The 56342-nt window shown below is 62.4% G+C and carries 56 protein-coding genes and 5 tRNA genes (2 of these 61 only partly in view); 35 read left to right on the forward strand and 26 right to left on the reverse strand.

The window, feature by feature from the left end; translation table 11 throughout:
* From exeJ to exeC, 8 genes are all read right to left on the reverse strand, one after another.
* A protein-coding gene (exeJ, locus tag EL255_RS18245; RefSeq protein ID WP_042653126.1) for a GspJ family T2SS minor pseudopilin variant ExeJ crosses the window boundary here: on the reverse strand, positions 1–43 show its 5' portion. The gene continues 611 nt to the left of window position 1, outside the view; the window shows 43 of its 654 coding nt (coding positions 1–43); its start codon is at positions 41–43; its stop codon lies beyond the left edge, outside the window.
* 71 nt (positions 44–114) lie between these two features.
* Positions 115–474, reverse strand: coding sequence for a GspI family T2SS minor pseudopilin variant ExeI (gene exeI / locus EL255_RS18250; RefSeq protein WP_084228322.1), 360 nt, complete (start codon positions 472–474; stop codon positions 115–117).
* Positions 471–1034, reverse strand: a complete 564-nt coding sequence (exeH, locus tag EL255_RS18255) for a GspH family T2SS minor pseudopilin variant ExeH (protein WP_042653127.1) — start codon at positions 1032–1034, stop codon at positions 471–473. Before exeH ends, exeI begins: the two co-directional genes overlap by 4 nt.
* A gap of 44 nt (positions 1035–1078) precedes the next feature.
* Complete coding sequence (gene exeG / locus EL255_RS18260) at positions 1079–1510, reverse strand: GspG family T2SS major pseudopilin variant ExeG (protein ID WP_042653128.1); 432 nt, start codon at positions 1508–1510, stop codon at positions 1079–1081.
* 99 nt (positions 1511–1609) lie between these two features.
* Positions 1610–2830 (reverse strand): GspF family T2SS innner membrane protein variant ExeF, encoded by a 1221-nt coding sequence (gene exeF / locus EL255_RS18265; protein ID WP_042653129.1) that lies wholly within the window; start codon positions 2828–2830, stop codon positions 1610–1612.
* A 135-nt stretch (positions 2831–2965) separates the two neighbouring features.
* Positions 2966–4471: a GspE family T2SS ATPase variant ExeE gene (exeE, locus tag EL255_RS18270; RefSeq protein ID WP_042653130.1), complete on the reverse strand. Its 1506-nt coding sequence runs from the start codon at positions 4469–4471 to the stop codon at positions 2966–2968.
* Positions 4471–6540 carry a GspD family T2SS secretin variant ExeD gene (exeD, locus tag EL255_RS18275; protein WP_042653131.1) on the reverse strand — a complete coding sequence of 690 codons (2070 nt, stop codon included), beginning with the start codon at positions 6538–6540 and terminating at the stop codon, positions 4471–4473. The genes exeE and exeD overlap by 1 nt, the downstream gene beginning before the upstream one ends.
* 21 nt (positions 6541–6561) lie before the next feature.
* The gene (gene exeC, locus EL255_RS18280; RefSeq protein ID WP_042653132.1) at positions 6562–7443 is read right to left on the reverse strand and encodes a GspC family type II secretion system variant ExeC; all 882 of its coding nucleotides are present in this window, start codon (positions 7441–7443) and stop codon (positions 6562–6564) included.
* A 188-nt stretch (positions 7444–7631) separates the two neighbouring features.
* Here exeC and hslR point away from each other — a divergent pair, with 188 nt between their 5' ends.
* From hslR to EL255_RS18320, 8 genes are all read left to right on the forward strand, one after another.
* Positions 7632–8030: a ribosome-associated heat shock protein Hsp15 gene (gene hslR, locus EL255_RS18285; protein ID WP_042653133.1), complete on the forward strand. Its 399-nt coding sequence runs from the start codon at positions 7632–7634 to the stop codon at positions 8028–8030.
* A 108-nt stretch (positions 8031–8138) separates the two neighbouring features.
* On the forward strand, positions 8139–9023 hold the full coding sequence (hslO, locus tag EL255_RS18290; protein ID WP_042653134.1) for an Hsp33 family molecular chaperone HslO: 885 nt from the start codon (positions 8139–8141) through the stop codon (positions 9021–9023).
* Between the two features lie 149 nt (positions 9024–9172).
* On the forward strand, positions 9173–10798 hold the full coding sequence (gene pckA, locus EL255_RS18295) for a phosphoenolpyruvate carboxykinase (ATP) (protein ID WP_042653135.1): 1626 nt from the start codon (positions 9173–9175) through the stop codon (positions 10796–10798).
* A 176-nt stretch (positions 10799–10974) separates the two neighbouring features.
* Positions 10975–11640: a GntR family transcriptional regulator gene (locus EL255_RS18300; RefSeq protein ID WP_042653136.1), complete on the forward strand. Its 666-nt coding sequence runs from the start codon at positions 10975–10977 to the stop codon at positions 11638–11640.
* 33 nt (positions 11641–11673) lie between these two features.
* Entirely contained in the window at positions 11674–13476 is a 1803-nt protein-coding gene (locus EL255_RS18305) for an aminopeptidase P family protein (protein ID WP_042653137.1), read from the forward strand.
* Between the two features lie 103 nt (positions 13477–13579).
* Positions 13580–13984 (forward strand): nitrous oxide-stimulated promoter family protein, encoded by a 405-nt coding sequence (locus tag EL255_RS18310; RefSeq protein WP_042653138.1) that lies wholly within the window; start codon positions 13580–13582, stop codon positions 13982–13984.
* Between the two features lie 107 nt (positions 13985–14091).
* Positions 14092–14544: a GNAT family N-acetyltransferase gene (locus tag EL255_RS18315; RefSeq protein WP_042653139.1), complete on the forward strand. Its 453-nt coding sequence runs from the start codon at positions 14092–14094 to the stop codon at positions 14542–14544.
* Positions 14545–14675: 131 nt separating this feature from the next.
* Positions 14676–15146 (forward strand): outer membrane lipoprotein, encoded by a 471-nt coding sequence (locus tag EL255_RS18320; RefSeq protein WP_042653140.1) that lies wholly within the window; start codon positions 14676–14678, stop codon positions 15144–15146.
* Between the two features lie 85 nt (positions 15147–15231).
* Here the strand turns inward: EL255_RS18320 and EL255_RS18325 are convergent, their stop codons facing one another.
* Positions 15232–16179: a CYTH domain-containing protein gene (locus EL255_RS18325; protein ID WP_042653141.1), complete on the reverse strand. Its 948-nt coding sequence runs from the start codon at positions 16177–16179 to the stop codon at positions 15232–15234.
* Between the two features lie 169 nt (positions 16180–16348).
* On the opposite strand from EL255_RS18325, the gene EL255_RS18330 reads away from it, so the two are divergent.
* Together EL255_RS18330 and EL255_RS18335 are read left to right on the forward strand one after the other, a co-directional pair.
* Positions 16349–17029: a TIGR00153 family protein gene (locus EL255_RS18330; protein ID WP_042653142.1), complete on the forward strand. Its 681-nt coding sequence runs from the start codon at positions 16349–16351 to the stop codon at positions 17027–17029.
* 25 nt (positions 17030–17054) lie between these two features.
* Entirely contained in the window at positions 17055–18320 is a 1266-nt protein-coding gene (locus EL255_RS18335) for an inorganic phosphate transporter (RefSeq protein ID WP_042653143.1), read from the forward strand.
* 106 nt (positions 18321–18426) lie between these two features.
* On the opposite strand, the gene EL255_RS18340 is transcribed toward EL255_RS18335, so the two are convergent.
* Entirely contained in the window at positions 18427–19665 is a 1239-nt protein-coding gene (locus tag EL255_RS18340) for a multifunctional CCA addition/repair protein (protein WP_042653144.1), read from the reverse strand.
* Positions 19666–19884: 219 nt separating this feature from the next.
* On the opposite strand from EL255_RS18340, the gene EL255_RS18345 reads away from it, so the two are divergent.
* The 5 genes from EL255_RS18345 (at position 19885) to mltC (ending at position 24858) form a co-directional block, all read left to right on the forward strand.
* Positions 19885–21528 (forward strand): ExeA family protein, encoded by a 1644-nt coding sequence (locus EL255_RS18345; RefSeq protein WP_042653145.1) that lies wholly within the window; start codon positions 19885–19887, stop codon positions 21526–21528.
* Positions 21528–22217 carry a GspB family T2SS assembly factor variant ExeB gene (exeB, locus tag EL255_RS18350; protein WP_042653146.1) on the forward strand — a complete coding sequence of 230 codons (690 nt, stop codon included), beginning with the start codon at positions 21528–21530 and terminating at the stop codon, positions 22215–22217. The genes EL255_RS18345 and exeB overlap by 1 nt, the downstream gene beginning before the upstream one ends.
* Positions 22218–22311: 94 nt before the next feature.
* On the forward strand, positions 22312–23385 hold the full coding sequence (mutY, locus tag EL255_RS18355; protein WP_042653147.1) for an A/G-specific adenine glycosylase: 1074 nt from the start codon (positions 22312–22314) through the stop codon (positions 23383–23385).
* Positions 23382–23654 carry an oxidative damage protection protein gene (locus EL255_RS18360; RefSeq protein WP_042653148.1) on the forward strand — a complete coding sequence of 91 codons (273 nt, stop codon included), beginning with the start codon at positions 23382–23384 and terminating at the stop codon, positions 23652–23654. Before mutY ends, EL255_RS18360 begins: the two co-directional genes overlap by 4 nt.
* A 103-nt stretch (positions 23655–23757) precedes the next feature.
* Positions 23758–24858 carry a membrane-bound lytic murein transglycosylase MltC gene (gene mltC, locus EL255_RS18365; protein ID WP_042653149.1) on the forward strand — a complete coding sequence of 367 codons (1101 nt, stop codon included), beginning with the start codon at positions 23758–23760 and terminating at the stop codon, positions 24856–24858.
* A gap of 74 nt (positions 24859–24932) precedes the next feature.
* Here the strand turns inward: mltC and EL255_RS18370 are convergent, their stop codons facing one another.
* Entirely contained in the window at positions 24933–25313 is a 381-nt protein-coding gene (locus EL255_RS18370; protein WP_042653150.1) for a YgiW/YdeI family stress tolerance OB fold protein, read from the reverse strand.
* A 241-nt stretch (positions 25314–25554) separates the two neighbouring features.
* Between EL255_RS18370 and EL255_RS18375 the strand changes: the two genes are divergently transcribed.
* Together EL255_RS18375 and ompA are read left to right on the forward strand one after the other, a co-directional pair.
* Positions 25555–26562, forward strand: coding sequence for an SGNH/GDSL hydrolase family protein (locus EL255_RS18375; protein WP_042653151.1), 1008 nt, complete (start codon positions 25555–25557; stop codon positions 26560–26562).
* 294 nt (positions 26563–26856) lie between these two features.
* The gene (ompA, locus tag EL255_RS18380; RefSeq protein WP_042653152.1) at positions 26857–27888 is read left to right on the forward strand and encodes a porin OmpA; all 1032 of its coding nucleotides are present in this window, start codon (positions 26857–26859) and stop codon (positions 27886–27888) included.
* A 72-nt stretch (positions 27889–27960) separates the two neighbouring features.
* On the opposite strand, the gene EL255_RS18385 is transcribed toward ompA, so the two are convergent.
* The 3 genes from EL255_RS18385 to EL255_RS18395 are packed head-to-tail and all read right to left on the reverse strand — an operon-like array spanning position 27961 to position 31440.
* A complete protein-coding gene (locus tag EL255_RS18385; protein ID WP_042653153.1) occupies positions 27961–28530 on the reverse strand; it encodes a PqiC family protein in 570 nt (189 codons plus the stop codon).
* The gene (gene pqiB, locus EL255_RS18390) at positions 28530–30176 is read right to left on the reverse strand and encodes an intermembrane transport protein PqiB (protein ID WP_042653154.1); all 1647 of its coding nucleotides are present in this window, start codon (positions 30174–30176) and stop codon (positions 28530–28532) included. Before pqiB ends, EL255_RS18385 begins: the two co-directional genes overlap by 1 nt.
* Complete coding sequence (locus EL255_RS18395; RefSeq protein WP_042653155.1) at positions 30169–31440, reverse strand: paraquat-inducible protein A; 1272 nt, start codon at positions 31438–31440, stop codon at positions 30169–30171. Before EL255_RS18395 ends, pqiB begins: the two co-directional genes overlap by 8 nt.
* 327 nt (positions 31441–31767) lie before the next feature.
* Here EL255_RS18395 and hfq point away from each other — a divergent pair, with 327 nt between their 5' ends.
* Positions 31768–32127, forward strand: a complete 360-nt coding sequence (hfq, locus tag EL255_RS18400) for an RNA chaperone Hfq (RefSeq protein WP_010675750.1) — start codon at positions 31768–31770, stop codon at positions 32125–32127.
* Between the two features lie 141 nt (positions 32128–32268).
* On the opposite strand, the gene EL255_RS18405 is transcribed toward hfq, so the two are convergent.
* The 3 genes from EL255_RS18405 to dapA form a co-directional block, all read right to left on the reverse strand.
* Positions 32269–32859, reverse strand: coding sequence for an HAD family hydrolase (locus EL255_RS18405; protein WP_042653156.1), 591 nt, complete (start codon positions 32857–32859; stop codon positions 32269–32271).
* A gap of 171 nt (positions 32860–33030) precedes the next feature.
* Entirely contained in the window at positions 33031–34671 is a 1641-nt protein-coding gene (locus tag EL255_RS18410; protein ID WP_042653157.1) for a GGDEF domain-containing protein, read from the reverse strand.
* A gap of 94 nt (positions 34672–34765) precedes the next feature.
* Positions 34766–35638: a 4-hydroxy-tetrahydrodipicolinate synthase gene (gene dapA, locus EL255_RS18415; protein ID WP_042653158.1), complete on the reverse strand. Its 873-nt coding sequence runs from the start codon at positions 35636–35638 to the stop codon at positions 34766–34768.
* 278 nt (positions 35639–35916) lie between these two features.
* Here dapA and rsmC point away from each other — a divergent pair, with 278 nt between their 5' ends.
* From rsmC to EL255_RS18460, 9 genes are all read left to right on the forward strand, one after another.
* Positions 35917–36945, forward strand: a complete 1029-nt coding sequence (rsmC, locus tag EL255_RS18420; RefSeq protein ID WP_042653159.1) for a 16S rRNA (guanine(1207)-N(2))-methyltransferase RsmC — start codon at positions 35917–35919, stop codon at positions 36943–36945.
* Positions 36946–37084: 139 nt separating this feature from the next.
* A complete protein-coding gene (glgC, locus tag EL255_RS18425; protein WP_042653160.1) occupies positions 37085–38302 on the forward strand; it encodes a glucose-1-phosphate adenylyltransferase in 1218 nt (405 codons plus the stop codon).
* A complete protein-coding gene (gene glgA, locus EL255_RS18430) occupies positions 38292–39758 on the forward strand; it encodes a glycogen synthase GlgA (RefSeq protein ID WP_042653161.1) in 1467 nt (488 codons plus the stop codon). Before glgC ends, glgA begins: the two co-directional genes overlap by 11 nt.
* A 111-nt stretch (positions 39759–39869) precedes the next feature.
* Positions 39870–39955, forward strand: a tRNA-Leu gene (locus tag EL255_RS18435).
* Positions 39956–40008: 53 nt separating this feature from the next.
* Positions 40009–40094, forward strand: a tRNA-Leu gene (locus EL255_RS18440).
* A gap of 45 nt (positions 40095–40139) precedes the next feature.
* Positions 40140–40225, forward strand: a tRNA-Leu gene (locus EL255_RS18445).
* A 45-nt stretch (positions 40226–40270) separates the two neighbouring features.
* Positions 40271–40356, forward strand: a tRNA-Leu gene (locus EL255_RS18450).
* Positions 40357–40429: 73 nt separating this feature from the next.
* Positions 40430–40515 (forward strand) — tRNA-Leu (locus EL255_RS18455).
* Between the two features lie 102 nt (positions 40516–40617).
* A complete protein-coding gene (locus EL255_RS18460; RefSeq protein WP_042653162.1) occupies positions 40618–40884 on the forward strand; it encodes a late competence development ComFB family protein in 267 nt (88 codons plus the stop codon).
* On the opposite strand, the gene EL255_RS18465 is transcribed toward EL255_RS18460, so the two are convergent.
* Positions 40885–41094 (reverse strand): hypothetical protein, encoded by a 210-nt coding sequence (locus EL255_RS18465; RefSeq protein WP_042653315.1) that lies wholly within the window; start codon positions 41092–41094, stop codon positions 40885–40887.
* Positions 41095–41396: 302 nt separating this feature from the next.
* Between EL255_RS18465 and nhaC the strand changes: the two genes are divergently transcribed.
* The 7 genes from nhaC (at position 41397) to EL255_RS18500 (ending at position 49494) form a co-directional block, all read left to right on the forward strand.
* A complete protein-coding gene (nhaC, locus tag EL255_RS18470; RefSeq protein ID WP_042653163.1) occupies positions 41397–42806 on the forward strand; it encodes a Na+/H+ antiporter NhaC in 1410 nt (469 codons plus the stop codon).
* A 103-nt stretch (positions 42807–42909) separates the two neighbouring features.
* The gene (locus EL255_RS18475; protein ID WP_042653164.1) at positions 42910–43833 is read left to right on the forward strand and encodes a LysR family transcriptional regulator; all 924 of its coding nucleotides are present in this window, start codon (positions 42910–42912) and stop codon (positions 43831–43833) included.
* Positions 43834–44019: 186 nt separating this feature from the next.
* A complete protein-coding gene (locus EL255_RS18480) occupies positions 44020–45165 on the forward strand; it encodes an ABC transporter substrate-binding protein (protein ID WP_033129456.1) in 1146 nt (381 codons plus the stop codon).
* 68 nt (positions 45166–45233) lie between these two features.
* Positions 45234–46247 (forward strand): ABC transporter ATP-binding protein, encoded by a 1014-nt coding sequence (locus EL255_RS18485; RefSeq protein WP_042653165.1) that lies wholly within the window; start codon positions 45234–45236, stop codon positions 46245–46247.
* Positions 46244–47212, forward strand: a complete 969-nt coding sequence (locus tag EL255_RS18490; protein ID WP_052445692.1) for an ABC transporter permease — start codon at positions 46244–46246, stop codon at positions 47210–47212. The genes EL255_RS18485 and EL255_RS18490 overlap by 4 nt, the downstream gene beginning before the upstream one ends.
* The gene (locus EL255_RS18495) at positions 47202–48035 is read left to right on the forward strand and encodes an ABC transporter permease (protein ID WP_197720908.1); all 834 of its coding nucleotides are present in this window, start codon (positions 47202–47204) and stop codon (positions 48033–48035) included. Before EL255_RS18490 ends, EL255_RS18495 begins: the two co-directional genes overlap by 11 nt.
* A 28-nt stretch (positions 48036–48063) precedes the next feature.
* Positions 48064–49494 carry a gamma-aminobutyraldehyde dehydrogenase gene (locus EL255_RS18500; protein WP_042653166.1) on the forward strand — a complete coding sequence of 477 codons (1431 nt, stop codon included), beginning with the start codon at positions 48064–48066 and terminating at the stop codon, positions 49492–49494.
* Positions 49495–49591: 97 nt separating this feature from the next.
* On the opposite strand, the gene cyoE is transcribed toward EL255_RS18500, so the two are convergent.
* The 4 genes from cyoE to EL255_RS18520 are packed head-to-tail and all read right to left on the reverse strand — an operon-like array spanning position 49592 to position 52711.
* A complete protein-coding gene (gene cyoE / locus EL255_RS18505; protein WP_042653167.1) occupies positions 49592–50497 on the reverse strand; it encodes a heme o synthase in 906 nt (301 codons plus the stop codon).
* Positions 50494–51504 (reverse strand): COX15/CtaA family protein, encoded by a 1011-nt coding sequence (locus EL255_RS18510; protein WP_042653168.1) that lies wholly within the window; start codon positions 51502–51504, stop codon positions 50494–50496. Before EL255_RS18510 ends, cyoE begins: the two co-directional genes overlap by 4 nt.
* The gene (locus EL255_RS18515; RefSeq protein WP_042653169.1) at positions 51501–51989 is read right to left on the reverse strand and encodes a hypothetical protein; all 489 of its coding nucleotides are present in this window, start codon (positions 51987–51989) and stop codon (positions 51501–51503) included. Before EL255_RS18515 ends, EL255_RS18510 begins: the two co-directional genes overlap by 4 nt.
* Positions 51986–52711, reverse strand: coding sequence for an SURF1 family protein (locus EL255_RS18520; RefSeq protein ID WP_456297958.1), 726 nt, complete (start codon positions 52709–52711; stop codon positions 51986–51988). The genes EL255_RS18515 and EL255_RS18520 overlap by 4 nt, the downstream gene beginning before the upstream one ends.
* Before the next feature lie 18 nt (positions 52712–52729).
* Between EL255_RS18520 and EL255_RS18525 the strand changes: the two genes are divergently transcribed.
* On the forward strand, positions 52730–52939 hold the full coding sequence (locus EL255_RS18525) for a DUF2909 family protein (RefSeq protein WP_042653171.1): 210 nt from the start codon (positions 52730–52732) through the stop codon (positions 52937–52939).
* A 3-nt stretch (positions 52940–52942) separates the two neighbouring features.
* Here the strand turns inward: EL255_RS18525 and EL255_RS18530 are convergent, their stop codons facing one another.
* The 4 genes in view from EL255_RS18530 to coxB are tightly spaced (at most 9 nt apart) and all read right to left on the reverse strand, a layout consistent with a single transcriptional unit that may run on beyond the window.
* Entirely contained in the window at positions 52943–53824 is an 882-nt protein-coding gene (locus EL255_RS18530; RefSeq protein WP_042653172.1) for a cytochrome c oxidase subunit 3, read from the reverse strand.
* 2 nt (positions 53825–53826) lie between these two features.
* Positions 53827–54381, reverse strand: a complete 555-nt coding sequence (locus tag EL255_RS18535) for a cytochrome c oxidase assembly protein (protein ID WP_042653173.1) — start codon at positions 54379–54381, stop codon at positions 53827–53829.
* A gap of 9 nt (positions 54382–54390) precedes the next feature.
* Entirely contained in the window at positions 54391–55977 is a 1587-nt protein-coding gene (ctaD, locus tag EL255_RS18540) for a cytochrome c oxidase subunit I (RefSeq protein WP_033129467.1), read from the reverse strand.
* A gap of 9 nt (positions 55978–55986) precedes the next feature.
* Positions 55987–56342, reverse strand: the 3' portion of a protein-coding gene (coxB, locus tag EL255_RS18545; RefSeq protein ID WP_232018881.1) for a cytochrome c oxidase subunit II. It continues 829 nt past the right edge of the window; the window shows 356 of its 1185 coding nt (coding positions 830–1185); its start codon lies off the right edge, out of view — the gene reads right to left on this strand; it ends in the stop codon at positions 55987–55989.

The following is a 56342-nucleotide window of genomic DNA, read 5'->3' on the forward strand; positions in this document are numbered from 1 at the left end:
CGCGTGTCGACCTCAGCGGATGACGATGGCGGTGCCGCCTCATGGCGGCCGAAGCAAAGTCTGTCATCGGCTGACGATATGGGTGCCGCATCGTGGCGGCCGAAGTGAAGTCTGTCATCGGCTGATATAGGTCCGCATCATGGCCACCGGGCTCTCGGCCTTGGCCTCGGTGCGCACCTCCACGTCCAGCGCCTTGAAATTGTTGTCGGCGGTGGCGACACCGCGATAGCGCCAGTACCAGGTCTGCCCGGCCATCTCTTCTTCCCCTGCCACCCAGCTGTCGCCGGGCCACTTGCTCTCGAGCTTCTGCTGCACCAGCTGGTTTTCCACCACCCAGGTCGCCAGCGTCTTTTCTTCCAGATAGTTGAGGCCGGAGAGATGCTCGCTGGCGGTCTTCATCACCGCCAGCCCGGCGATGGCGAACACCGCCAGCGCCACCATTACCTCCAGCAGCGTCATGCCACGGGCCTTCACTCTTCTTCCTCGACCGCATCTTCCAGCAAGGAGAGGCGACCAAATTCGTCCCCCTTGACGGTGCGCAGATACTTTTCATCGTCATTTTGCTGGCTCAGGCTCAGCACGAAGGGGGTGAGCTCGCCACCGGGGAAGATCAGCACCTGAGGGGTGCGCTCCTCCTCATCTCGTCCCTGCTCGGTCTTCTCGTCCGAGTCAGTCTTCCAGCTGAAGCCCTCCAGCGCTATGGTCAGCGTCATCTCCTCCGGCAGCGTGACCTGGCCGAGGATCTTGTCGTCGGTCAGCGCCCGCCACTTGCGATCCTTGGCCGCACGCGTCATGAACTGCCAGCTGCGCTCTTCGACCCTCAGCCCCACCAGCCGGCCATCCATCACCGAATACTCCTGCGCCTGCTGCAGGGTCGCCATGAAACGGCGCGCCTGCTTGTCCAGCTCGCGATCCCCCTTGGCTCCCCCCATGCTGAGGGTGACGGCGGTGGCCACCAGCCCCATCAGCATGGCGACCAGCAAGACTTCCAGCAGGGTGAAGCCGGATTGACGACGGGTCGACGCCAACCTCACGACAGCCTCGCCAGCAAGATCTGGAGAACGGCGCAGTCAGTCACTTATTGGAAATCCTTCAGGTTCCAGTTGCCGATGTCATCATCGGTTCCGGCCTCGCCATCCAGCCCGGTGCTGAAGATGTCGAGCTTGCCGAACTGGCCCGGGCTCAGCAGCTGGTACTGGTTGCCCCAGGGATCCTGCGGCAGGCGCTTGATGTAACCCCCTTCCCGGTAGCTGCGCGGCTCAGGAGCGGCGGTCGGCTTGTTGACCAGCGCATCCAGGCCCTGCTCCGTGGTCGGGTAGCGGTTGTTGTCCAGCTTGTACATGTCGAGGGCATTCTCCAGCGCGACTATGTCGGAAACCGCCTTCTGCTGATCCGCCTTCTCCTTGTTGCCCATCAGATTGGGCACCACCAGACTGGCCAGGATCCCCAGGATCACGATGACCACCATGACTTCCAGCAGGGTAAAACCGGCTTGACGACGCTTGTGCATTGCTATGACTCCCTAACGAATGAGATGACGTGTGTCATCGGAAAATGATCATGTGATCGTGTTCGGTCCCCGTGGTGGTGACGGCCTTCGCCCTCCCCATCACAGGTTGACCATGTTGTTGAGCTCGAGGATCGGCTGCAGGATCGACATCACGATAAACAGCACCACCCCTGCCATGGAGACCACCAGCATGGGTTCGAACACCCCGAGGGCGATGTTCACCTGGGTTTCGAACTCCCTGTCCTGGTTGTCTGCCGCCCGCTCCAGCATGCTGTCGAGCTCGCCGCTCTGCTCGCCTGAGGCGATCATGTGCAGCATCATGGGCGGAAAAATCTTGGTTTCATTCAGTGCCTTGCGCAGGCTGGTACCCTCACGCACCCGCTCGGTCGCCTCGCCGATCCGGTTGCGGGCGAAGTCGTTGGAGAGCACCTCGCCGGCGATCTTCATCCCCTCCAGCAGCGGCACCGCGCTGGCGTTGAGGATGCTTAAGGTGCGGGCGAAGCGGGCGGTGTTGAGGCCGCGGCTGACCCGGCCTATCACCGGCAGGCGCAGCAACACCCCGTGCCAGTGGCGGCGCCGGGTCTCATCGCTGAGCCACCAGCGCCAGACAAAGCCACCGATAAACAGCAGCAGCAGGAACCAGAGCCCGTAGTGCTGCATCAGCTCGCTGGTACCGATGAGGAAGCGGGTGGTCGCCGGCAGTTGCTGGCCCATGTGCTCGAACTGGGCCACCACCTTGGGCACCACGGCGGTGAGCAGTATGGAGATGACCCCCACCGCCACCAGGGTGAGCACTATGGGGTAGATCATCGCCTGCAGCAGCTTGGTGCGCATGTGCTGGCGCTGCTCGGTGTAATCGGCGAGCCGGTTCAGCACCTTCTCCAGGTGCCCGGACTTCTCCCCGGCCGCCACCATGGAGCGAAACAGCTGATCGAAAACATGGGGGAAGGCTCCAAGGGAGTCGGCAAGGGAGTAGCCCTCCACCACCTTGCTGCGCACCGTCGCCACCAGGCTGCGCAGATGGGCCTTCTCGCACTGCTCGGCCACCGCCCGCAGCGCCTCCTCTATGGTGAGGCCGGCTCCCACCAGGGTCGCCAGCTGGCGGGTGATCAGCGCCAGCTCGGAGGTGGACGCCCCGCGCCGGAACAGCACGAAGCGATTCGCCTCCCGCTTCGCCTTCTCGGTGGTCTCGTTCACCTCGAGCGGGGTCAGTCCCTGCTCGCGCAGCAGCTGGCGTATCTGGCGGGCGGAGTCACCCTCCATCACCCCGGATTTTTGTCTGCCCCGGCCGTCGAGGGCCTTGTATTCAAATGCTGCCAATCCTGTTGCTCTCCTGCGCTGGCGCCGTGATGCTATTCAAATGCCGATGTGCCGGTCAATCTTGCCGGGTCACGCGCAGCATCTCTTCCTGGATTTGGCTCTGCCCCTTGGGCAGCTTGCCTGTGCCGGACGAGATCAATCTTCCCGGGTCACCCGCAATACCTCTTCCAGGCTGGTCTGACCCAGCAGCACCTTGTCGATGCCATCACGGCGGATGCTGGGGGTATGGCCCCGGATCAGGCGCTCTATGACCAGCTCGCCGCTGGCACCGTGGATCGCCTCGCGCACTGTGTCATCGATCACCACCAGCTCATGGATACCGGTCCGGCCACGATAGCCGGTATGGTTGCACTGCTCGCAGCCGACCGGGCGCCACATCAGCTGATCCGGCGCCAGCTCGATGCCCATGGCGAGCCGCTCCTGCTCGGTGATGGGGTGCTGGGTGCGGCAATCCGGGCAGAGGGTGCGCACCAGCCGCTGGGCCAGCACCGCCAATAGCGAGGAGGAGAGCAGGAAGGACTCGATCCCCATGTCCCGCATCCGGGTGATGGCACCGATGGCGGTGTTGGTGTGCAGGGTCGACATCACCAGGTGACCGGTCAGCGACGCCTGCACCGCTATCTGAGCGGTCTCCAGATCGCGGATCTCCCCCACCATCACCACGTCGGGGTCCTGACGCAGGATGGCGCGCAGGCCGCGGGCGAAGGTCATGTCGACCTTGCTGTTGACCTGGGTCTGGCCGACCCCCTCCAGGTCATATTCGATGGGATCTTCCACCGTCAGAATGTTGCGGTCCCGCGAGTTGATCTCGGACAGCGCCGCGTAGAGGGTGGTGGACTTGCCCGAGCCGGTCGGGCCTGTCACCAGGATGATGCCGTGGGGCTTGCGGATGAGCTCGCTGATGATCTTGCGATTGGCCAGCGTCATGCCGAGCTGCTTGAGCTCGAGCCGCACGTTGTTCTTGTCGAGCAGACGCAGCACCACCCGCTCGCCATAGCTCGACGGCATGGTCGAGACCCGCACGTCCACCGCCCGGCCGCCGATACGCAGGGAGATGCGACCGTCCTGGGGCACCCGCTTCTCGGCGATGTCCATGCGGGACATGACCTTGATGCGTGACACCAGCAGAGAGGCGAGCTTGCGGTGGGGCCGCAGGATTTCTCGCAGCACACCATCGATGCGGAACCGGATGACCAGCACCCGCTCGAAGGTCTCGATGTGGATGTCAGACGCCTCCTCCTTGATCGCCTCGCTCAACATGGCGTTGATGAGGCGGATGATGGGGGCATCGTCGTCGGCGTCAAGCAGATCCTCGCTCTGGGGCAACTCCTCCGCCAGGGCGAAGAAGTCCATCTCGTTACCGAGATCCTCCATCAGCTGGCGTGCCTCGGAGGAGTCACGCTGGTAGTGGGCCGTCAGCAGATCTTCGAATTCGTCGCTGCCCAGCTGCTCCACCGCGAAGTTGCAGCCCGCCACGCGCCGCACCTCCAGCAGGGTCTGCGGCGCGACGCCCTGACGACAGAACAGCAGGGGGGCGCCCTGCCGCTCGGTCAGGATCACCCCGAAGTTGCGGGCGAAGGCAAACGGCAGCTCGGGCAGCGCCGCCGGCAAGTCGGATCCATCGAGTTGGTAGGCCGCCATCAGGGCTGCCCCTGCACGAAGGGTTGCCCCTGGGCCGGCGCCTGTTGCACCTGGGAATGCGCCCCGGTGGCGGTCGCCTGCTGCTGGGCCTTCATCAGCTCAATCTGCTTTTGCACCTCGGGGGAGAGCATCACGTCCTGACCATAGGCGGGCAGCACCTGGCGGGCCGGCGAGGTGGCATAGCCCTCCTCGGCCGCCAGGTTCAGCTGCTCGGCGCGGAACAGGGTGTACTTGTTGCTGGAGACGCCGGAGTAGACGTTGGCATCCCGCAAGATGGTCGGTCGGATAAACACCATCAAATTGCGCTTGGCGGTGGTGTTGGAGGTGGAGCGGAACAGGTAACCCAGCACCGGAATGTCCCCCAGCAGCGGGACCTTGGAGACCTGCTCCTTGGTCTGCTCATCCATCAGGCCGCCCAGCACCACGGTTTCGCCACTCTTGACCAGCACCGCGTTCTTGACGGTACGGGTATCGAAGGTCGGACCCAGGTTGGCAGTCCCGGCCGCCTGGGCCTGGGCCACGCTGGAGACCTCCTGCTCTATGTTGAGCAAGACGGAGTCCCCTTCGTTGATCTGGGGCGTCACCACCAGCTTAGTCCCCACCGTCTTGCGCTCTATGGTGTTGAACACCTGATCGCTGGTGGTGGAACTCTGGGAGCCACTCTGCACCGGCACTTCCTGGCCGACGTTGAAGGAGGCTTCGTGGTTGTCCATGGTGACTATGCTCGGGGTCGAGAGGATGTCGTTCTTGGTGTTGGTCGACAGCGCCGTCACCAGCATGGCCCAGTCGCCCTTGTAGAAGCCGGCGGCCATGCCGCTGAAGCTGCCAAGCAGGTTCTCGAGCCCCTCGGTGTTGCCGTTATCCTTGTAGTCCTTGCCCGCGATGATGGCCGGCCCGATCGGCAGACCGGTATTGGTGAACTGGGTGCCGCCGCCGTTGGCATTGGCCCACTGCACCCCGAGGTTCAGGCCGTCGCCGTCCTGGATCTCGACGATGATCGCCTCCACCAGCACCTGGGCACGGCGGATGTCGAGCTTGGCGATGACCTGCTCCAGCTCGGCCATCACGTCCGGCTGGGCGGTGATCACCAGCGCATTGGTGGTCTCGTCGGCGGAGATGGCCAGTTGGCCGCCACCTATGCTGGCACCGCCGGTGGCAGCCGCCGCAGTACCGCCCTTCTTGTCGGCCGCGATGCTGGAGCTGACCCCCTTGAGCACATCCACCAGATCCTTGGCCTTGCCATATTTCAGGTAGAAGACCCGGGTGTTGCCCTGGCTCTGCAGATCCTTGTCGAGCTGACGCACCATCTGGATGATGCGGGCCCGCGCCTTGGGCTCACCGCTGATCACCACCGAGTTGGTGCGCTCGTCCGCCACCACCTTGGGAGAGAGCAGTATGGAGGCGTTGGCCCCCTGGTTGTTGCCATCCTTGTTGAGGTTGGTCACCAGCCGCACCATCTCGCCGGCCGAGGCATATCTCAGCTTGATGACGTCCATGTCCTGATCCCCCGCCCGGTCTACCCGGCGCACGACCTCGACCAGACGATTCACCACGGCGGCACGGCCGGTGATCAGCAGTACGTTAGAGGGCTCGTAGTGCACCACGTTGCCGCCGCCGGCGTTGTCGTTGAGCTGGCGCAACAGGGGCGCCAGTTCGCGCACCGAGACGTTGCGCACCGGCACCACCCGGGTCACCATCTCGTCACCCACGCCAGGGTTGCTGTCGTCCACCACCGGGATGGAGGAGGTCTTGGCATCCTTGGCGCGCACCACCTTGAGCACCCCGTTGTTCATGGGCACCACGGCGAAGCCATAGACGTCGAGCACGCTCAGGAAGAACTGGTAGTACTGATCCTCATTGAGCAGATCGTAACTGCGGACATTGATCTTGCCGCGCACCGAGGGCTCGATGATGATGGTCTTGTTCAGGTTCTTGCCGACCGTGTTGATGAACTCTTCGATATCGGCATTCTTGAAACTGGCGGCATACTCGGTGGCCCAGGCGGAGCCTGCCATCATCAAGGCCGCCGCAACCGTGGCCAGACGCCAGCCTTTCCCTTTATTTATCATTCTTGGTGCTACTCCAATTCATTATTCTGACAAGCCGACATACACATCGTAGAGCTGTCCTTGCCGTTCGACGGTGACGGTCATTTCCGTGGCGCCAGCCACTTGCTGCATAGCCTGCATGGCCTGTGCGTTATCCCGCAGATCCAGGCCATTGATGCTGACCGCCAGATCGTTGGCGACCAGTCCGAGTTGAGTGAACAGTTCAGGTTTGCTGCCCGGGTTGAGACGATAGCCGACCATGCGGCCATCGACCCGGACCGGGGAGATATTGAGATAATCGGTGATCTTGCCAGGGTTGCTCATCAATTCGCTGCGCACCGAGGAGAGCTGACCAGCCTGGCGCGCCACCTTGGGCAGCGGTTTGCCGTACTCCTCGCCGTCCAGCATCAGGGTCTCGTCACGGCCATCGCGGGCGATGATGACCCGATCGGCAAACACCTGCCGGATATTGGCCTGGGTACCGTCGATGTAATCGCCGATGCCATAGGAGTTTTGCAGGCCGTTGTGGGCGATGATGGCGATGGATTTGGTGGAGTCAGAGCTCGCCAACACCCCGTTGAGCTGGGCGTTGAGCTGGGTCTTGGGGGCATCCGCCGCGACGGCCGCGGCCACATCGGCCGCCTGGGCCTGCTGCGGCGCCTTGCCAAACAGGGAGAGCCGGCTGACATTGCTGAGATCGAGGCGGGAGGCTTCGCCTCCCTGACCGGCCACGACCGACGGCTGCCAGGCCGGATTACGCGAAGACTGGGTCAGATCGAACAGACGCCAGGTAAGGCCGGCACACTGATGGGCCAACAGCAGCAGCAGCAACCAGAACAGCGGTTGGCTGAAACGGGAGAATGGCACGCGGTTGCAACGAGCCAGAAGGGTACTGAATAAATCACCCCTGAACGGTAGCGTCATGTTTCTCAAAATATTCTGGCATCCATATCGATTGGCTATTGTGTACGGCAATGGACCCAGAGACAACCGACCGGATGGGATGACGCGGTGAAAATCCAGATCCCGTCACACCCTGTCCCCCTGTTTCTATCCAGGGGCCTGCCTCTGGTATAATCAAGCTCCCCTTTCAGCCATCCCGGAGTCGATTCATGGCGAATCCAGCAGAAAGCACAATCCAGGTCCGTCTCGACAAATGGTTGTGGGCCGCGCGTTTCTACAAGACCCGCAGCCTGGCCCGGGACCAGATAGATGGCGGCAAGGTGCATTATAACGGCCAGCGCAGCAAGCCGGGAAAGATAGTCGAAACCGGCGCCCTCATCCGCTTCTGGCAAGGCCAGGACGAGCGGGAAGTCAGAGTGCTGCAAGTCAGCGAGCAGCGCAAGTCGGCCCCCCTCGCCCAGCAGCTCTATGAAGAGACCGAGGAGAGCCTGAAGAAACGGGCCCAGAACAGCGAGGCGCGGCGTTTCAACAGCCAGTTTGCCCCAAGCCCCGAGCGTCGTCCCGACAAGCAGGAACGGCGCCAGCTGCTCAAGGTCAAACAATATTAGTCCACCTTGATGGCCCTTTTATGACGCCAGGCGGCTAGATAAGTTCCTAACCGCCTGTTTAACAAAATATTTATCAATTTACACCACCGAAGACCCTAGGAATGCATGATGAGTAACCAAGATCTCCTGTATCGCTATCTGTTCGAAGAGTACGAAGTGCGTGGGGAGCTGGTCCAGCTGGACAGCACCTACCGCCACATCGTGGAAGCCCAGAACTACCCGGTGCAGGTGCAAAAGTTGTTGGGTGAACTGCTGGTCGCCACCAGCCTGCTGACCGCCACCCTCAAGTTTGAAGGCTCCATCACGGTGCAGTTGCAAGGGGACGGTCCGGTTCGCCTGGCGGTGATCAACGGCGATCACAACCAGCAGTTGCGTGGCGTCGCCCGCTACGAAGGCGACCTGCCGAGCGATGGCAAGCTGCAGAGCCTGATCGGCAACGGCCAGCTGGTGATCACCATCAGCCCGGAGCAGGGCGAGCGCTATCAGGGCATCATCGCCCTCGAATCCGACACCCTGGCCGGCTGCCTTGAGCAGTACTTCGCCCAGTCCGAGCAGCTCGCCACCCGGCTCTGGATCCGCACCGGTCATCATGAGGGGAGCCCCCGCGCCGCCGGCATCCTGCTGCAGGAGCTGCCGGCCCAGAGCGAGGATCACAGCGCCGACTTCGATCATCTGATCCAGCTCACCAGCACCATCAAGGACGCAGAGCTGTTTGGCCTGGAGGCCGAGGAGATCCTCTACCGCCTCTATCACCAGGACAAGGTGCGGGTGTTCGATCCCCAGGCGATCGAGTTCCGCTGCACCTGCTCCCGCGCCCGCTGCGAAGGGGCCCTGCTGCAGATAGAGAAGGAGGAAGCGCTGGCCATGGTGCAGGAGCTCGGCAAGATCGACATGCACTGCGACTATTGCGGCGCAGAGTACCAATTCGATGGGATCGACATCGAAACCCTGTTCAGCAGGGCTCCCGATAATGATGCAAACAAGTTACACTAAATGAAGGCGGGTCAAACCCGCCTTTAACTTAAATAACAAAAAAATACCCTATTTTATAAAGTTTGATGGCGATCGCTAAAATCTACCACCTAGGTGGTAGCATGAAAGCCAGATAGAACCCTACAAACCTCTGAACCCAGGAGAACATAATGACTATCGTGGCAGAACCCACCCTGGCCCAACAATTACAACTAGACCAGTACGGCATCAAAAACAGCCAAGAAATCGTTCGCAACCCCTCCTATGAGCAGCTTTTCGCAGAAGAGACCCGCCCAGACCTGGAAGGATTCGAGCGAGGTGTCGTCACCGAGCTGGGCGCAGTCAATGTCAACACCGGCATCTTTACCGGCCGTTCCCCAAAAGATAAATATATCGTCAAGGACGCCACTACCCAGAACACTGTATGGTGGTCTGACCAGGGTAAAAACGATAACAAGGCACTGAGCCCGGAAGTCTGGTCACATCTAAAATCCCTGGTGACCAAGCAGCTCTCCGGCAAGCGTCTGTTCGTGGTGGATGGCTACTGTGGCGCCAACCCGGATACCCGCCTGGCGGTACGCATCATCACCGAGGTGGCCTGGCAGGCTCACTTCGTCAAGAACATGTTCATTCGCCCGAGCGAGGAAGAACTCAAGACCTTCAAGCCGGACTTCGTGGTGATGAACGGTGCCAAGTGCACCAACCCGAACTGGCAGGAGCAGGGGCTCAACTCCGAGAACTTCGTCGCCTTCAACTTGACCGAGAAGATCCAGCTCATCGGTGGCACCTGGTACGGTGGCGAGATGAAGAAGGGGATGTTCTCCATGATGAACTACTTCCTGCCCCTGCGCGGCATGGCCTCCATGCACTGCTCCGCCAACGTGGGTCAGGACGGCGACGTGGCCATCTTCTTCGGCCTGTCCGGCACCGGCAAGACCACCCTCTCCACCGATCCCAAGCGTCAGCTGATCGGCGATGACGAGCACGGCTGGGACGATGACGGCGTGTTCAACTTCGAAGGCGGCTGCTACGCCAAGACCATCAAGCTCTCCAAGGAAGCCGAGCCGGACATCTACAACGCCATCCGTCGCGATGCGTTGCTGGAGAACGTGACCGTGGCCGCCGATGGCACCATCGACTTCAACGATGGCTCCCGCACCGAGAACACCCGGGTCTCCTACCCCATCTATCACATCGAGAACATCGTCAAGCCGGTCTCCAAAGCGGGTCATGCCACCAAGGTGATCTTCCTGACCGCCGATGCCTTCGGAGTGCTGCCCCCGGTCGCCAAGCTGACCAAGGAGCAGACCAAGTATCACTTCCTGTCCGGCTTCACCGCCAAGCTGGCCGGTACCGAGCGCGGCATCACCGAGCCGACCCCGACCTTCTCCTCCTGCTTCGGCGCGGCCTTCCTCAGCCTGCACCCGACCAAGTACGGCCAGGAGCTGGTGAAACGGATGGAAGCCGCCGGCGCCGAGGCCTACCTGGTCAACACCGGCTGGAACGGCACCGGCAAACGGATCTCCATCAAGGATACCCGTGCCATCATCGACGCCATCCTGGATGGCTCCATCGAGAAGGCACAAACCAAGACCCTGCCGATCTTCAACCTGGAAGTGCCGACCGCACTGCACGATGTGAACCCGGCCATCCTCGACCCGCGCGACACTTATGCCGACCAGGCCGAGTGGGACGCCAAGGCGGTCGATCTGGCCGAGCGTTTCATCAAGAACTTCGAGCGTTTCACCGACACCGAAGAGGGCAAACGCCTGGTCGCCGCGGGCCCGCAGCTGTAACGCCAGCGCCCCTCGGTTACTGTCATCCCATACCGGTCAGCCTCGCTGACCGGTATTTTTTTGACCAATACCCGACCTTTGGCCCCCGCCATGCCTTGCCTTGCCGACGGTTGCGCGTTAGATTCAGCCAACTGTATACAATATACAATTTTGTAACGACGCCCTGTGACCCGAGCATGAACCCACCCTATCAGACCCGCACCCAGATGGTGATGGAGAACCTCCGCGGCCGGATCCTGCGCGGTGAATTTCCCGCCGGCGCCCCGCTGCGCCAGGACGCCATCGCCAAGGAGCTGGCGGTGAGCCGCATTCCGGTGCGGGAGGCGCTGATGCAGCTGGAGGCACAGGGGCTGGTGAAATTCGAGGCCCATCGCGGCGCCGTGGTCACCATGCTGGAGGCCTCGGCCATCGAGGAGCTCTTTTATTTGCGAGCCCTGCTGGAAGCCGATACCCTGTTCCACGCCGTCGACATGATGACGGAGGAGACCTTCGCCCAGGCGCAAGCCATCCTGGCCCAGTTTGATCAGGCACTCGAATCGGGCACCCAGATAGAACACTGGGCCGAGTTGAACCACCGTTTTCACGCCACCCTCTATCAGGCCGCCAATCGCCCCCGGGCACTGGAGCTGATCGCCCAGATCAATCTGAGCTGCGATCGCTATGTGCGCTTCGAGCTGCTGTTTGCTCAGGGCGGCATAGACAAGGCCGAACGCGAACACGCCAAGCTGCTGGAGCTGTGCCGCGCCCGTCGCAAGCACGAGGCCGTGGTACTGCTCAAGCAACACATCGAGGCGGCAGGCCAGTCGGTCAAGCAGATCCTGGCCAACGGCCACCACCAGTGAACACTCACCTCACCACAATCTGGCATTAACGACATGAACCATTTCGAGATTATTGAAACCCGCGTCGCCCAGGTCAGGACCACTCTGGCCACGTTGGAGCTGGACGCCTTCATCGTCCCCCACGACGACGAGCACCTGGGGGAGTACATCCCCGCCTACGCCGAACGTCTGGACTGGATCACGGGTTTCAACGGCTCCGCCGGGCTCGCCATCATCATGGCGCAGCGGGCGGCCCTGTTCATCGACGGTCGTTATACGGTGCAGGCCCGCCTGCAGGCACCGGCCGAGCTGTTTGAGTTTCTTCACCTGAACGAAGATCCCCACGTGCAATGGCTGGCAGAGCAGCTGCCGTCCGGCGCCCGGGTCGGCTTCGACGCCCGGCTGCACAGCCTGGCCTGGTACCAGAACGCCAAGGCGCTATTGAGCGAGCGCGGCATCGCGCTGGTCCGGGTCGAGGATAATCTCATCGATCTGCACTGGGCCGATCGCCCCGCCCCGACCAAGACCCCGGTCATCCTCTACAGCGAGGAGTTGGCGGGCCAGTCGAGCCAGGCCAAGCGCGAACTGCTGGCGAGCGATCTGCGCAAGCGCGGCCTGGATGCGGTGCTGCTGACCCAGGCCGAGCCCATCAACTGGCTGCTCAACCTGCGCGGCCGCGACGTGGAGCGTCTGCCGGTGGTGCTCGGCTTTGCCGTGCTCTACGCCAACACCAGCATGGATTTCTTCGTCGACACCGACAAGATCGACTGCGTCGCCTTCTCCCGCCACGTGGGACAGGATGTCTCCGTCTATCCCATCGACAAGCTGGGTGACGTGCTGCAGCGCATCGGGGAAGATCAGCAGAAGGTGCTGGCCGATCCGAACACCGCCAACGCCTGGACCCAGCTCACCATGGAAGAGGCGGGCGCCATCCTGGTGGCCGGTCAGGATCCGACCATGCTGCCCAAGGCGTGCAAGAACGAGGTGGAGCTGGCTGGCATGCAGCGCGCCCACCTGCGCGATGGCGTCGCCGTCACCCGCTTCCTCGCCTGGCTGGATCGCCTGATCGCCGCCGGCGAGTTCGAGGGGGTGGATGAGGGCACCCTGGCCGATCGGCTGGAAGCCTTCCGCCGCGAGCAGGACCATTATGTGGAGCCGAGCTTCGACACCATCTCCGCGCTCGGCCCCAACGCCGCCATGTGCCACTACCGTCACACCAATGGCGTGCCGCGCGCCTTCGGCCAGGACAGCATCTATCTGGTGGACTCCGGCGCCCAGTATCTGGATGGCACCACCGACATCACCCGCACCCTCAAGGTGGGTGAGGTGACGGATGAGCACAAGGCCATGTTCACCCGGGTGCTGCAGGGTCACATTGCCCTGGATCAGGCCCGCTTCCCCCGCGGCACCGCCGGCATCCAGCTCGACGTGCTGGCCCGCATGCCGCTGTGGCAGGCCGGTTACAACTACGACCACGGCACAGGTCACGGCGTCGGCCACTTCCTGAGCGTGCACGAAGGCCCGCAGCGCATCGCCCCCAAGGGCAGCCTGGTGCCGTTGCAGCCGGGCATGGTGCTCTCCAACGAGCCGGGCTACTACCGGGAGAATGCGTTCGGCATTCGCTGTGAGAACCTGGTGGTGGTGACCGAGCAGGAGCAGATCGGTGAGTTGCCGATGCTCGGCTTCGAGCGGCTGACCTATGTGCCGTTCGATACGCGTCTCATCGATCGCAGCCTGTTGAGCCCGGCCGAGTTCCGCTGGATCAACGACTACCATATGGAAGTCTTCCGCCGCCTGAGCCCGCTGCTGGACGGCGAGGATCTCGCCTGGCTGGAGCAGGCAACCAGCCTCATCTAATCGCAGACAATCGAGGTTGTCTGATGACACAGGGCCCAAGGGCCCTGTTTTTTTGCCTCCGGCTTTGACCTGTATCAACACCCGTTGCGAGCAGGTCGGGACAATGGCAGCCATGAACTTCAATCAACCAGGCACTCGTCGCAGTGCAGGTGCCAGCCAGGCACCCGAGCATCCCAGGCTCAGGCGGGAGCAGTTGACGGTCAGCGCCATGATCCGCCTCTACTGCCACCATCACCACCAGGACAGCGACTGCCGGCACTGCCAGCAGCTGCAGGAATTCGCCCACCAGCGCCTGCGGCGCTGCCGTTATGGTCACGGCCACAAACCGACCTGCGCCAAGTGCGACATCCACTGTTATGCCCCCGCCATGCGCAAGCAGATCCAGCTGATCATGAAGTGGAGCGGTCCTCGCATGCTGTGGCATCACCCCTGGCTCGCCCTGCGCCATCTGCTGGACAGCCGCCGCAAGGCCCCCAGACGCCCCCACGGCAGGCCGCTGCCGCCCTGATCCCTCGATGCCGTCCGCCAGATCGCTTGCATCGTGTGAACGGGCTCACTACCCTGTGGCTCTTTTGACTGCCGAACGGCAGCGCGTACCGGATCCCAGGAGCCAAGATGCACCAGCCCCCCGTTTTGAGAGTGGCCCGCCACACCGACATGCACGCCATCTGGCAGCTCGATGTCAGCGTCTTCGGGGAGGATGTCTATCCCGGCTTCTTCTTCCGCCAGGCCATGGATCTGTGGCCCGAGCTGCTGCTGGTGGCGGAGCTGGATGGCAGGCTGCTTGGCTATGCCCTGGGCGGCCTGGGGCAGGATAGCTCGCAAGGCTGGCTGCTCTCCCTGGCCGTGCTGCCGGAGGCGCGCGGTTTTGGCCTGGCCGAACGCATGATGCTGCGGGTCGAGCAGGCGCTGGCAGGGCTGCGGGTCGAGCGGGTCAGGCTGACCGTCGACCCGGTCAATCCGGCCCAGCGCCTCTACTTTCGCCTCGGCTATGTGCAGCTGAGCGAGGAGCGGGACTACTTTGGCCCGGGTGAGGATCGCCTGCTGCTGGAAAAGCGGCTGGGCTGATCCCCGGCCGGGCTGGGATGGTCCCGGAATCACATAATTGGTTACACTTTGCGGGTTTCATGCGCAATCCGGTTGGCGTAAAGTCAGATCCAGCAACCAGATTAACCAGATGCCCGCCCAGGAGGCTCATCATGTTGAAACGCATTACTCTCGTTACCCTGCTGGCCGCGACCACCGCCATCACCGGCTGTGCCAACAGCGACGTCTACTCCGGCGACGTCTACACCAAGGATCGCGCCAAACAGGTGCAGACCGTCAGCTACGGCACCATCCTCTCCACCCGCCCGGTCAAGATCCAGGCCGACGAGAACTCCCTGCTCGGCACCCTGGGTGGCGCCGTGGTCGGTGGCCTGCTCGGCAGCACCATAGGCGGGGGCCGGGGCAGTGACATCGCCGCCGCCGGGGGTGCCATCGCCGGTGCCGCCGCAGGCAAGGCCGCCGGTGACAAGCTCAATCAGGTCGACGGGGTCGAACTCGAGATCAAGAAAGAGAACGGCGAATCCATCGTGGTGGTGCAAAAAGCCAGCCCGACCTTCGTACCCGGTGCCCGGGTCCGCATGACCCAGGGCAACGGCAGCATCAACGTGGCCGTGGTGAACTGACCGCCGGCTACCGTTCGAGCACAAAAAAAAAGGTGAGCCTAGGCTCACCTTTTTGCTATCTGTTTTTTGCTATCTGACTATGGCCTCAATGGCCCAGGTGCAGCCAGGCCGCGATGGCCAGTTGCAGCTCCACGTAATCGGCGCCGTGGAGCAGGGCCGACAGCCGTTCGCCGTCCGCCTCTTGCGCCAGCGAGGCGTGCCGGGCCAGGAGCGGCGGTAGCCAGGATGGCGCCACCGCCAGGGTCGCCGCAGCCTCGCTCAGCAGGGTCACTCCCTGCAAGATACCCGCCAGTGCCTGCTGCCGCTCGACCCCCTCAGACTCCAGCCAGAGCTGCTCATGATGCTGCCAGTGTTGCAGGCCGAGGGTGATGCAGGCCGCGGCGGCGAGACCTCCGACATCCGGCAAGGGCTGCACAGCCAGGGGCTTGCCGAGCCCCGCCAGCCGGTAGCCCCGCTGCGCCTTGGACTGTGCCCCCAGCCTGACGCCGCCCAGCCCGGCCAGCCGCGCCGCCAGGGCGAACAGGGCGTTCGCCGTGCCGGACTTGAGCTCCAGCTCCAGCTCATCGATCTCGCTGCGCCCCAGGGAGCCGACGATCTCTCCCCGATCCCAGGCCAGTTCGATCTCGGCGCCCTCGAAGGCGATCAGCCAGTAACGGCGCACGAAGTCGGTCCTGAACTGGGCAACCAGCTGGTCCTGGAGCGCGTCACGCAGCTCGAGGCTAGGCCAGATCTCCGCGGGGAAGGCGGCCAGGGTCGGCAGTGTGCCGCTCACGGGGGCATTGTATTCGGGCCTGGCATGCAGTCCGCCGACCACCTGGCCCCGGCATTTGATGGTTTGTTCAGAAAATTTATCGCTGCGGCGGATACGCAATCCCATGTCGAGTCGACGCAAATCAAGCTCGGGCGTATCGAAATAGACATTGCCGAGCTCGACCCGGGAAGATGAGATAATCTCAAGCGAATTCAGAAGGTTGGAGAGGGACTCTTGGATGTCTCTGGCGACGAAAAACTTTATCTCGATCTCAGTTTGCATAGTCATTCCGGGCTGGCAGGCAACTTTGGGGGGCATGATCCGGATCGCGAGGATATAATGCCAGCGATACGTCAGGATTAATTCACGGTTTTATTGATGGCACAGTTCGGTTATCCTGCGCCCCTCATAAAATCGTATCGAGTGTTTTTTCACCGACACAGGTTTGGCCATGCCAGTAAATACTATTTTGGGTCTTTTTGCCAAGTCCCCCATCAAGCCGCTGCAGAAGCATATCGTCAAGGTTCACGTGTGCTGCGAACAGCTCATTCCCTTCTTTGATGCCGTTGCCGAAGACCGCTGGGAAGATGCCGAGAAGATCCGGCAACAGATCGCCCAGCTGGAAAAAGAAGCGGATATCCTCAAACGCGAAATTCGTCTGAAACTGCCGCGCGGCCTGTTTCTGCCGGTCGCTCGTACCGATCTGCTGGAACTGCTGACTCAGCAGGACAAGATTGCCAACCGTGCCAAGGACATCTCCGGCCGCATGCTTGGTCGTCGAATGGAATTCCCCGCCGAGATGCGTGCCGATTTCATGGCCTATCTCAAACGTTGTATCGATGCGACCGCCCAAGCCGAAAAAGCCATCGGAGAACTCGATGAGCTGCTCGAAACCGGCTTTAAAGGACGTGAAGTTGAAATGGTTGCCGAGATGATCCATCAACTGGATCTTATCGAGGACGATACTGACACCATGCAGATCGGACTGCGCCAACAGCTGCAAGCCGTTGAGCAGAAATACAATCCGATCGACGTTATGTTCCTCTACAAGATCCTCGAATGGGTAGGTGACCTGGCTGATCAGGCCGAGCGCGTTGGCGCCCGTCTGGAATTGATGCTGGCTCGTTCGTAATCGACTGACTGGGTAAACACTACTAATGGACATTATCGCAAATTACGGCACCACCCTGGTGCTCGTGGCGGCCTTGTTCGGCTTTTTGATGGCCTGGGGCATAGGTGCGAACGACGTCGCCAATGCCATGGGCACATCGGTCGGCACCAAATCCCTGACCATACGTCAGGCGATCATCATCGCCATGATCTTCGAGTTTGCCGGTGCCTATCTGGCCGGTGGCGAGGTCACGGCGACGATCCGTAACGGCATCATAGATACCAATGCCTTCACCGATACCCCGGACCTGCTGGTGCTCGGCATGATTGCCTCCCTGCTGGCGGCGGGTCTCTGGTTGATCCTGGCCTCCTATTTCGGCTGGCCCGTCTCCACCACCCACTCCATCATAGGTGCCATCGTCGGCTTTGCCGTGGTGAGCGTCGGTCCGGAAGCGGTGCAATGGAGCAAGTTTGGCGGCATCGTCGGCTCCTGGATCATCACGCCGGCCATCTCCGGCATCATCGCCTACTTCATGTTCATCAGCGTGCAGAAGCTCATCTTCAACACCGATGATCCGCTGGCCAACGCCAAGCGCTACGTGCCGTTCTACATGTTCCTGACCGCGCTGGTCATCTGCCTGGTGACCATCAAGAAGGGACTGACCCACGTCGGTCTGCACCTGAGCGACGGCGAGGGCATCATGCTCTCCATCGCCATCTCGGTGGCGCTCGCCATCGCGGGCTGGTTCTATATTCGCGGCCAGCAGTACAACCCGCAGGATGACAACAAGATGCACTTCGCCAACGTGGAGAAGGTCTTCGGCATCCTGATGGTGATCACCGCCTGTGCCATGGCCTTCGCCCACGGCTCCAACGACGTGGCCAACGCCATTGGCCCGCTCTCCGCCGTGGTCTCCACCGTGCAGAGCGCCGGCCAGATCAGCGGCAACTCCGCCATCGCCTGGTGGATCCTGCCGCTCGGCGGCATCGGTATCGTCATCGGTCTCGCCACCATGGGCGAGAAGGTGATGGCCACCGTCGGCACCGGCATCACCCACCTGACCCCGAGCCGTGGCTTCGCCGCCCAGCTGGCCACCGCCGCCACCGTGGTGATCGCCTCGGGTACCGGTCTGCCCATCTCCACCACCCAGACGCTGGTGGGTGCCGTGATGGGGGTGGGTCTGGCCCGCGGTATCGCCGCCCTGAACCTCGGCGTGCTGCGCAACATCGTGGTCTCCTGGGTCATCACCCTGCCCGCCGGTGCCATCCTTGCCATCGTCATCTTCTACATACTGCAGGCCTGCTTCTCTTAAGGCAGGACGCAGCAAAAAGCCCGGGTCACTGACCCGGGCTTTTTTTACGCTCCCTCGCTGCCTCAAACGGCCGATGGCGCCTCGCCAATCGCCCCTACAGAGGCACTTACTCCTCGATAAAGGTCCACTCGTCACGCACCCGGCTGATGGCATCGAGCCGGCGCTTGGCCAACTGCTCGCGGATCTCCTCCCCCTTGAAGCCCGCCGCCACTATCTCCTTGACCGGCACCGCCTGGGCCGCGCCGAGCGCCTGCGCCACATAGTCCGGCTCGGCATAGACCCGCTCCTCGAACCCGGTGCGACCGTGGAAGTCGGCGCGGCAGGTGTCCAGCAGCTGGGCGAAACGCTCGGGCCTGCGCCAGGCATCGGCCTTGTCGAACAGCTTGAGCAGGGTCGCCGGCTTGAGTTCGAACGCGATGTGGATATGGGTGTGCAGATCGCTCACCAGCAGGGCCAGATCGCGGCAGTCGTTCGGCACCCGGAATCGCTCACAGAAATCCCGGATCAGCGGCAGCCCTTTCTGGCCGTGGCCGTGATGGCTCGGCCAGAACTCGGGCGGGGTCAGCCCCTTGCCGAAGTCGTGACAGAGGGCGGCAAAGCGCACCGGCAGATCCGGGGAGCGCAGACAGGCCTGATCCAGCACCATCAGCGTGTGGATGCCGGTGTCGATCTCCGGGTGCCACTTGGCGGGCGCCGGCACGCCGAACAGGGCATCCAGCTCGGGGAACAGCGCCTTGAGGGCGCCGCACTCGCGCAACACCTCGAAGAAGACCCTGGGGGTCTGCCCCAGCAGCACCCTCTCCAACTCCTTCCAGACCCGCTCCGGGGTCAGGTGGGCGAGCTCACCGGCCTGGGTCATCTCCCGCATCAGCGCCAGCGTCTCAGGCGCCACCACGAAGCCCTGGGCATGGAAGCGGGCGGCGAAGCGCGCCACCCGCAGGATGCGCAGGGGATCCTCGGCAAAGGCAGGTGAGACATGGCGCAACAGCCGCGCCTCCAGATCGGCCATGCCGCCGTAGGGATCGTGCAGTTGCCCGTGCTCATCTTCGGCGATGGCGTTGATGGTGAGATCCCGGCGCAGCAAGTCTTGTTCGAGCGTCACCTCGGGCGAGGCGTGGCACACGAAGCCGGTGTAACCCTGCCCCTGCTTGCGCTCGGTGCGGGCCAGGGCGTACTCCTGCTGGGTCTTGGGGTGGAGAAACACCGGGAAGTCGCGGCCGACCTGGGTGAACCCCAGCGCCAGCATCTGCGCCACAGTGGCGCCCACCACCAGGTGATCCCTGTCGCCCTGCGGCAAGCCCAGCAGGCGATCCCGAACCGCCCCCCCAACCAGATAAGTCTGCACGCGCAATCTCCCTCGATTAACCTGTCTCGATGATACCGCTTTTGCGCGCCGTACACGACGGCCCCCTGCATGCGGTTCACCTCTTTCCCTCGCTAACCCGGCCCCGATCCACGGGGCGCTTTGGGTCGCCGGGTCTGATGACACCCTTATGGTATCCGGGTCTTTGACATCCCTGTGGGGAGGCTTTAACCTGCCGCCATAACAATGGAATGGATCCTTATGTACACACAGTTCTTCGGTCTGTCGGAGCCCCCGTTCTCCATCTCGCCCAACCCCAAATATCTCTACATGAGCGAACGCCATGCAGAGGCCCTCGCCCACCTCAACTACGGGTTGCAGGATGGCGGTGGCTTCGTGCTGCTCACCGGCGAGGTGGGGACGGGCAAAACCACCGTCTCCCGCTGTCTGTTGCAGCAGTTGCCCGCCGAGACCGAGATCGCCTACATCCTCAATCCATCCCTGACCGAGCGGGATCTGCTGGCGGCCATCTGCGACGAGTTCCAGTTGCCCTATGCCCAGGATGCCAGCCTCAAGCTGTTGTTCGATCTCATTCGCGATCACCTGCTGGCCAATCTGGCGGCGGGCAAGCGCAGCGTGGTGCTGGTGGATGAAGCCCAGCACCTGCTGCCCGGCGTGCTGGAGCAGTTGCGGCTGCTCACCAACCTGGAAACCGACGAGAAGAAGCTGCTGCAGGTGGTGCTCATCGGCCAGCCCGAGCTGCAGCAGATCCTGCGCCAGCCCCTGCTGCGCCAGTTGGCCCAGCGCATCACCGCCCGCTATCACCTGCTGCCGCTCTCCAGCCAGGACGTGGACGCCTATGTGCGCTTCCGGCTGCAGGTGGCCGGTTGCGTCCAACCCATCTTTACCCCCAAGGCGATCCAGACCCTGCATCGCCTCTCCGGCGGCATCCCGCGCCTCATCAACCTCATCTGCGATCGCGCCCTGATCGCCGCCTTCGCCCGAGTCAGCCACAAGATAGTGCATGGCGACATCAGCCTGGCGGCCTATGAGGTGAGCGGCATTCGCGACGAGGGCAGCTGGCAATCCGGCTTCACGGTCGCGCTGGCGGGCGCCCTGCTGGTCGCCGCCGGCTGGTGGGGCTGGCAGCTGTTCGGCGTCTTCCCCGCCAGACCTGTGGTCAAGGTGGAGGTGCCGGTCAAGGTGGACGACACCCCGGAGCAGCAGGAGCAGCTGACCCGCGCCATCAATCAGGCGCTGGAGCCGGACACCGCCATGCAGAATCTCTACAAGGTGTGGGGCTACCAGGCCGAGCTGGAGGAGGCGACCTGCGACGACGCCCCCCGTGCCGGTCTGCGCTGCCAGGAGGGCACTGCCTCGCTGGCAGAGCTGCAGGCGTTGCAGTACCCGGCCCTCATCAGCCTGACCGACGAGACGGGCGGTCTCTATTACGCCACCCTGGTCGGTCTGGGGGCTGACAAGGCCAGCCTGCTCATCGGCAATCAGAGCTGGCTGGTGGACCGGCAGTGGCTGTCCGATGCCTGGGGGGGCAGCTACACCCTGCTGTGGCGCATGCCCAAGGGCGGCGTGACCCTGATCGGCAGCAATGCCAACGCGGCCCAGGTGCAGTGGCTGGACAGCGCGCTCAACCGCGCCATGCAGCAACCGGATCGCAAGGTGAGCCGCTTCGATGCCGAGCTCAAGAACAAGTTACAACAGTTCCAGCGCGAGCAGGGGCTGACCCCGGATGGCATCGCCGGCAGCAACACCCTGCTGCGCCTGAACGTGATGGCCGGTGAGCCCATGCCCAGACTGGAGGATCAGTCCCTGCGCGCCAGCGCACCGGTCGATCTGGATACCGTGGTCGATGAGGCCATGATCACCCTGCCGGAGGAGGCTTCCTGATGTCTACCCTGCTCAAAGCCCTGCGCCGGGCGGATCAGCCCCAGTTCACGCCCCACATGCCGCTCATGGGCCTGCCCGTGAGCCAGGAGGAGGAGCCGAACCGCCGCTGGATCTGGTGGCTGCTGGCCCCGCTGGCCCTGATCATGGGGGCCAGCGCCAACTACGGCTGGCACCTCTACCACCTCAAGCCCCTCGAGCAACAGATCGAGGTGAAGGAGGTGGTGACGCCGCCCTTCGTGCGGGTCGAGCCCAAGCCGATGATCACCCGTCCGTTGCCCCCGCCGCTGCCAGTGCCCGTGGTGCAGCCCAAGCCTGCCGCCGCGGCCCCCGCGACGGCGACCGCCAACAATGGCACCCAGAGCCTGGCCGAGCGCATCATGCTGGCCCTCAACAATACCCCGTTGCAGGAAGAGCCGGCGGCGCCACAGGCCCAAGCCCAGAGCCAGGCCATGCCGCTCAGCGCCCTGGACCCGGCCCTGAAACAGCAGGTGCCCCCCCTGACCTATGGCGCCCACAACTTCTCCTCCGACCCGGCCAAACGGGCCGTGGTGCTCAACGGGCGGGAACTGCGCGAGGGCAGCGAGGTCGCCCCCGGCGTGCTGCTGGTCGCCATCGCCCAGGATTACATCATCCTGCAGGTTGGCGGGCAGCATGCCAGCCTCAAGGCGCTGCAAGACTGGCGCGGTTAGCCGAGTCCATCCAACCGGCCAGCCACCCTGGCCGGTCGCTTATTCAAGAGGGAGCCCGAGAGCTCCCCTTTTTAATCAATAACATGAGAACAATGTGAGCAACCCAAGCGACACCACCTTCGCCACCCGGATCCTGGACTGGTACCAGATCCACGGCCGCAAGACCCTGCCCTGGCAGCAGGACAAGACCCCCTATCGGGTCTGGATCTCCGAGATCATGCTGCAGCAGACCCAGGTCGCCACCGTCATTCCCTATTACCAGCGCTTCATGGCGCGCTTCCCCGACGTGCTGGCGCTGGCCGACGCCCCCATCGACGAGGTGCTGCACCACTGGACCGGGCTCGGCTACTACGCCCGCGCCCGCAACCTGCACAAGGCGGCCCAGCAGATCCGCGATCTGCACGGCGGCCTGTTCCCGGAGCGACTGGAGGAGGTGATGGCCCTGCCCGGCATAGGTCGCTCTACCGCCGGTGCCGTGCTCTCCCTGGCGCTCGGCCAACCCCACGCCATCCTGGACGGCAACGTGAAGCGGGTACTCACCCGCTGGCTGGCGCTGCCGGGCTGGCCCGGCCAGAAGCAGGTGGAAAACGATCTGTGGGAGCTGGCGACCCGCCTCACCCCGCGGCTCGGGGTGGCCCACTACAACCAGGCGATGATGGACATGGGGGCCACCGTCTGCACCCGCAGCAAGCCCGCCTGTGTGCGCTGCCCGGTGCAGGTCGATTGCCAGGGACTGTCGCAGGGCAATCCCACCGCCTACCCCAACAGCAAGCCGAAGAAGAGCATTCCGGCCCGCGCCGGCATCATGCTGCTCATTCGCCACGGCGATCAGTTGTTGCTGGAGAAGCGCCCCCCCCAGGGGATCTGGGGCGGGCTCTACTGCTTCCCGCAGGTGGAGTCAGAGGCCGAGATCGAAGGACGCTTGCAGGCGCTGGGGGTGAGCGGGCACGACTATCGGGAACTGTCTGGCTTTCGTCACACTTTCAGTCACTTCCACCTCGATATCCGGCCCTTGCTGATCGAAATGGCTGCGCCCCCGCCCCCGCTGCTCATGGAAGCGGATTCTCGACTCTGGTATAACTTACGCCATCCTGCCGAGGTGGGGTTGGCGGCCGCCACGGCCCGCCTGCTCGCCTACCCGGACTTACAACCACAGAGGTCAACATGAGCCGTACCGTATTTTGTCAGCGTCTGAAGAAAGAGGGGCCCGGCCTGGATTTCCAGCTCTATCCCGGTGAACTCGGCAAGCGGATCTTTGACAACATCAGCAAGGAAGCCTGGGCCGAATGGCAGAAGAAGCAGGTGATGCTGATCAACGAGAAGAAGCTGAACATGATGAACCTCGAGCATCGTCAGCTGCTGGAAAAAGAGATGGTGAACTACCTGTTTGAAGCGGGTGAAGTGGCCATCGACGGTTACACCCCTCCCAGCCAATAAAGTTGTACTGTGAGCAAGGAAGAGCATGCCAAGACGTGGCCCGCCTCTCCTGGCTCACAGCCAATGAATGACGGACGGCCCTGCCGCCCAGTTTGAGGATCTTATGGGTCGAATTTTTTGGCTGCTGTGCGCTCTGCTGTTTCTCTCTGCCTGCTCCTCTTCCCCCAAACACAGCGGTGAAGACGAGGAGCTGGTCAACGGCAAGGACATTCGCGGTTTCGAACACATGATCAGTGCACTCTCCCATAACGTGAACGAGATATGGGGGCGCGAGGCGCTGTTCGCGGGCAAGTTTGACTACGTCAAATACACGGATCAGTACAAGAGCCGTGCCCACATTGACTTCGCCAGCGGCCACATCATGGTGGAGACCGTCTCCGGGATCGAGCCCCGCGCCCACCTGCGCCGTGCCATCATTGAGACGCTGCTGACCCCGGACGATCCGGCGGAAGTGGATCTTTACTCCGACCGGGAGATCCTGCCCGGTGGCGAGCCCTTCCTCTACGGCCAGGTGCTGGACAACCAGGGCCAGCCGATCCGCTCCGACTGGCGCGCCGAGCGCTATGCCGACTACCTGCTCAGCACGGCGATGAAGAAGCGCACCCTCGGGATCCGCACCATCTTCTTCGTCGACATTCCCATGGTGGCGAACCATGAGGACAGGCGCGGCTACAAGTACGCCGGCATCATCCGTGATGCCTCCCGCAAGTACGGCGTCGCCGAGAGCCTGATCTATGCGGTGATCAAGACCGAGAGCAGCTTCAACCCCTACGCGGTCAGCCATGCCAACGCCTATGGCCTGATGCAGGTGATCCCGGCCACCGCCGGACGGGATGTCTATGTGCGGGTCAAGGGCAAGAACGGCCAGCCGACCCGGGAGGATCTGTTCAACCCGGCCTACAACATAGACGTCGGCACCGCCTATCTGCACCTGCTGCAGACCGTCTACCTTGCGGACATCCAGGATCCGCAATCCCGTCGCTATGCGGTGATCTCCGCCTACAACGGCGGCGCCGGCGGGGTGCTCAACACCTTCTCCAGCAACCGCAAGGCCGCCCCAGGCATGATCAACCGGCTCTCCCCCGAGGCGGTCTATCAGGTGCTGACCGAGCAACACCCCAAGGCGGAAGCGCGCCGCTACCTCTACAAGGTCAATCAGGCCGAGAAGGGATTCAAGCGCACCGTCGCCAGCCGGGCGGGTTAGGCTGACAGCATGAAAGAGGGCGCTTGATATCAAGCGCCCTCTTCACATCTAGCCAGCGGGTGTCGGGATTGGCCTTATTTGGCGATGAAGCCACCCTGGCTCTGCGCCGCCGCGCCCACCTTCTCCAGGCTCTCGACCTCCACCTCGGTCTTGTTCCAGCTGTGGTCAACCTCGCCACGGATACTGATCAGATCGTCCGGGCCCACTTCGGTGCCCCGCCACACCTTCTGATCCACCTCCACTTCCACCTCGCCACTGCTGTCCTTGAACAGGTAATTCTCGCCGCCAAGATGCTTGACCAGCTTGCCTTCCAGGGTGACCCACTGGTCATCCGCCACGTCTTTCAACTGCGCGACTGACACCTTGTTCTGCTCCTGCGGGCCTGTGTAGGCCGCCATGGTGTAAGAGGAGACGGACATCAGGGCCAACAGACCTATTACGCTTGCTTTGTTCATTTTCATGCTCCTGTCATTGGGGTATGAGGGCATCTTGCCTCGGATTGCGTGAAACAAACGTGAAGCGTCCCCCATCTGGGGGAGTCGAGTGTGACCGTAATCGATTTAATGGGCATGGCTTGCTGCAGAATTTTATTCGCCTGGATACCGTGTAGCCTGGCAAAACGGGTCCCCAGCCCGCGTTGTCCCATCGAGGAACAGCCTGCAGGCACCCCTGCTTAAACGCAACGAGAACAACGACATGAAGAAATGGTTTGTCTGTTTATTGGGATTATTCGCGCTGACGGCGCAGGCCGCCGAGAGTCGCCCCGCCTTCTCCCGCATAGTGATGTTCGGCGACAGCCTGTCCGATACCGGCAAGATGTACGACAAGATGCGCGGTTATCTCCCCTCCAGCCCGCCCTACTACCAGGGCCGCTTCTCCAACGGGCCTGTCTGGCTTGAGCAACTGCCCCAGCAGTTCCCGGGACTGAAGATCGCCAACGAGGCGGAGGGTGGCGCCACCGCGGTGGCCTACAACAAGATCTCCTGGAATCCCAAGTATCAGGTCATCAACAACCTGGACTACGAGATCACCCAGTTCCTGGAGAAGGACAGCTTCAAGCCGGACGATCTGGTGATCCTCTGGGTCGGAGCCAACGACTATCTGGCCTATGGCTGGAACACGGAGCAGGACGCCAAGCGGGTGCGCGACGTCATCAGCGACTCGGCCAACCGCCTGGTGCTGAACGGGGCAAAACAGATCCTGCTGTTCAACCTGCCAGATCTGGGCCAGAACCCCTCGGCCCGCAGCCAGCAGGTGGTGGATGCCGCCAGCCATGTCTCGGCCTACCACAACCAGCTGCTGCTTAACCTGGCGCGCCAGCTGGCCCCCACCGGCCTGGTGAAGCTGTTCGAGATCGACAAGCAGTTCGCCGAGATGCTGAGCGAGCCGCAAAACTTCGGCCTGAGCGACACCGAGCATGCCTGCTATGGTGGGAGTTATGTGTGGAAGCCGTTCTCCTCCCGCAGCGCCGGCACCGACAGCCAGCTCTCCGTCTTCAATCCGCCGGAGCGTCTCGCCATCGCCGGCAACCCCTTGCTGGCCCAGGCCGTCGCCAGCCCGATGGCCAGTCGCAGCGCCAGCGAGCTCAACTGTGAGGGCAAGATGTTCTGGGATCAGGTACACCCGACCACGGTCGTGCACGCCGCCCTGAGCGAGCGGGCGGCCGCCTTCATCGAGCAGGAGTACGAATTCATCCCTCAATAATACCGCCATGATGCGAAGGGCCGACATACTGTCGGCCTTTTTTGATCTGCCCCCCTGCTTGTAAAATGAACAATCCATATGACACCCGTCACAAATCGGAGCCATACTGACCCCTTCTCCCCGCAACTCCACTATGATGCGCATAGTTATCACAATATGTTTTATATCAGTTGCTTGTAGTTCAAAAAAAAGTGACTACGTTTAAACATGTTGCGGCTGGATACAGGCCCAACCCATGAGGTGAGGCGACACAAGGTTCGATCTCCCCCACAAACAAAATTGCAGAGGCTTCATATGAACAAAACACTGATTACCTTGCTGGTTTCAGGCTTGCTTGCGGCCAACGCTCAGGCAGCCGGACAAGACAATACCTGGTATGGCGGTGCCAAACTGGGTTGGTCCAACTTCTACGGCGTCGACGAGAGCAACAGCATCTCCACGGAAGACAAGGACGACGATGAAGTGGGCGCCGGTGTCTTCGGGGGTTACCAGATCAACCAGAATCTGGGGATCGAGCTGGGTTACGACTACCTCGGCAAGCTCAAGTACAACGGCACCAGAAATTCCGCCGTCTTCAACGACTCCGTTGAGGCGCAACTGGCCCAGTTGACCCTGAAGCTTGGCTTCCCGGTGGCAGAGAACCTGGATCTCTATGGTCGCATCGGTGGCGGCTATGGTTGGACCAGCAGCGACAACCTGGACAGTGACAACGACTTCACCTTCGTTGGTGCACTCGGTGCCGAATACGCCTTCAACCTGGATTGGGCCGCCCGCCTCGAGTACCAGTACAGCTCTCCTTATGGCAGCCGTGACGACACCGGCCTGCGCATGGACAACGGCCTGCTCTCGCTGGCCGCCGTCTACCGCTTCGGTCAGGTAGCGGAAGCGATGCCGGTCGCCGCCCCGGCACCGGCACCGGAACCCGTAGTGGTCGACAAGCAGTTCACCCTGAGCTCGGATGTGCTGTTTGACTTCAACAAGGCGACCCTCAAGCCGGAAGCCGGTCAGGCGCTGGATACCCTCTACAACGATATCGAAGCGGCCAGACCCAAGGATGGCTCGGCCACCGTCATCGGCTACACCGACCGCCTCGGCTCGGACGCCTATAACCAGAAGCTGTCCGAGCAGCGCGCACAGACCGTCGCCGACTATCTGGTTGGCAAGGGACTGCCCGCCGGCAAGGTCAACGTGGAAGGTCATGGCGAGAGCTCACCGGTCACCGGCGACAGCTGCAGCAGCGGTACCAAGAACGAGCTGATCGTCTGCCTGGCCCCGGATCGCCGGGTTGAGGTCAAGGTGCAGGGGGTCTCCGAGGTTCAGCAATAACCTCACCCCATCTGCAATGGATAACAAAACGGGAGGCCCAGGCCTCCCGTTTTTCATTCCATCATCCGGCACTCAGGCGCGCTTGCGTAGATCCGCCGCGATCTGATCGAGCAGCTGTTGCCAACCCTGTCCCAGTTCGTCGACCAGCGGCCCGTAGCCATCATCAGGCAGTACTCGCACCTGCTGGAAGGGCATGTCCCGCAGCACAGTGCCCTCTTCCGTCAGCAGCCGCCAGCGACCGCTCAACACGGCACGACCATCGTGCCGGCCCTGGAAGCGCTCCACCGAGATGGTCAGGACGGGTCCCTTGCGGGCCCCATCCTGCCGTATCACCCAACCCGGCAACCGGCTGGAGAGGCCGTTCAGGGTCAGCTGGTTCAGCTGACCGTCGAGGGAGCCCGCCCAGCGATGGTATTCGGCGAAATGCAGCTCGTTGCCGGCCAGCTGATAGACCAGGCTGGCCTTGTCCAGCTGCCCCGACAGGGCCACGGGACGCAACACCAGCTGGTGCTGAGGCTGTGTCGCCACGGTCGGGGCTAGCTGGTCATCCGTGTCGAGCGAGTAGTAATGCAGGCCGGTGGGGGCCGAACCACAACCCGCCAGCAGGCCCAGCAAGGCCAGGCTCATCATCCGTTTCTTCATCATTTTCCTCGCTTGGGCTCAGGATCCTGGGGATGGGCGCGATTGAAGATCAGCGAACTCGGCTGCTCATTCAATGAATGCACCAGGGGTTGCAACTCACCCATCAGCTGATTGAGTGACTGCACCGATTGGCGCAGCTCCTGATTGGTCTGGGAGCTGGCGTCATAGGCCTGCAGGGTATCCTGCAACTGCTTGAGACTCTGGTTGAGAGAGACAGGCAACTGCTGGGTCGCACTCTGGCCGGTGAACTGCTCCAGATTGGCACTCACGGCCTTGATGTGCTTGAGCGTCTTGTCCAGGGTCACCAGAGTGCTGTTGACCTGAGTCAGGGTGGTGCTCATGTCCATGTCGACGAACTTGTCGAGGATGAGGTTCACCTTGCGTTCGATCTGATCCAGCCCGGCCTGCTCGGTCGGGAACACCTGATAGCCCGCCAGCTTTATCGGCTGATAGGGGGGGGCATCCGGGTAGAAGTTGAGATCCACCACCTTGCCACCGGTCAGCAGACTGGAGGTCTTGAGGGTCGCTCTCAGCCCCTCCTTGAACTGCTTGCTGAACAGGGCACGCCACTGCTCCTTCTCCGCATTGGCATAGCGATGGGAGAGCCGCTGCACCTCGATCCGCGCCAACACGGGGATCTGGCGATTCTGGAAGATCTGCACGCCCTTGTCGTCGATGAGATAGGGGGCCGAGATGACGGTGCCGACCCGGATGCCGCGATACTGCACCGCCGCACCGGGGTGCAGGCCACCCACGTCACCCTCGAACAGGAAGACGTAGTCGATGAACTGATCCAGGCTACCCGCCAGCACGCTCGCCTCATCCTGGAACAGGACGAACTCATCCTGCTGCTTGACCGACTCGCCGGGCGTCCAGCCGGGGGGCAGCCCCATGGTGATGCCGCCATCGAGCAGGCTCTCCAGCGAGTCCATCTTGACCTTCATCCCCTCGCTGCTCATGGAGACCTCGAAGCCCGGCGTCAGCCAGAAGCGGGAGTTGCTGCTCACCAGGATGTCGTAGGGGGCATTGATGAAGAGCTGGTACTTCATCTCGCTCTTCTCGGGCAGGAACTTGGCCTCCTCCACCTGGCCTATGGTGAAGCCCTGGTAGCTGATGGGCGAGCCCACCCCCAGTGCCCGTGCATCACGGCTGGTGAGGGAGAGCCGCAGCCCCTTGGCATCCAGCGAGGCCAGCGGCGGTATGTCCAGCATGGCATATTCACCGCGCGCCCTGCCCTTCTTGCCGGGGGAGAGCTCGATGTAGGCGCCGGAGAGCAGGGTGCCGAGGCCGGAGACCCCTTCCCGCCCGACCCTGGGCTTGACCACCCAGAACTGGCTGTCCTTCTTGAGCATGCCGGCCGCGCCATTGGTCAGGCGGGCCTTCAGCACGGCATGGCTGTAATCCTTGCTGAGCTCCACCGCCTCGATGCGGCCCACCTCCACCTCGCGGGAACGGATCACCGTCTTGCCCGCCACTATGCCCTCGGCGGTGGCCACGGTCAGGGTGAAGCTGGGGCCCTGCGAATACCAATGCTGGAACAGCATCCAGGCTCCGATGAACAGGGCCAGCATGGGCACCATCCAGATAGCGGCGGCCGAGCTCAGGAAGTCCGAGCCGGGTTTCCACCTTTTCTTACGCTCACTCACGTTCGCGTTCTCCTTGTTGTAAATCCCAGATCAGGCGGGAATCGAAACTCATGGCGGCCACCATGGTGATCAACACTACCCCGGCAAAGGCGACGGCCGCGGGGCCCGGATAAATGGTCATCAGATTATCGAGCCGGATGAGGCCTGCCAATATGGCCACCACGAAGACGTCGATCATCGACCAGCGCCCCACAAATTCGGTCATGCGATAGAGCTTCAGCTTGCGCAGCGGCGAGTCACCCTGACCGCGCTGCACCATGTAACAGAGCCACAGCAGCGCCAGGATCTTCACCAGCGGCACCACCACGCTGGCGATGAAGATGATGGCGGCGATAGGATAGGAGCCCATGCCCCACAGCAAAATCACCCCGCCCAAAATGGTCGAGGGGCTGTCGTCCCCCAGGAAGACGGTGTCCATGATGGGATAGAGGTTGGCGGGGACATAGAGGATCACCGAGGTGATGAGCAGCGCCCAGGTGCGGTTGAGGCCACCGGGCTTGCGCTGATGCAGACGGTCGCCACAACGGGAGCAGGTGTCGGCATCGGCGTCGCTCAGGGCGCCGCAGATGTGGCAGCCCACCAGCCCGGACTCCATGGCACCGGCCTCGGGATCCAGCTCCCGCGCCTCGGTCGGGCCAAACAACCGCTGCCACAGCCACATCCGATCCAGCGACGAGATCATCTTGATGAGCAGCAGGGTGTAGCCAACGAAGGCCCAGAACGACAGCCCCATCTTGATATCCGCCATGCCCATCAGCTTGACCAGCGAGATGAGCACCCCGATCAGGAAGACATCCACCATCAACCAGGGCTTGATCCGGCACAGCAGGCGGCCGAGGGAGCGCAGGGCATTGCTGTGCATCTCTTTATCTAGGCGCCACAGCACCAGCATGATGGAGCCGACATAGACCAGCGGCAGGCCGATCAGGGTCAGGCTCAGCACGGCCCCCAGAAACAGGTAGCCCTGCGCCACCAGGGTGGTGATGCACTGCAGGAAGGTCATCTCCTGCCCCACCCCGTGGGATGAGAACGACATGAAGGTGAAGGCGTTGGAGAGCCCGAACATGATGAGGGCAGCGAAGCCATAGGCCAGCGGCCTGCGCTCCTGCTGTGGCAGATGCTGACTCAGGGTATGACCACAGCGCGGGCAGGCACTCGCCTCCCCCACCGCCAGCGTGGTCGCCGGCACCAGCAGGTCGCACTCTTCGCAGGCCGTCGCGTCGTGGGTATAGGTGATTGGGTATTGGTGTGAAACCGGATGCAAGATAGGACCCCAGCATGAGGCCGCAAACGGCCAGAGGCGCCAATTATTGCAGCCACCGCCATTAACCACCAGCCCTGTTCATGTACAGAACCTTAAGCGCCGCGAGATACATGCCAATACTGCACTACGGAGCAAAGGTGGCGTTTGAACCAGTTCGGCCCGGCATCAAGGGCTCAAAGGGGCATATTTATCTGCCGTTTTGCTAAAGTACCCGCACATCCAGCCCTGTTCACCGGCGCTTTCGTGGCGGGGTAGAGAATGACTTTGACAAGCCAGTGGCCATTTAGCACAATCAAACGCCACTTTTTTTCCGCGGGACAATAATTTATGACAACTGAATCCCCAAGCTACTCTACGATTGAGCAAGCCTTCTCCCTTGGGAACGGGCAAGATTCTGCCCTTAACTGGTTACGCAAGAACCGCAGTCAGGTCGCCATCTTCCTGGTGAGCGGCATCAAGCTGGAAGGGACCATCAGCGGCTTCGATCAGTACAGCGTGCTGCTGACCGATGCCCATGGCAACCAGCAACTGGTCTACAAGGCCAAGATCTCCACCATCGCCATGCACTCCGGTCGCCCGGCGGTCAGCATCCAGCGGGCTCGCAAGCCACGCGTCTCCATGGCGCCGCGCCCCCATGGCGCCCCGAGTCGCTATGACGACAATCAGGGCGGCAGCAGCGAGCAGTGATGCTTACTTCCTTGCCATCCTGAGCCAGCCCCCTCGCTACGTCAGCCAGTGACGAAGCGCATGTCCACTCTCATGTTTATCGCCTGTCCCGTATGAGAGTGGACTTTTTCCATGCCTTGACCGGGCAATAGCCCCATCCACTCAGTAGCTCAGGCCGACCGGCTCTCCTTCCCTGATCATGCAAACCTGCATCCCTGCGGCCTCACCGGCCTGGGCACCTATGCCCGTATCCTCGAACACCAGACAGCTGCCAGGCTCGACCCCGAGTCGCCGTGCCACCAGCAGGAAGGTGTCCGGATGAGGTTTATGCAGATCCACGTCATCGGCGGTGACCACCACGGGGAAGTAGCGATCCAGTCCGGTGTTGCGCAGCACGGCCTCGGCGTTTGCGCGGGGAGAGCCCGTGCCTATCCCCATGGGGATCCGGCCGTGATAACGCTTGACCAGCTCCAGCATGGCCGGGAAGGGGGTCGCCTTGTGCAGATTGGCCACGTAATGCTCCGTCTTGCAGCGGGTCACGATCAGCGGATCCAGCGCTATTTGCTGCACCTCGGCCACCAGCAGCGCGATCTTGCGGCTGGGCATGCCACCCAGCTCATAGAACCAGTCGGCATCGAACTGGAAGCCAAACTCGCGGGCGCAGTGCTCCCAGGCGGCCAGGTGCAACGGCATGGAGTCCACCAGGGTACCGTCGAGGTCGAAAACCAGGCCTTGAAATCCGGATAGGGTCATGGTGCAGGATCTGTCTTGTGAAAATGGGCCCCCATTCTAGCCAGAGCCGCACCTCATCGCCATGAGCCAGATGACGGGAAACGCTTGCTCCCACATTTCTGGCTGGTGGCGGACCCAACCGCTCGCCGTGAGCGGGCTGAGGGCTGCGATAAAGGAGGTAGGCCTGAGGGCTCAGCGATAGGCCAGGGTGCAGGCCCGTCCCTGTGACTTGGCATCATAGAGCGCCCGATCCGCCTGCTCGGTCAGCGTCTGCCAGCCCTTGTCCGATGAGGGGATCAGATAGCTGAAGCCGATGCTGACCGTGAGCGTCGCCGCCACTCGGGAGGCCGGATGCGCGATCTGCAACCGCTCGAGCCCCTGGTGGATCTGCTCCGCCAGCCGCTCCGCCTCCCCCGCCTGCGGGGCGCACAGCAGGATGACGAACTCCTCGCCACCATAGCGGGCCACCAGGTTGGTTCGGCGCCGCTCAGTCTCCTGCAGCAGGGCCGCCACCTGTTGCAGACATCGATCCCCCTTGCCGTGGCCGAAGTGATCGTTGTAGGACTTGAACTCATCCACGTCGATCATCAGCACCGCCAATACCCCCTGATGGCGGCGAGCCCGCTCCCACTCCCGCTCCATGGTGATGTCCCACTGCCGGCGGTTGGCGATCCCGGTCAGGGAATCTTCCAGCGACAGCAGGGAGAGCCGCCGGTTCGCCTCCTCCAGCTCCCGGTTGGTATCGGCCAGTTGCCGGGTCCGTTCCCACACCCTGAGCTCCAGCTCCCGGTTGAAATGCTCCAGCTTGGCCTGGGTGCGCTGGCGGATCAGCAGTTGGGAGAGCACGGCGGCATACTGTTTGAAGATCTCGCTCTGGTAGGTCTTGAGCGGGCGGCGCCAGAGCAGGTTGTCGGCGGCGATCCAGCCGATCGGGGTAGTGCCGTCCCACAACGACACCATGGCATTCCAGCCGCGCCCCACCACCTGCTTCTCGTAATAGAGCGGGGCATCCTCCAGCACCAGCACATAATCCTTGCGGCGCAGCGCCTCCTGCACGGTGGGATGCTCCGGAATGGGGCTGACAAAGTGGTGCTCATCGATGAGCTCACCCGCCTCGTTGGTGCCCCAGGTGCCGTGCATGGTCTTGAATTCCTTGTCGATCAAGAAGATGGCGATACGATCGAACTGCAGTTCCTGCCGTGCCAGCGCCACCGCATCGTGCAGCAGCCGCTCCTCGCTGTCGCAGCTGGAGAGCTTGACCCCCACCTGATGCAGCGCCTGCAACATGCTGAGGAAGGAGTCCTGCAGGGCCTGGCTGCGGACGAGATCGGCCTGGGTGTGCCGCCGTTGATCCCGCTCCAGATCGACCTGACCGGCCAGCCGCCTGCTCTCCAGCTCGGCGGCGAGGTAGTGCATCAGCAGCTGGATGCTCTGCTGCTGGCGCCGCGGCAGGCGATCGAGGCGGCGCCGGGTCTCCAGATAGAGCACGGCCTCCAGCCCCTGGTGACGCTTGAGTGGGAAGCAGGCACGCAAACGGGGAGCTTCCGGCTCGACGCTGTCCCAGACCGCCTTGGTGGGAGCTATCTGCTCCACCAGCAGTTGGCCGAGATCGAGGGAACGTTCGATGAAGAGGATTGGGAGATCGAGGGAGACGGGCGAGTCGGCATTCAGGCAGAGCAGCCCCAGCTCGGGCCGGTAGCAGTAGAGCTGGGGCGTGGGTGCCCGCAGCCACAGGTAGATCTGCTCGGCTTCGGTCTTTTCTCTGACCGCCGCCAGCGTCACTTCACAGAGGTGTTCAAAACTGGTGAAGTGCTCCGGATCCCATTCCTGCATGCCTGCTCATCCTTGGTTGTATCCAAGCGAGTATATCGGCAAAGCCTGGCCATTAACTGACCTGACACTCAAAAGCGCGATCCAGAGCCCAGTTTTACAACAAGTTCAAGGCCTGCATGGCCTCGCGGATGCGGGCGCGGGTCGCGTCCGACAGCGGCATCACCGGCAGACGGCACTCCTCGCTGCACAGACCCAGCAGGGAGACGGCGTACTTGGCGCCGGCCGGGCTGGGCTCGGCGAACATGGCCTGATGCAGCGGGATCAACTTGTCCTGCAGCTCGCGCGCCGCCTGCCAGTCACCGGCCAGGGTCAGGTTCTGCACCTCGGCCACCAGCTTGGGGGCCACGTTGGCGGTCACCGAGATGCAACCCTGGCCACCACCGATGTTGTAGGCCACGGCGGTGGCATCCTCGCCGGAGAGCCAGGCAAATGGCGTCTTGATCAGCTGACGCTCAATCCAGGGACGGGCCAGATCACCGGTGGCATCCTTCACCCCGGCGATGCGCGGCAACTCGGCCAGCCGGGCCAGGGTCGCCGGTTGCACGTCGACGATGGCGCGCGGCGGTATGTTGTAGACGATGATCGGCTTGCTGGTGGCGTCATGGACCGCCTTGAAGTGGTGGAACAGTCCTTCCTGGTTGGGGCGATTGTAGTAACCGGCCACGTGCAGGGTGGCATCCGCCCCGGCCCGTTCGGCATGCAGGGTATACTCGATCGCCTCGACCGGGTTGTTGGAGCCGGCACCGGCGATGACAGGCACGCGTCCCGCCACCTGCTTGACCACGAGCTCCACCACCCGGCAGTGCTCATCGTGGGTCAGGGTCGGGCTCTCCCCCGTGGTGCCGACCGGCACTATGCCGTGCGTCCCCTGCTCTATGTGCCACTCCACCAGACGAGCCAGTGCGGCCTCATCCAGCTGGCCCTGACGAAATGGGGTGATCAGGGCAACTATCGAACCTTGAAACATGGGATTTCCTTCTCCTAAACGTATGGATTGGCCAATAAAAAGCCCCGGTACTGGGGTCGCTACCGGGGCTGGAATCGTCTCAGGGATGAGAGGTTACGCGCGCACGTCAGCAGGCCCGGGGGTCAGGCTTTGTTTATGCTTTCGTTTCGATACGCGCAGCCGCATTGCATCATCTCTGGGTAAATAAGGTGTCTTGGCATATTTCGGGAACACGGCATAAATGTCAAGGCGAAAGCGGCCATGTATAATGGCCGCCCAAAATTGCGTGGAGAGACCCAATGAGCCGTCCTATCAGTGCCGTCAGCCAGATGCTGGAACGTAACCAAGCCCTCTTTGTCGGCAAGCGGCTATTGATCTGCGGCGCCCTGGAGGATGACTATCCTCGCCAGCTGGCCGAACTGACCGCTAGCCTGACGGTCTTCACGACGGATTATTGCTACTACCTCAGCCAGCAGGCCGCCCTGGGTGACAACATACTGTTCGATCACCAGCTCGGCGGCGCTCCCCGCTTCGATGCCCTGCTGCTGCTGATGCCCAAGGCCAAGGCCGAGGCGCAGTACCTACTGGCCATGATGACCCCCTTGCTGGAGGCGGGTGCCGATCTGCTGCTGGCGGGTGAGAATCGCGGCGGCATCAACGGGGCCGACAAGCTGCTGGCGCCCTATGGCGACCGGCCCGTCAAGCGGGACTCCGCCCGCCGCTGCTCCCTCTATCATGCCGAGCTCGGCAAACCGGTCGCCCCGTTCGAGCTGGACGCCTGGTTCAGTCGCTATGAGTGCCGGGCCGGGGCAACGGATCTGACCGTCATGGCCCTGCCCGGGGTGTTCAGCGCCGACGGGCTGGATCTCGGCAGCCAGATGCTGCTGGCCAGCCTGCCCCCCATGCGGGGCAAGCTGCTCGACTTCGGCTGTGGTGCCGGCGTCATCGGCTCGGTGCTGGCCAAGCGCAATCCCGAGTTGACCATCAGCATGGTGGACATCAGTGCCCTTGCGCTGGAATCCAGCCGCCGTACCCTGGCCGTCAACGGCCTGCAGGGACAGGTCTATGCCTCCGATGTCTATTCGAATATTGCCGAAAAATTCCAACATATCGTCTCGAACCCCCCCTTCCATGCCGGGCTCAAGACCTTCTATGCCGCCACCGAAACCTTCCTGGCCGAGGCACCGGCCTTCCTGACCGCCAACGGCTCCCTGACCATAGTCGCCAATGCCTTCCTGCGATACCAACCTATACTGGATACGCACTTCAAACGGACCGAGGTGATCGGCAGTGATGCCAAATTCAGGGTGTATCTGAGCAAAGCGTAAATAAGTCTAACTGTTGTAATAAAACCAGTAGAGAGTGCCAGATGGGATCTGATAAGGTATCAGGAAAACGATTTCCACCCCTTTAGGGGTGTTTTTTTGCAGCAAGTTGAAAACCTTTTCAAGCAGGGAGATAGAGAAGATGGCAGGCATATTGACCATGATTCTGGCAGGGGGAGAAGGCACTCGCCTCCAGCCGTTGACCACCACTCGCAGCAAGCCTTCTGTGCCCTTTGGCGGCAGTTATCGCTTGATCGACTTCGTCCTCAACAACTTCGTCAACGCCGACTTCCTGCGCATCTATGTGCTCACCCAGTTCAAGTCCCAGTCCCTCTACCTGCACATGAAGAAGGGCTGGAACATCGTCGGCATCACCGACCGCTTCATCGACCCCATTCCGGCCCAGATGCGGATGGGCAAGCGCTGGTATGACGGCACGGCAGACGCCATCTATCAGAACCTGCGCTTCATCGAGACCTCGGATCCCGAGCACGTCTGCATCTTTGGCTCCGATCACATCTACAAGATGGACGTGAGCCAGATGGTCACCTTCCACAAGCAGAAGGCCGCCGCCATGACGGTGGCGGCGCTGCGGATGCCCATCGCGGAGGCAAGCGCCTTCGGGGTGATCGAGGTGGATCAGGAGGGGCGGATGATCGGCTTCGAAGAGAAGCCCAAGCATCCCAAGCACATCCCCGGGGATCCGAGCCAGGCCCTGGTCTCCATGGGCAACTACATCTTCGAGACCGAGACCCTCTACCGCGAGCTGAAGCGGGATGCCGCCGAGGAAAACTCCAGCCACGACTTCGGCAAGGACATCATCCCCAGCCTCTACCCGCGCACCCCTGTCTATGTCTACGACTACAGCACCAACGTGATCCCGGGCGAGAAGCCCAATGTCTACTGGCGTGACGTGGGCACGCTTGACTCTTACTGGCAGGCGCACATGGACCTGGTCGCCGACGACGCCCCCTTCTCGCTCTACAACCGCAAGTGGCCGCTGCACACCCATTATCCTCCCCTGCCGCCCGCCACCTTCATCGACACCGATGAGTGCAAGGTCAAGATCGCCAACTCCCTGATCGCCGGCGGGTGTTTCATCCAGGGCAGCCAGATCCAGCGTTCCATCCTGGGGTTCAGCTGCAACATAGGGCCCTGCAGCCACATCAGCGAATCCGTGCTGTTGGGGGATGTGAAGATAGGTGAGGGCTGCTCAATTCGACGCGCCATCATCGATAAAAACGTTGAAATTGCACCCGGCACCGTGATCGGTGAGAATCTGGACCATGATCGAGAGAGGTTTACCGTATCCGAAGGCGGTATCGTCGTGGTACCTAAGGGAGCAAGAGTTGGCTATTAACCCACTGAAAATCCTATTTGTTGCCTCGGAGGTTGAGGGGCTGGTGAAGACCGGGGGCCTGGCGGATGTGGCCAGAGCCCTGCCACTGTATCTGGCCCGACAGGGCCACGACGTCCGCATCATCCTGCCCTTCTACAAGACACTCAAGCGCCGGGACGAGGCCAAGCTGATCGCCTCGCGCTGGCTGCCGACCCCGCCGGACAGGGCCGATATCAGCTACCGCATCTATCAGCTGGAGCTGGACGGGATCTGTGTCTACCTGCTCGACTGCCCGCAATATTTCGAGCGGCCCCAGCTCTATGCCGAGAACAACCAGGCCTATCCCGACAACGGCGAGCGTTTCGCCTTCCTGGCGGCGGCGGCCCTGCACGCCTGCGAGCAGCTCGACTTCGCCCCCGACATAGCGCACTGCAACGACTGGCATACCGGCCTGCTGCCGCTGTTGCTCAAGACCCGGCACGCTCATAACCCCTTCTTTCAGCACACCCGCTCGGTGATCAGCATCCATAATGCGGCCTTTCAGGGGGTGTTCGATCGCCCGCAGTTCTGGGCCGTGCCCGAGATCACCGACTACGAGCAGCGCATCAGCTACGACTACGGTCACATCAACCTGCTCAAGTGCGGGGTGCTCTATGCCGACAAGATCAATGCGGTCAGCCCCAACTACGCCAGCGAGCTGCTGACCCACCTGGGTGCCCACGGCATGGCCAGCGTGTTCCAGCAGCGGGCGGCCGACCTGCGCGGCATTCTCAACGGCTGCGACTATCAGGATTGGGATCCGGCGTTCGATGAGCTGCTGCCCGCCACCTATGATGGCGACAACCTCGCCGGCAAAGCCGTCTGCAAGCGGACCCTGCAGCAGGAGACCGGCCTGCCCGTCGCCGAGCTGCCCATCTATGGCATGGTGTGCCGCCTGACCGAGCAGAAAGGGGTGCACCTGCTGATCCCGACCCTGGACAAGTTCCTGCAACACCAGGTGCAGATGGTGATCGTGGGTTCTGGTGATCCCTCCCTCGCCGCCCAGCTGCAAGCCATAGCCGCGCAACACCCGGACAAGTTCGCCTTCATCAACGCCTATGACGATCGGCTGGCCCACCTGGTGGAGGCCGGTGCCGACTTCTTCCTGATGCCCTCCCTGTTTGAGCCCTGCGGCCTCAACCAGATGTACAGCCTCGCCTACGGCACCCTGCCGCTGGTGCGGGCGGTCGGCGGCCTGAAAGACACAGTGGTGGACTGGGCGGCCGATCCTGCACTGGCCACCGGTTTCTGCTTCAACGATCCCACCGCCAGCACCCTGCTCGATGCCATGCGCCGCAGCCTGCTCCATTACCTGCAGGATCCCGTGCGTTTCGCCCAGGTGCAGCGCAATGCCATGCACACCCGCTTCAACTGGGCGGACTCGGTGACCCAGTACGAACAGATGTACCGGGATGCACTGGCCCCTGCTCGACGCTGATTTGCTGAAGTTTTGTGCCCTTAACACGGCTTTACCCGTCAACAGCGAAAAAAGTCACCTTTGGCTGTTGACGCCCCCCCAAAACTCTATAAAATCCCCCACCGCAGTGATGCGAAGGTGGCGGAATTGGTAGACGCGCTAGCTTCAGGTGTTAGTGTCCCACGGATGTGAGGGTTCGAGTCCCTCTCTTCGCACCATACTGCAACATGCTTCATCGGTGGCATGTAAAATAAGATTGATGACCCAATGTGCGAAGGTGGCGGAATTGGTAGACGCGCTAGCTTCAGGTGTTAGTGTCCCACGGATGTGAGGGTTCGAGTCCCTCTCTTCGCACCATGCTTTTATCGGACAGCATGTAAATCCAGACTGATAACCCAATGTGCGAAGGTGGCGGAATTGGTAGACGCGCTAGCTTCAGGTGTTAGTGTCCCACGGATGTGAGGGTTCGAGTCCCTCTCTTCGCACCATGCTTTTATCGGACAGCATGTAAATCCAGACTGATAACCCAATGTGCGAAGGTGGCGGAATTGGTAGACGCGCTAGCTTCAGGTGTTAGTGCCCCCTGGGTGTGAGGGTTCGAGTCCCTCTCTTCGCACCATGATTCTGACATGTAAAAACAGAGCGATGCGTTCCAACCGCATTTAAAAATAAGCTGGAGAAAAAAACAGTGTGCGAAGGTGGCGGAATTGGTAGACGCGCTAGCTTCAGGTGTTAGTGTCCCACGGATGTGAGGGTTCGAGTCCCTCTCTTCGCACCATCTATTATGCAAAAGGCCCATCACGCAAGTGATGGGCCTTTTGTTTTTGGCCTCGCCATGGCTATGCTCTGGCTAGTCCAACACCATCAACAAGGACGCCCGATGATCCTGGATACCGACATTCACAACTTCTATGAGCAGCTGGTGCTCAAGGAGATAGAGAAACAGGGACTGAGTCAGACGCTGAGCCCCCACCAGCTGGCCGATCTCTGCTGCCTGACCCTGAACCAGCTCCCCTCTCACTACATCCGCCACAACGTCGACATGATCTACTTCATGACCGAGGCCCAGCGCACCGAGATGGAGCAGAAGGTCATCGTCTCGCTTCGACTGGCGCACGAGAAAATCCAGGCAGTTCCCTCTCGCTGACTAGGACCAGGACTGCTGCCAGAGCAAGGCCACGACCCCAGTCATGCCGGCGACTGGCAGCAGGATCAGCACCGGCCTCAGTTTGGGTTCCAACATGATCCAGGCCGCCAGCAGAAAGCCCAGACTCCATACCCCGTACGCCTTGTCCTGACCCCAGCCCAGTACCGCCAGCAAGCCCGCCAACAGCAGGCACCTCACTATCCAGATCATGGTGAACATCCCTTTCGCATCATTCGATAACGATTATCATTTGTATTTTAGCATAGTGCTATCGGACTTTTCTATCGGCGTCGGATGTCTCATCGGGGCAAACAGGGCACTCAAAAATGGGTCATGAGATCAACTAATTTGTAAGTTTTTCAATCAAAACTGCATTTTTGCTAAATGTGTTGGGATTTTAGACCCTGAGTTTGTGGTAGATTGCGGCCTCTTTTTGGGTTGCCCCCTCGGGATACAAGTATCCACAGGACGAGAGGGAGCGACCTTGGCGAGCAAGAGTTTAGGAAGTATCTATGCAAAACCAACATAACCACATTCGACTGCCTAACATGCCACAGGTGTTTGCCTGCCTGGCCATTTTCCTGGCCCTGGCCTTCTCCTTCACCAGCGTGCTCGACTTGCCAATCCAGTTGGCACTGTTCATCGCCTGGTTCGTCATCATGGGACTCGGCATCCGGCTCGGCCATGATTACAAATCCTTGGAGCAGGCCGCCGTCGACGGTGTCGCCAAGGGCATGGGCGCCATCCTGATACTGGTCTCCGTCGGTGCCCTGGTCGGCACCTGGATCGCGGGCGGCATAGTCCCCAGCATCATCTACTTCGGGCTCAAGGTGATACACCCGTCCATCTTCCTGCTGGCGACCCTGATCATCTGCTCTCTCACCTCCCTTGCCACCGGCACCTCCTGGGGCTCGGCGGCCACCGCCGGCATCGCCATGATGGGCATAGGCCACAGCCTGGGCGTGCCTGCGCCACTGGTGGCCGGCGCCGTGCTCTCCGGCGTCTATTTTGGTGACAAGCTCTCCCCGCTCTCCGACTCCGTGGTGCTGGCCTCCACCATGTCCAACGTCGACGTGGTGGAGCACATCAAGGGCATGCTGCCCATCAGCCTGTTCTCCTATGTCATCACGGCGGCCCTGTTCACCGTGGTCGGCATGCAGTACTCGGGCAACGTCAGCCTGGAGCAGGTCAACCTGGTGATGGAGGCGCTCGACAAGCAGTTCAACATCACCCCGCTGGCCATAGTACCCGTGATACTGGTGCTGGGGCTGCTGGCTAACCGCAAGCCCGCCTTCCCGGTGATCAGCTTCGGCGCCCTGCTCGGCCTGATCTGGGCCATCGCCTTCCAGGACATGGATCCGGTAAAGGCCATGCACTCCGCCTACAGCCCGTTCGCCATCACCTCGGGGGTCGACTTCATCGACAACATCCTGGGCCGCGGCGGTATGGAGTCCATGCTGGGCTCGGTGGCGGTCATCATCTTCGGGCTGGGCTTCGGCGGCCTGCTGGAGAAGGTCGGCATCCTGGCGGTGATCGCCAGCGCCTTCGAGAAGCGCATCAACAGCGTCGGCAGCCTGACCAGCCACACCATAGCCACCGCCTTCCTGGCCAATGTGTTCGGCTCGGCCATGTATGTGTCGCTGATCCTGACCCCCAAGATCATGGCCAAGAACTACGACCGGCTGGGGCTGGAGCGCAAGAACCTCTCCCGCAACGCCGAGTTCGGTGGCACCCTCACCTGCGGCATGGTGCCCTGGAGCGACAACGGCATCTTCATGGCCGGGGTGCTGGGGGTGGCGACCCTGGATTACCTGCCCTACATGTGGCTCAGCTTCACCTGCATCCTGGTGACCATCACCCTCGCCTACCTGGGCAAGGCGGTGAACCGGATCCCGGTGATCGAGGCGGCCAGTTCTCGCTAAGCATTCAAAAACAATGACAAAGGCGCCTGCGGGCGCCTTTTGTTTGGACGGGATTCGAGGTTAAGCTGGCAGCCAACCTCGTCGCTCGTGGCAGGATGCCCAGATGAACTTTACCTTTCGCCAGATCCGCTATTTCGTGGCCGTGGCCGACAACTTCTCGGTGAGCCGCGCCGCCGCCGAGCTGCACATCTCCCAGTCGGCGGTCACCAGCGCCATCCGCGAGCTGGAGACCGAGCTCGGCGCCGCCCTGTTCGAGCGCAACCCCCGTGGCGTCAGCCTCACCGCCCAGGGTCACCAGTTCCTACTCCATGCCAGACGCATCTTGGGCGCCATGACGGAGGCGGGCCAGTCCCTCAAGGCGGTGGCACAGCAGGATCAGGGCCAGCTCACCATAGGGGTAACCACGCTGGTAGCCGGTTACTACCTGTCGGAGGCGCTCGGCCGCTTCCGACGCGCCTTCCCGGCGGTGCGCATCGAGGTGAAGGAGGACGAGCAGCCGTTTCTCGAGCATCAGATCGTCAACGGCGAGGTGGATGTGGGGATCCTGATGACCAACCGCACCATCCGTCAGGAGGCGTTCGATACCGAGCTGCTGACCCGCTCGCCGCTGAGGCTCTGGCTCGCCGCCAATCACCCCCTCTGCGCCGAATCGACCCTCTCCCTCAAGGCGCTGAGCGAGGAGCCCATGATCTCCCTCACCGCCGATCAGCTGGATCAGATCATCGGCTCTGGCCTGCGCCGCTACGGCATCCAGCCCCGCATAGTGCTGCGCACCGCCTCGGTGGAAGCGGTGCGCAGCCTGGTGGCCAGCCAGCTAGGCGCCGCCCTGCTGCCGGACTTCGCCTACCGCCCCTGGTCGCTGGAACAGGAGCGGGTCGAGGCCCGCGCCATCAAGGAACCCATCCCCGCCATCGACATCGGCCTGGTATGGCGGCGCGGCTCACACCTGAGTTGGACCGCCCGTGAATTCATCGACATAGTGCGGGATCAGAGCCGGCTGCGGGCCCGCCAGACGGCCTCCCGCTAGGAGCATTCCCCCGAACGCCACGAAAATTCAGATTCATCTGCACTCGATATCGATTTAGCAGATACCTGAGCGGTTAAAAATTGAAATTCTCATTACTGCTCGCTTCTCCTACGCTCATGACTAGTTAACAGGATGTTAATGCCATCGTGGCGTCGCCATGGTTCAAGTTGATGCAAGGAGAGCAAGATGAAACTGACCCCCCTGACCCTGGCCCTGATCCCGGCGCTGCTGGCAGGCCAGACCCAGGCCGCCCCGACCGAACTCGGCAAGGGTGAAGGCCAGCTCAACATCGTGGCCTGGGCCGGCTACGTCGAGCGCGGCGAGACCGACAAGAACTACGACTGGGTCACCGGCTTCGAGAAGGAGACCGGCTGCAAGGTCAGCGTCAAGACGGCCGCCACCTCGGACGAGATGGTGGCCCTGATGAACGAGGGGGGCTTCGATCTGGTGACCGCCTCCGGCGACGCCAGCCTGCGCCTCATCGCCGGCGGCAAGGTGCAAGCGCTCAACCTGGCGCTCATCCCGAGCTATGGCAAGATAGATCCTCGCCTGCAGAGCGCCCCCTGGCACACGGTGGAAGGCAAGCACTACGGCGTGCCCTACCAGTGGGGTGGCAACATATTGATGTACAACACCAAGGTGTTCCCCAAGGCGCCCGACTCCTGGAGCCTGGTGTTCGAGGAGCAGACCCTGCCAGACGGCAAGTCCAACAAGGGTCGGGTGCAGGCCTTCGACGGCCCCATCCACATCGCCGATGCCGCCCTCTATCTGATGACCCACCAGCCGGCGCTGGGGATCAAGGACCCCTACGAGCTGAACGAGGATCAGTACAAGGCCTCCCTCGAGCTGCTGCGCAAGCAGCGCCAGCTGGTGGGCCGCTACTGGCACGACGCCTTCGTCCAGATCGATGACTTCAAGAACGAGGGGGTGGTCGCCTCGGACTCCTGGCCGTTCCAGGCCAACACCCTGATCGCCGACAAGCAACCCATCGCCACCACAGTGCCCAAGGAAGGGGTCACCGGCTGGGCTGACACCAGCATGGTGCACAGCGAGGCCAAGAACCTGACCTGTGCCTACCAGTGGCTGGAACACTCCCTCAACAACAAGCTGCAGGGAGATCTCGCCTCCTGGTTCGGCTCTGTGCCCGTGGTGCCCGCCGCCTGCGAGGGCAACGCCTTGTTGGGGGCCGGGGGCTGCAAGACCAACGGCATAGACAACTTCGATCGGGTGCACTTCTGGCGTACCCCGGTATCCCAGTGCAAGAGCCAGGGTACCTGTGTTCCTTACTACCGCTGGGTGTCTGACTATATCGCCATCCTGGGCGGTCGCTGAGTCCCGCCGAGACAACGCCGTTGTGGGCCGGGTGGAGACCCGGCCCTGTTCGATGACAAGGATGTACCATGACAGCCGTACAATTTGACCGGGTCAGCCGCCACTACGGCGAGGTGAAGGCGGTCGACGACATCTCCTTCCAGATCCCCTCTGGTGAATTCTTTACCCTGCTGGGCCCGAGCGGTTCCGGCAAGACCACCTGCCTGCGGATGATCGCCGGCTTCGAATACCCGAGCGCGGGGGAGATCCGCCTGTTCGGCGAGCCCTGCTCCCGGGTGCCGCCCTACGATCGCAACCTCAACACAGTGTTCCAGGATTACGCCCTCTTCCCCAACATGGATGTGCGCGACAACATCGGCTACGGCCTGATGATCAGGGGCGTGCCCAAGGCGGAGCGCCATCGCAAGGTGGACGAGATGCTGGAGCTGGTACGCCTGCCCGGCGTCGGTAACCGCAGGCCGGGCCAGCTCTCAGGCGGTCAGCGCCAGCGTATCGCCATCGCCCGCGCCCTCATCAATCAGCCGCGCATCCTGCTGCTGGACGAGCCGCTGGGGGCGCTGGATCTCAAGCTGCGCGAGCAGATGCAGCTCGAACTCAAGGCGCTGCAGCGCCAGCTCGGCATCACCTTCATCTTCGTCACCCACGATCAGCAAGAGGCGCTCTCCATGAGCGACCGCATCTGCATCTTCAGCCAGGGCAGGATCGAGCAGATCGCCGCCCCGGATCAGGTCTACGACGCCCCCGCCACCCCCTTCGTCGCCCGCTTCGTCGGCACCGTCAACCTGTTCGAGGGGGAGCAGGCCAGGCGGCTGTGCGGCGACAGCCAGCAGATGATGGTGCGCCCGGAGCGGATCCGCCTCGGCGAGGCCGGTAGCCCCGGCTGGTCCGGCGAGATCCGTGAGGTGGAATACCTGGGTGCCTTCGTGCGCTATAGAGTCGACCTGGGGGAACGGCTCGAGATCATCGTCAATCACCCCAACGAGGGGCAGGCCCGCCTGGCCCGTGGCGCCCAAGTCAGCCTCAGCTGGCCGGAGCAGGCGATCCATCGCCTGAGCACCGCCGAAACGGGGGCTCAATCATGAGCCTCCCCCACAGTGCGAGCCTGACCATGAGCCACGCCACCACCCACACCAGACCCCGCCCGCTGCGGCGCCTCTCCACCCTGCTGTACGGCCGCCCCGGCCTGCTGCTGGGAATACTGCTCGGCCCACCCCTGCTCTGGCTCGGCATCATCTATGTGGGCTCCCTGCTGATGCTGCTCTCCAACGCCTTCTTCGGGCTGGACGAGTTCAGCGGCCAGGTACGCCACGAGCTGGGGCTGCAAAACTTCGTCGCCCTGCTGCGGGCAGAAAACCTGGACGTCATCGCCCGCACCGCCGGCATGTCGCTTGCCGTAACCCTGGCCTGCGCCCTGCTCGGCTTCCCCATCGCCTACTACATGGCGCGCTACACCAGCGGCAAGACCCGGGCCCTGTTCTATCTCGGCATCATGCTGCCGCTCTGGTCCAGCTACCTGGTGCGGGTCTATGCCTGGAAGCTGATCCTGGCCAAGGAGGGGGTCATCAGCTGGCTGGCGGACAGCCTGGGGCTGGACTGGCTGCTGGACGGCATCCTCTCCCTGCCCATGATCGGCGGCCCCTCCCTGTCGTTCTCGCGGCTCGGCACCTTCATCGTGTTCGTCTACGTCTGGCTGCCCTTCATGATCCTGCCGATCCAGGCGGCGGTGGAGCGGATCCCGCGCTCCCTGATCGAGGCGAGCAGCGATCTCGGTGCCACCCCGGCCCAGACCTTCCGCACCCTGATCCTGCCGCTGGCGCTGCCGGGGGTGGTGGCGGGCTCCATCTTCACCTTCTCCCTGACGCTCGGGGACTACATCATCCCCGGCATCATAGGCAACTCAACCATGTATATAGGGCAGGTGGTCTACATGCAGCAGGGCACGGCGGGCAATCTGCCGTTCGCCGCCGCCTTCTCGCTGGTGCCTATCCTGATCATCGCCATCTACCTCACCATCGCCAAGCGCTTGGGAGCCTTCGATGCGCTCTAATCCCTCTATGAATCAGGATCAGGGTCAGCGCCCCTCCGGCCTGCTCAAGTACGCCGCCATCGGCGGGCTGCTGTTCCTGCATATTCCCATCCTGTTCATCTTCCTCTATGCCTTCACCAGCGAGAGCAAGAGCTACCAGTTTCCGCCACCCGGGCTGACCCTGAAATGGTTCGAGGTGACGCTAAACAGACCCGATGTGTGGCGCGCCATCCAGCTGTCGCTGGAGGTGGCGGGGCTCGCGACCCTGGCGGCCATGGTGCTCGGCACCCTGGCGGCGGGGGCCATAGCCCGCAGCCGCTTCTTCGGCCAGGAGGCGGTGTCGCTGCTGCTGGTGCTGCCCATCGCCCTGCCCGGCATAGTCACCGGCATAGCGCTGCGCTCCGCCTATGGCCTGCTGGAGATCCCGTTCAGCTTCTGGACCATAGTCATAGGCCACGCCACCTTCTGCGTGGTGGTGGTCTACAACAACGCCCTTGCGCGCTTTCGCCGCACCAACCAGTCGCTGATCGAGGCCTCGATGGATCTCGGCGCCGACGGCTTCCAGACCCTGCGTTATGTGATCCTGCCCAACCTCGCCACCGCCCTGCTGGCGGGGGGTATGCTGGCCTTCGCGCTGAGCTTTGACGAGGTGATAGTCACCACCTTCACCGCGGGCCAGCAGACCACGCTGCCCATCTGGATGTATCAGGAGCTGATCCGCCCCCGCGATCGGCCTGTCACCAACGTGGTGGCCCTCATCATAGTGGCCTTCACCACTATCCCCATTCTGCTTGCCTACTACCTCACCCGCGACGGCCAGGACGTCGCCGGCAGTGGCAAGTGATGACTCAACGCCTGCGCAAGGATGCAACATGAAGCTCTCTACCCAACTCTTGATCGACGGCCAGTTTGTCACCGGTGATGGCCAGGCCGAGCCCATCCTCAACCCGGCCACCGGCGAGCTGCTCGCCTCGGTGCCTGAAGCCTCGTTCGAGCAGGTCAGCCGGGCGGTGAACGGGGCCCAGCGCGCCTTCGCCCAGTGGAGCCGCACCACCCCGGCCCAGCGCAGCAACCTGCTGCTGCGCCTCGCCGATGCCATAGAGCGTCACGCCGAGGAGTTCGCGGCGCTCGAATCTCTCAACTGCGGCAAGCCCTATATGGCGGTGCTCAATGACGAGCTGCCGGCGGTGGTGGACTGCTTCCGCTTCTTCGCCGGGGCGGCCCGCTGCCTGCAAGGGCCGCTGGCCGGGGAGTACATAGAGGGCCACACCAGCATGATCCGCCGGGATCCCATCGGTGTGGTGGGCAGCATAGCGCCCTGGAACTACCCGCTGATGATGGCCGCCTGGAAGATGGCGCCGGTACTCGCCGCCGGCAATACCGTGGTGCTCAAGCCCTCGGAGCAGACCCCGCTCACCGCCCTGCGCCTGGCCGAGCTCGCCAGCGAGATCTTCCCCCGCGGCGTCATCAACGTCATCTGTGGCCGGGGCGAGAGCGTGGGGGCGCCGCTGGTGGAGCACCCGCTGGTGCGCATGGTGTCGCTGACCGGCGATATCGCCACCGGCCAGAAGATCCTGCAAAGCGCCGCCCGCACTATGAAGCGCACCCACCTTGAGCTGGGGGGCAAGGCGCCTGTCATCATCTTCGACGACGCGGATCTGGAGGCCGTGGTGGCCGGCATTCGCACCTTCGGCTTCTACAACGCCGGTCAGGACTGCACCGCCGCCTGCCGCATCTACGCCCAGGGCAAGATCTACGACAAGTTCGTCACCGCCATGACCGAGGCCGTGGCCTCCATCAAGGTGGGCAGCCAGCGCGAGGAAGGGGTGGAGATGGGGCCACTCATCTCGGACCGGCAGCGCAACAGAGTCGCCAGCTTCGTGGAGCGGGCGGTGAGCAGCGGCCATGTGGAGGTCACGGCTGGCGGCAAGATCCGCCCCGGCAACGGCTTCTTCTTCGAGCCGACCCTGATCGTCGGCGCCCGCCAGGAGGATGAGATAGTGCGGCGCGAGGTGTTCGGCCCCGTGGTCTCGGTGACCCGCTTCAACGACGCCGAGCAGGTGGTACAGTGGGCCAACGACTCGGACTATGGCCTTGCCTCCTCGGTCTGGACCCGGGATCTCGGCCTCGCCAGCAAGGTGGCCAGCCACCTGCAATATGGCTGCACCTGGATCAACACCCACTTCATGCTCTGCTCAGAGATGCCCCACGGCGGCATGAAGATGTCCGGCTACGGCAAGGATCTCTCCCTCTACGCGCTGGAGGACTACACCGTGCCGCGCCACATCATGGTCAAGCTCTGACAAACGACAAGGCTGGCCCCGGGGCCAGCCTTGCTGCATGGATCCGCATTCCCATCCTCACCTCAGCCCGACATCCCCCAGACACAACCTCCACTCCTTATGACAGTCGCCATAGCCAGTGATGATCCAGGATCAGCAGGCCGAACAGCAGCATCAGGTGGTAGATGGAGAAGCGGAAGGTACGCATCGCCTGACCGGGCCGATCCGAAAACTTCAATAGCCATGCATGCCAGCAGAACAGCAGGTTCAGCGTCAGACTGCCGATCAGGTAGAGCAGACCCGACATACCGATCAGGTAGGGCAGCAGGCAGATCAGGCTCAGGATCAGCAGGTAGAACAGGATCGCCGTCTTGGTGAACTCTATGCCGTGGGTGACCGGCAACATGGGAATGTTGGCACCGGCATACTCATCGCGCCTGTGGATCGCCAGCGACCAGAAGTGGGGCGGCGTCCAGGCGAAGACGATCATCACCAGCAGCCAGGGCTCGGCCGAGAGCTGCCCTGTGATGCTGGTCCAGCCCAGCAGAGGCGGCATGGCCCCCGCCAGCCCGCCGATGACGATATTCTGCGGCGTGGCCCGCTTCAGCAACAGGGTGTAAACCACCGCGTAACCAAACAGGCTGGCCAGGGTCAGCCAGGCGGTCAGCGGGTTCACTCCCCAATAGAGCAGGACAAAGCCCAGCAGGGCCAGCCAGAGTGCAAAGGTCATCGCCTGCCGCGACCCGATCCGCCCTCTGGCGACCGGGCGCCAGCGCGTCCTGCGCATCTGGGCGTCGATGCCGCGATCCAGGGTATGGTTCATGGCCGCCGCCGCTGCCGCCAACAACCCGATTCCCACCAGGCCCAGCATCATGCGATCCAGCGAGGCGACCGTCGGCTCGGCCAGCAGCATGCCGACCCAGGCCGTCAGCAGCAGCAAGGCCACCACCCTGGGCTTGGTCAGCTGGTAATAGTCCCGCAGCAGTCGGGGATCGCCCCTCTGGCTCAATGACTTGTCGTTCATGTCTGACTCCTGATCGCCTCGGGCGAGCACAACGGTGAGAAGGGGGCTCGGGAAAGAGCCCGGCGCGCCAACACGCAGCACACCAGCAGATGGGCCGCCACCAGGTTATGGGCGAGGGCGTTGGCTAGCGGCAGGGCCAGGTGGATGTTGGCGACCCCCAACGCCAGCTGCACCAGCAGCAGGGCCAGCAAGAGCCCCCCCAGGGGACGCAGGGGCGCTCCCTGGCGTATCAGCCCCAGCGCGAAGGTGCCGACCAGCAGGGCCGTCACCAGGGCACCGAGACGATGGGCGATGTGAATGGTCTGGCGTGCCTCCTTGCCCAGCACACCAAACTCGTAGCTGGCATGACCCAGCGGCAGGTGGAAGGCGGCCTGCCAATCCAGCTGCTGCTGCCAGCCCGCCTGGCAGACCGGCAGATCGACACAGGCCATGGCGGCATAGTTGGCCGAGGTCCAGCCCCCCAGTGCTATCTGCACCAGCAGCACGCCGCAGGCCAGACCGCCCAGCCAGGGCAGGCCCTGCCCGCAGAGGACGGGGCGGCTCTCGCTCGTCAACTCCATCCGATAGAGCCACAGCAGGGTCAGCAGCGCGAATCCTCCAAGCAGGTGGGTCATCACCACCAGAGGATGCAAGGCCAGCGTCACAGTCCACATACCCAGTGCCGCCTGCCCGATCACCAGCATGAGCAAGCCGCCGGCAATCTGGCGCAGGCGCGGCCGGCTGCGCCAGCTCAGCACGAACAGGGCAACGATGAGGCAGCCCAGAGCCCCGGCAAAATAGCGGTGCACCATCTCGCTGCGCGCCTTGTGGGGTTCCAGCGGACTGTCCGGGTAGAGCATGGCGGCCTGCTCGGTATGGGCCGACCGCGGGATGGCCAGGGAACCGTAGCAACCGGGCCAGTCCGGGCAGGCTAGTCCGGCATCGGTGAGCCGGGTATAGGCGCCGAGCAGTATGACCAGCATCGCCAGGAGAATGGCGGCCGACACCAGCATCTTCTGCACTCTCATTGCACACCTCGCTGATATTTGAGCAACTGCTGCAGATCCGACAGCACGCCCTTGCCAAACAGCGGCCACTCGGTCGTGCTGGCCGGCACCTCATAGCGCAGTATGGCCAACCCCTGCGGGTCGACCAGCATCAGATCCCCCGCTTGCATCTCGGCGCGGGCCTCGGGTCTGGGCTCGGCGGTCAGTTGCACCAGCGCCAGCTTGTCCAGGTTGCGGCCAAGGGCGCTCCGGATCCGCTGCATCAAGACCGGCACCTGCCGGCATTCGGCCTCACAGCGCACGGCCTCCAGGTACACCAGTCGCCATTTGACCTGACTCGAGGGAAGCGGTTGCAACAGATAGATGTCCCGGCTCAGCCACTGCCCCTTGCTGCGGGTACCGGGCTCATACCAGCCCTGGCGCAGGATCAGCGCCGCCAACAACACCGGCAGCAGGATCACCAGCGCAAAGAGGGCAGGCACCTTCCATCTTGACCATCTGTTCATGGGGACAACCTCCTTGTCAGCACCAGCCCGCCCACCAGCATCACCAGCGCCAGTCCGAGCCACTGCAGCGCATACGCCCTGTGCTTCTCCGGCGGCATGACATTCTGTTGGTAGTGATAGAGGAACGGGGAACTCTTCTGATAGAACACGGCATCGACGAGCTGCGAGCCCAGGATCTGGCTCAGGGCATCCACCCTGATGGACTGCAGCCGGTTCGGATAAGGGCCAGCCTCGATATTCTGACCCAGCAAGATGCCACCGGGCCGGATACGCAGCAGGCCATCGAGTTCGAGGGTGGGGGGAATCGCCGGCTGTGGCAGCCGTTGCCGCTCGGCAGGGGCCGGCAGCCAGCCCAGATTGACCAATAGCAGGGGAGAGTGGGCATCGGCACGCACCGGGATGATCACGTCATAGCCGACTTGCTGCTCAACCAGCTGGTTATCCAGCAGCCACACATAGGGAGCGACCCACGCCACCCGCCCCCGCAGTGGCATCCCATCGAGGCGATCAGGATGACGCCAGTCGAGTTCCGCCAGCGTCAGGGGAACGGCTAACTGCATTGTGGCCACGTGCCCTAGCCAGGCCTCCTTCTCGGCCGCCCGCTGCCATTGCCAGAGGGCCAGCTTGCACAAACAGGCCGACACAACCAGAGTGAATATCAGAACAAACCAGCGCCTGTGATGGAACGGTCGCTGCTTATGCCATGTCGCCATGTCGCGCATCTTGTGGAGGGCCCTAACATGTTGATCAAGATAGTGCTGGTGCTCATGTTGCTGCTCATCATAGGGCAGCTGTTTCACGCCCTCTGGCTGATGCTGAGCACCGGCCAGGCCGGGCAGAAAATGTCGGCCCCACTGGGTCGCCGCGTGCTGTTCTCCCTGCTGGTGGTCGTCATCCTGCTGCTCTCGCTGGCGATAGGCTGGCTGGAGCCCAATCCTCGCCCCTATTAAGCCTCATAGCAGGTAGACAAATACGAAGAGGCAGAGCCAGACCACGTCAACGAAGTGCCAGTACCAGGCGGCGGCCTGGAAGGCGAAGTGACGCTCGGCGGTGAAGTGATCCTTCAGCACTATCCGCAGCCAGATGATCAGGAGGAACACAGTCCCCAGGGTGACATGCAGGCCGTGGAACCCGGTCAGTATGAAGAAGGTATTGCCGTAGATGCCGGAGTCAAACTTCAGGCCCAGCTCCCGGTATGCATGAATGTATTCATAACCTTGCAGCCACAGGAAGCTCAGCCCGAGCAATACGGTGCCGAGCAACATCCACTTGAGTCGACTGCGTTTGCCATTCTCCAATCCCATATGTGCGAACAGCAGGGTGACGGAGGAGCTGAGCAGGATCAGGGTGTTGACGAGGGGGATCCCATGCCAGGGCATGGCCTGGGTCGTGGTGCCTCCCGGGGTCTTGAGCATGGGCCAGTGCGCCGAGAAATCCGGCCACAGCAGCTGGGCCGTCATCGCCTTGTTGCCTGCCCCATCCAGCCAGGGCATGGCGAGCTGGCGGGCATAAAACAGCACCCCGAAAAATGCCAGGAAGAACATCACCTCGGAGAAGATGAACCAGACCATGCCCTGTCGGAAGGAGCGATCCATCTGGGCGCTGTACAACCCTGTCATGGACTCGTGGATGATGTGGCAAAACCAGCCAAACAGCATGTATACCAGCAGGGCGACCCCCGCCGTCATCAGATAGGGGCCTATGCCGGATTGCTTGCTCGCGATTTCATTGACCAGATGACCCGCCCCGAAGGCCAGGAGGAATAGCGCCATGGCACCCATGATCGGCCAGCGACTCTGCTCCGGAACATAATAATGCTGGTTCACCTTGGCCATGATTATTTCCTCTGTGCGAGCGCCGGGGCCGGCTTGGACTGAGTGATGTCATAGAGCGAATAGGAGAGCGTGATGGTGTTGATATCTTCGGGCAGGGCCGGATCTATATAGAACTTGAGCGGCATCGACTTGCTCTCCCCCGCCTGCAACTCCTGACGGTTAAAGCAGAAACATTCCACCTTCTTCAGATAGGCCGCGGCTGGACCGGGGGAGACCGAGGGCACCGCCTGACCGATCATGGTACGGTCGGTCGGATTGAACACCCGATAGTTGACCTGCATCATCTCGCCCGGTCGCACCGATAGCCGCTTCGTCTCCTCGCTGAATTGCCAGGGCATCTGGGTGTCTGCATGGGCCAGAAACTCGACCTGGACGGTGCGTTTGGAGTCGATCACCGCACGCTCGGCCGAGGCTGGCTGGGTGGCTGTCTTGCCATTGAGGCCGGTGATCCGGCAAAAAACGTCATAGAGTGGCACCAAGGCAAAGGCAAAACCGAACATAACGACGATCACCAGAGCCAGTTTCCTGAGCAGGGGGCCGTGATTCACTTGTGTCATATGGCCTCCCTACTGCACTTCTGGTGGGGTCTTGAAACTGTGGTAAGGCGGGGGAGAGGGCAAGGTCCACTCCAGCCCTTCCGCCCCCTCCCACACCTGGGCTGTGGCCGGCTTGCCCCCCCTGATGCATCTGATCACCCCCCAGACGAAGAGCAGCTGCGACAGCCCGAAGGCAAAACCACCTATGCTGATAAACATATTGAAATCAGCGAATTGCAACGCATAGTCGGGGATCCGGCGGGGCATGCCCGCCAGCCCGACGAAGTGCATGGGGAAGAACAGCATGTTGACCGAGATCAGCGAGCACCAGAAATGCCACTGCCCCAGTCGCTCGTCATACATGTGCCCCGTCCACTTCGGCAACCAGTAATAAGCCGCGGCCAGGATAGAAAAGACGGCGCCGGTGACCAGCACATAATGGAAATGGGCCACGACAAAATAGGTGTCGTGATATTGGAAATCGGCCGGGATCATGGCCAGCATCAACCCCGAGAAGCCCCCTATGGTGAACAGGGTAATGAAGGCGATGGCAAATAGCATGGGAGTCTCGAACGTCAGGGAACCCCGCCACATGGTGGCAACCCAGTTAAATACCTTCACCCCGGTCGGCACCGCGATCAGCATGGTGGCGTACATGAAGAACAGTTCGGCGACCACCGGCAGCCCAGTCGTGAACATGTGGTGAGCCCAGACCATGAAGGACAGCAACGCTATGCTGCTGGTGGCATAGACCATGGAGCGATAGCCGAACAGTTTCTTGCGGGAGAAGGTGGGAATGATGCTGGAGACTATGCCAAAGGCCGGCAGTATCATGATGTACACCTCCGGATGGCCAAAGAACCAGAATATGTGCTGGAACATCACCGGATCCCCTCCTCCGGCCGCATCGAAGAAGCTGGTACCAAAATACTTGTCCGTCAGCACCATGGTCACCGCCGCCGCCAGTACCGGCATGACCGCAATGAGCAGGAAGGCCGTGATCAGCCAGGTCCAGACAAACAGCGGCATCTTCATCCAGCCCATGCCCGGCGCCCGCAGATTGAAGATGGTGACGATGACGTTGATGGCCCCCATGATGGATGAGATCCCCATGATATGGATGGCGAAGACGAACAGCGCCGTGCTGTTGCCGCTGTATTTGGTCGATAGGGGGGCGTAGAAGGTCCAGCCCGAGCTGGGACCGCCGCCCTCCATGAACAGGCTCGACAGCAGGATCAAAAAGGCAAACGGCAGGATCCAGAAACTCCAGTTGTTCATCCGGGGCAGCGCCATGTCCGGCGCCCCGATCATCATGGGGATCAACCAGTTGGCCAGGCCGGTGAAGGCCGGCATCACGGCACCAAAGACCATGATGAGGCCATGTACCGTGGTCATCTGATTGAAGAACAGCGGCTCGACCAGTTGCAGCCCAGGCTGGAACAGCTCGGCCCGAATGACCATGGCCATGGTGCCGCCGGTGAAGAACATGGCCAGGGCGAAGAGCAGGTAGAGGGTGCCGATATCTTTGTGGTTCGTGGTATAGAGCCAGCGCCTCAGCCCCGATGCCGGCCGGTGGGAGTGGTCTGCGTGCAGGGTATCCGTGATTCCATCACTCATGCCGGCTCCTCACTTGTCATTTTTCAGAAGGGACTGCACATCGGCAGCCTGGATGAGGTCACCGGTATTGTTGCCCCAGGCATTGCGTTCATAGGTCACCACGGCGGCAAGCTCCTGGGCGGTGAGCTGCTTGCCGAAGGGCTGCATCGCAGTCCCGCTCTTGCCATGCAGGACCAGGTTCAGGTGCTGGGCCCGGTTCTCGGCCAGGGTGGTGATCTTGCTGCCCTTCAGCGCGGGGAAGATGCCAGGCAAGCCGGTACCCGCGGGCTGATGGCAGGCGGCGCAGTGACCCAGGAATACCTTCTCCCCCAGCTCCATGGCCTGTGGCAGGGTCATGGTTTGGCTGGCCAGGTCTTGCTGCTGGG

It is taken from the genome of Aeromonas encheleia (assembly GCF_900637545.1).
GTDB classification, from domain to species: domain Bacteria; phylum Pseudomonadota; class Gammaproteobacteria; order Enterobacterales; family Aeromonadaceae; genus Aeromonas; species Aeromonas encheleia.

Coding starts and splice junctions, on each gene's coding strand:
- exeG (WP_042653128.1), bottom strand. CDS start 1,510: ATGCACAAGCGTCGTCAAGCCGGTTTTACCCTGCTGGAAGTCATGGTG.
- exeE (WP_042653130.1), bottom strand. CDS start 4,471: ATGGCGGCCTACCAACTCGATGGATCCGACTTGCCGGCGGCGCTGCCC.
- exeD (WP_042653131.1), bottom strand. CDS start 6,540: ATGATAAATAAAGGGAAAGGCTGGCGTCTGGCCACGGTTGCGGCGGCC.
- exeC (WP_042653132.1), bottom strand. CDS start 7,443: ATGACGCTACCGTTCAGGGGTGATTTATTCAGTACCCTTCTGGCTCGT.
- hslR (WP_042653133.1), top strand. CDS start 7,632: ATGGCGAATCCAGCAGAAAGCACAATCCAGGTCCGTCTCGACAAATGG.
- hslO (WP_042653134.1), top strand. CDS start 8,139: ATGAGTAACCAAGATCTCCTGTATCGCTATCTGTTCGAAGAGTACGAA.
- pckA (WP_042653135.1), top strand. CDS start 9,173: ATGACTATCGTGGCAGAACCCACCCTGGCCCAACAATTACAACTAGAC.
- EL255_RS18300 (WP_042653136.1), top strand. CDS start 10,975: ATGAACCCACCCTATCAGACCCGCACCCAGATGGTGATGGAGAACCTC.
- EL255_RS18305 (WP_042653137.1), top strand. CDS start 11,674: ATGAACCATTTCGAGATTATTGAAACCCGCGTCGCCCAGGTCAGGACC.
- EL255_RS18310 (WP_042653138.1), top strand. CDS start 13,580: ATGGCAGCCATGAACTTCAATCAACCAGGCACTCGTCGCAGTGCAGGT.
- EL255_RS18315 (WP_042653139.1), top strand. CDS start 14,092: ATGCACCAGCCCCCCGTTTTGAGAGTGGCCCGCCACACCGACATGCAC.
- EL255_RS18320 (WP_042653140.1), top strand. CDS start 14,676: ATGTTGAAACGCATTACTCTCGTTACCCTGCTGGCCGCGACCACCGCC.
- EL255_RS18325 (WP_042653141.1), bottom strand. CDS start 16,179: ATGCAAACTGAGATCGAGATAAAGTTTTTCGTCGCCAGAGACATCCAA.
- EL255_RS18330 (WP_042653142.1), top strand. CDS start 16,349: ATGCCAGTAAATACTATTTTGGGTCTTTTTGCCAAGTCCCCCATCAAG.
- EL255_RS18335 (WP_042653143.1), top strand. CDS start 17,055: ATGGACATTATCGCAAATTACGGCACCACCCTGGTGCTCGTGGCGGCC.
- EL255_RS18345 (WP_042653145.1), top strand. CDS start 19,885: ATGTACACACAGTTCTTCGGTCTGTCGGAGCCCCCGTTCTCCATCTCG.
- exeB (WP_042653146.1), top strand. CDS start 21,528: ATGTCTACCCTGCTCAAAGCCCTGCGCCGGGCGGATCAGCCCCAGTTC.
- EL255_RS18360 (WP_042653148.1), top strand. CDS start 23,382: ATGAGCCGTACCGTATTTTGTCAGCGTCTGAAGAAAGAGGGGCCCGGC.
- mltC (WP_042653149.1), top strand. CDS start 23,758: ATGGGTCGAATTTTTTGGCTGCTGTGCGCTCTGCTGTTTCTCTCTGCC.
- EL255_RS18370 (WP_042653150.1), bottom strand. CDS start 25,313: ATGAACAAAGCAAGCGTAATAGGTCTGTTGGCCCTGATGTCCGTCTCC.
- EL255_RS18375 (WP_042653151.1), top strand. CDS start 25,555: ATGAAGAAATGGTTTGTCTGTTTATTGGGATTATTCGCGCTGACGGCG.
- ompA (WP_042653152.1), top strand. CDS start 26,857: ATGAACAAAACACTGATTACCTTGCTGGTTTCAGGCTTGCTTGCGGCC.
- EL255_RS18385 (WP_042653153.1), bottom strand. CDS start 28,530: ATGAAGAAACGGATGATGAGCCTGGCCTTGCTGGGCCTGCTGGCGGGT.
- hfq (WP_010675750.1), top strand. CDS start 31,768: ATGACAACTGAATCCCCAAGCTACTCTACGATTGAGCAAGCCTTCTCC.
- EL255_RS18405 (WP_042653156.1), bottom strand. CDS start 32,859: ATGACCCTATCCGGATTTCAAGGCCTGGTTTTCGACCTCGACGGTACC.
- EL255_RS18410 (WP_042653157.1), bottom strand. CDS start 34,671: ATGCAGGAATGGGATCCGGAGCACTTCACCAGTTTTGAACACCTCTGT.
- dapA (WP_042653158.1), bottom strand. CDS start 35,638: ATGTTTCAAGGTTCGATAGTTGCCCTGATCACCCCATTTCGTCAGGGC.
- rsmC (WP_042653159.1), top strand. CDS start 35,917: ATGAGCCGTCCTATCAGTGCCGTCAGCCAGATGCTGGAACGTAACCAA.
- glgC (WP_042653160.1), top strand. CDS start 37,085: ATGGCAGGCATATTGACCATGATTCTGGCAGGGGGAGAAGGCACTCGC.
- EL255_RS18460 (WP_042653162.1), top strand. CDS start 40,618: ATGATCCTGGATACCGACATTCACAACTTCTATGAGCAGCTGGTGCTC.
- EL255_RS18465 (WP_042653315.1), bottom strand. CDS start 41,094: ATGATCTGGATAGTGAGGTGCCTGCTGTTGGCGGGCTTGCTGGCGGTA.
- nhaC (WP_042653163.1), top strand. CDS start 41,397: ATGCAAAACCAACATAACCACATTCGACTGCCTAACATGCCACAGGTG.
- EL255_RS18475 (WP_042653164.1), top strand. CDS start 42,910: ATGAACTTTACCTTTCGCCAGATCCGCTATTTCGTGGCCGTGGCCGAC.
- EL255_RS18480 (WP_033129456.1), top strand. CDS start 44,020: ATGAAACTGACCCCCCTGACCCTGGCCCTGATCCCGGCGCTGCTGGCA.
- EL255_RS18485 (WP_042653165.1), top strand. CDS start 45,234: ATGACAGCCGTACAATTTGACCGGGTCAGCCGCCACTACGGCGAGGTG.
- EL255_RS18490 (WP_052445692.1), top strand. CDS start 46,244: ATGAGCCTCCCCCACAGTGCGAGCCTGACCATGAGCCACGCCACCACC.
- EL255_RS18495 (WP_197720908.1), top strand. CDS start 47,202: ATGCGCTCTAATCCCTCTATGAATCAGGATCAGGGTCAGCGCCCCTCC.
- EL255_RS18500 (WP_042653166.1), top strand. CDS start 48,064: ATGAAGCTCTCTACCCAACTCTTGATCGACGGCCAGTTTGTCACCGGT.
- cyoE (WP_042653167.1), bottom strand. CDS start 50,497: ATGAACGACAAGTCATTGAGCCAGAGGGGCGATCCCCGACTGCTGCGG.
- EL255_RS18510 (WP_042653168.1), bottom strand. CDS start 51,504: ATGAGAGTGCAGAAGATGCTGGTGTCGGCCGCCATTCTCCTGGCGATG.
- EL255_RS18515 (WP_042653169.1), bottom strand. CDS start 51,989: ATGAACAGATGGTCAAGATGGAAGGTGCCTGCCCTCTTTGCGCTGGTG.
- EL255_RS18520 (WP_456297958.1), bottom strand. CDS start 52,711: ATGCGCGACATGGCGACATGGCATAAGCAGCGACCGTTCCATCACAGG.
- EL255_RS18525 (WP_042653171.1), top strand. CDS start 52,730: ATGTTGATCAAGATAGTGCTGGTGCTCATGTTGCTGCTCATCATAGGG.
- EL255_RS18530 (WP_042653172.1), bottom strand. CDS start 53,824: ATGGCCAAGGTGAACCAGCATTATTATGTTCCGGAGCAGAGTCGCTGG.
- EL255_RS18535 (WP_042653173.1), bottom strand. CDS start 54,381: ATGACACAAGTGAATCACGGCCCCCTGCTCAGGAAACTGGCTCTGGTG.
- ctaD (WP_033129467.1), bottom strand. CDS start 55,977: ATGAGTGATGGAATCACGGATACCCTGCACGCAGACCACTCCCACCGG.